This is a genomic window from Terribium retamae (genome assembly GCF_022347545.1).
Lineage (GTDB): Bacteria > Pseudomonadota > Alphaproteobacteria > Rhizobiales > Rhizobiaceae > Mesorhizobium > Mesorhizobium retamae.
This window is the reverse complement of record NZ_JAKREW010000016.1, coordinates 57,672-114,699: the sequence shown is the minus strand read 5'-3', so window position 1 is coordinate 114,699 and position 57,028 is coordinate 57,672. Positions and strand designations below refer to the sequence as shown.

At 61.0% G+C, this 57,028-nt stretch carries 41 protein-coding genes, 1 tRNA gene, 1 pseudogene and 1 riboswitch (1 of these 44 running past the window's edge); of the genes and pseudogenes, 30 read left to right on the top strand and 13 right to left on the bottom strand.

Going from position 1 to position 57,028, the window contains the following annotated elements; all coding sequences use genetic code 11:
• From L4923_RS16920 to L4923_RS16905, 4 genes are all read right to left on the bottom strand, one after another.
• Positions 1 to 2,126 (bottom strand): cobaltochelatase subunit CobN (locus L4923_RS16920; protein ID WP_239367136.1); only part of this gene is annotated, 2,126 nt, incomplete at its 3' end.
• 3 nt (positions 2,127 to 2,129) lie between these two features.
• Positions 2,130 to 3,167, bottom strand: a complete 1,038-nt coding sequence (gene cobW / locus L4923_RS16915; protein WP_239367135.1) for a cobalamin biosynthesis protein CobW — start codon at positions 3,165 to 3,167, stop codon at positions 2,130 to 2,132.
• Positions 3,164 to 3,595 carry a DUF1636 family protein gene (locus L4923_RS16910; protein ID WP_239367133.1) on the bottom strand — a complete coding sequence of 144 codons (432 nt, stop codon included), beginning with the start codon at positions 3,593 to 3,595 and terminating at the stop codon, positions 3,164 to 3,166. The genes cobW and L4923_RS16910 overlap by 4 nt, the downstream gene beginning before the upstream one ends.
• Before the next feature lie 34 nt (positions 3,596 to 3,629).
• Positions 3,630 to 3,831: riboswitch (cobalamin riboswitch) on the bottom strand.
• Between the two features lie 86 nt (positions 3,832 to 3,917).
• Positions 3,918 to 4,832, bottom strand: a complete 915-nt coding sequence (locus tag L4923_RS16905; protein WP_239367132.1) for a LysR family transcriptional regulator — start codon at positions 4,830 to 4,832, stop codon at positions 3,918 to 3,920.
• Between the two features lie 108 nt (positions 4,833 to 4,940).
• Between L4923_RS16905 and L4923_RS16900 the strand changes: the two genes are divergently transcribed.
• A complete protein-coding gene (locus L4923_RS16900) occupies positions 4,941 to 5,834 on the top strand; it encodes an NmrA family NAD(P)-binding protein (RefSeq protein ID WP_239367131.1) in 894 nt (297 codons plus the stop codon).
• A gap of 70 nt (positions 5,835 to 5,904) precedes the next feature.
• Here the strand turns inward: L4923_RS16900 and L4923_RS16895 are convergent, their stop codons facing one another.
• Together L4923_RS16895 and L4923_RS16890 are read right to left on the bottom strand one after the other, a co-directional pair.
• A complete protein-coding gene (locus tag L4923_RS16895) occupies positions 5,905 to 6,372 on the bottom strand; it encodes a shikimate kinase (protein WP_239367130.1) in 468 nt (155 codons plus the stop codon).
• A gap of 42 nt (positions 6,373 to 6,414) precedes the next feature.
• Entirely contained in the window at positions 6,415 to 6,840 is a 426-nt protein-coding gene (locus L4923_RS16890; protein ID WP_239367146.1) for a GNAT family N-acetyltransferase, read from the bottom strand.
• 209 nt (positions 6,841 to 7,049) lie between these two features.
• Between L4923_RS16890 and L4923_RS16885 the strand changes: the two genes are divergently transcribed.
• Complete coding sequence (locus tag L4923_RS16885) at positions 7,050 to 7,913, top strand: alpha/beta fold hydrolase (RefSeq protein ID WP_239367129.1); 864 nt, start codon at positions 7,050 to 7,052, stop codon at positions 7,911 to 7,913.
• Between the two features lie 46 nt (positions 7,914 to 7,959).
• Here the strand turns inward: L4923_RS16885 and L4923_RS16880 are convergent, their stop codons facing one another.
• A complete protein-coding gene (locus tag L4923_RS16880; protein WP_239367127.1) occupies positions 7,960 to 9,174 on the bottom strand; it encodes a winged helix-turn-helix domain-containing protein in 1,215 nt (404 codons plus the stop codon).
• A gap of 330 nt (positions 9,175 to 9,504) precedes the next feature.
• On the opposite strand from L4923_RS16880, the gene L4923_RS16875 reads away from it, so the two are divergent.
• The 24 genes and pseudogenes from L4923_RS16875 to L4923_RS16760 all read left to right on the top strand — a co-directional run bounded on the left by L4923_RS16875 (position 9,505) and on the right by L4923_RS16760 (position 34,512).
• Positions 9,505 to 9,870, top strand: a complete 366-nt coding sequence (locus tag L4923_RS16875) for an NADH-quinone oxidoreductase subunit A (RefSeq protein ID WP_239367125.1) — start codon at positions 9,505 to 9,507, stop codon at positions 9,868 to 9,870.
• Complete coding sequence (locus L4923_RS16870) at positions 9,861 to 10,442, top strand: NuoB/complex I 20 kDa subunit family protein (RefSeq protein WP_239367123.1); 582 nt, start codon at positions 9,861 to 9,863, stop codon at positions 10,440 to 10,442. The genes L4923_RS16875 and L4923_RS16870 overlap by 10 nt, the downstream gene beginning before the upstream one ends.
• A 6-nt stretch (positions 10,443 to 10,448) precedes the next feature.
• On the top strand, positions 10,449 to 11,051 hold the full coding sequence (locus L4923_RS16865; RefSeq protein ID WP_239367121.1) for an NADH-quinone oxidoreductase subunit C: 603 nt from the start codon (positions 10,449 to 10,451) through the stop codon (positions 11,049 to 11,051).
• Positions 11,052 to 11,146: 95 nt separating this feature from the next.
• Positions 11,147 to 11,472: pseudogene (locus L4923_RS16860) on the top strand (four helix bundle protein).
• 66 nt (positions 11,473 to 11,538) lie between these two features.
• Positions 11,539 to 12,729: an NADH-quinone oxidoreductase subunit D gene (locus tag L4923_RS16855; RefSeq protein ID WP_239367119.1), complete on the top strand. Its 1,191-nt coding sequence runs from the start codon at positions 11,539 to 11,541 to the stop codon at positions 12,727 to 12,729.
• Positions 12,730 to 13,950: an NADH-quinone oxidoreductase subunit E gene (locus L4923_RS16850; RefSeq protein WP_239367118.1), complete on the top strand. Its 1,221-nt coding sequence runs from the start codon at positions 12,730 to 12,732 to the stop codon at positions 13,948 to 13,950.
• Positions 13,951 to 13,960: 10 nt separating this feature from the next.
• Positions 13,961 to 15,265, top strand: a complete 1,305-nt coding sequence (gene nuoF / locus L4923_RS16845) for an NADH-quinone oxidoreductase subunit NuoF (protein WP_239367116.1) — start codon at positions 13,961 to 13,963, stop codon at positions 15,263 to 15,265.
• A gap of 94 nt (positions 15,266 to 15,359) precedes the next feature.
• Positions 15,360 to 16,082, top strand: a complete 723-nt coding sequence (locus tag L4923_RS16840; protein ID WP_239367115.1) for an NADH-quinone oxidoreductase subunit E — start codon at positions 15,360 to 15,362, stop codon at positions 16,080 to 16,082.
• Positions 16,083 to 16,179: 97 nt separating this feature from the next.
• On the top strand, positions 16,180 to 18,258 hold the full coding sequence (gene nuoG, locus L4923_RS16835; RefSeq protein ID WP_239367114.1) for an NADH-quinone oxidoreductase subunit NuoG: 2,079 nt from the start codon (positions 16,180 to 16,182) through the stop codon (positions 18,256 to 18,258).
• A gap of 3 nt (positions 18,259 to 18,261) precedes the next feature.
• Positions 18,262 to 19,305 carry an NADH-quinone oxidoreductase subunit NuoH gene (gene nuoH / locus L4923_RS16830; protein WP_239367113.1) on the top strand — a complete coding sequence of 348 codons (1,044 nt, stop codon included), beginning with the start codon at positions 18,262 to 18,264 and terminating at the stop codon, positions 19,303 to 19,305.
• Positions 19,305 to 19,796 (top strand): NADH-quinone oxidoreductase subunit NuoI, encoded by a 492-nt coding sequence (gene nuoI / locus L4923_RS16825; RefSeq protein WP_239367112.1) that lies wholly within the window; start codon positions 19,305 to 19,307, stop codon positions 19,794 to 19,796. Before nuoH ends, nuoI begins: the two co-directional genes overlap by 1 nt.
• A 130-nt stretch (positions 19,797 to 19,926) precedes the next feature.
• Positions 19,927 to 20,547 (top strand): NADH-quinone oxidoreductase subunit J, encoded by a 621-nt coding sequence (locus tag L4923_RS16820; RefSeq protein WP_239367111.1) that lies wholly within the window; start codon positions 19,927 to 19,929, stop codon positions 20,545 to 20,547.
• Position 20,548: 1 nt separating this feature from the next.
• Positions 20,549 to 20,857, top strand: a complete 309-nt coding sequence (nuoK, locus tag L4923_RS16815; protein ID WP_054308100.1) for an NADH-quinone oxidoreductase subunit NuoK — start codon at positions 20,549 to 20,551, stop codon at positions 20,855 to 20,857.
• An 11-nt stretch (positions 20,858 to 20,868) separates the two neighbouring features.
• Positions 20,869 to 22,860: an NADH-quinone oxidoreductase subunit L gene (nuoL, locus tag L4923_RS16810; RefSeq protein ID WP_239367144.1), complete on the top strand. Its 1,992-nt coding sequence runs from the start codon at positions 20,869 to 20,871 to the stop codon at positions 22,858 to 22,860.
• Positions 22,860 to 24,365 (top strand): NADH-quinone oxidoreductase subunit M, encoded by a 1,506-nt coding sequence (locus L4923_RS16805; RefSeq protein ID WP_239367109.1) that lies wholly within the window; start codon positions 22,860 to 22,862, stop codon positions 24,363 to 24,365. Before nuoL ends, L4923_RS16805 begins: the two co-directional genes overlap by 1 nt.
• A 10-nt stretch (positions 24,366 to 24,375) precedes the next feature.
• Positions 24,376 to 25,812 (top strand): NADH-quinone oxidoreductase subunit NuoN, encoded by a 1,437-nt coding sequence (nuoN, locus tag L4923_RS16800; RefSeq protein ID WP_239367107.1) that lies wholly within the window; start codon positions 24,376 to 24,378, stop codon positions 25,810 to 25,812.
• Positions 25,812 to 26,636, top strand: coding sequence for a biotin--[acetyl-CoA-carboxylase] ligase (locus L4923_RS16795; RefSeq protein ID WP_239367105.1), 825 nt, complete (start codon positions 25,812 to 25,814; stop codon positions 26,634 to 26,636). Before nuoN ends, L4923_RS16795 begins: the two co-directional genes overlap by 1 nt.
• A gap of 46 nt (positions 26,637 to 26,682) precedes the next feature.
• Positions 26,683 to 28,353: a ribonuclease J gene (locus tag L4923_RS16790; protein WP_239367104.1), complete on the top strand. Its 1,671-nt coding sequence runs from the start codon at positions 26,683 to 26,685 to the stop codon at positions 28,351 to 28,353.
• Between the two features lie 92 nt (positions 28,354 to 28,445).
• A complete protein-coding gene (gene mce, locus L4923_RS16785; protein WP_239367103.1) occupies positions 28,446 to 28,850 on the top strand; it encodes a methylmalonyl-CoA epimerase in 405 nt (134 codons plus the stop codon).
• Positions 28,847 to 29,140, top strand: a complete 294-nt coding sequence (locus L4923_RS16780) for a DUF1467 family protein (protein WP_239367102.1) — start codon at positions 28,847 to 28,849, stop codon at positions 29,138 to 29,140. The genes mce and L4923_RS16780 overlap by 4 nt, the downstream gene beginning before the upstream one ends.
• A 723-nt stretch (positions 29,141 to 29,863) precedes the next feature.
• A complete protein-coding gene (gene proS / locus L4923_RS16775; RefSeq protein WP_239367101.1) occupies positions 29,864 to 31,192 on the top strand; it encodes a proline--tRNA ligase in 1,329 nt (442 codons plus the stop codon).
• A complete protein-coding gene (locus L4923_RS16770; protein ID WP_239367100.1) occupies positions 31,189 to 32,475 on the top strand; it encodes a lipoprotein-releasing ABC transporter permease subunit in 1,287 nt (428 codons plus the stop codon). The genes proS and L4923_RS16770 overlap by 4 nt, the downstream gene beginning before the upstream one ends.
• A complete protein-coding gene (locus L4923_RS16765) occupies positions 32,472 to 33,155 on the top strand; it encodes an ABC transporter ATP-binding protein (protein WP_239367099.1) in 684 nt (227 codons plus the stop codon). Before L4923_RS16770 ends, L4923_RS16765 begins: the two co-directional genes overlap by 4 nt.
• 70 nt (positions 33,156 to 33,225) lie before the next feature.
• Positions 33,226 to 34,512, top strand: a complete 1,287-nt coding sequence (locus L4923_RS16760; RefSeq protein WP_239367098.1) for a lipoprotein-releasing ABC transporter permease subunit — start codon at positions 33,226 to 33,228, stop codon at positions 34,510 to 34,512.
• Between the two features lie 669 nt (positions 34,513 to 35,181).
• Here L4923_RS16760 and lipB read toward each other — a convergent pair.
• Both lipB and L4923_RS16750 read right to left on the bottom strand, forming a co-directional pair.
• Entirely contained in the window at positions 35,182 to 35,925 is a 744-nt protein-coding gene (gene lipB, locus L4923_RS16755) for a lipoyl(octanoyl) transferase LipB (protein WP_239367097.1), read from the bottom strand.
• 230 nt (positions 35,926 to 36,155) lie between these two features.
• Positions 36,156 to 36,240 (bottom strand) — tRNA-Leu (locus L4923_RS16750).
• A 237-nt stretch (positions 36,241 to 36,477) separates the two neighbouring features.
• Between L4923_RS16750 and mgtE the strand changes: the two genes are divergently transcribed.
• From mgtE to L4923_RS31100, 3 genes are all read left to right on the top strand, one after another.
• Positions 36,478 to 37,881 carry a magnesium transporter gene (gene mgtE / locus L4923_RS16745; protein WP_239367096.1) on the top strand — a complete coding sequence of 468 codons (1,404 nt, stop codon included), beginning with the start codon at positions 36,478 to 36,480 and terminating at the stop codon, positions 37,879 to 37,881.
• 246 nt (positions 37,882 to 38,127) lie between these two features.
• Complete coding sequence (locus L4923_RS16740; protein WP_239367094.1) at positions 38,128 to 38,514, top strand: MerR family transcriptional regulator; 387 nt, start codon at positions 38,128 to 38,130, stop codon at positions 38,512 to 38,514.
• 113 nt (positions 38,515 to 38,627) lie between these two features.
• Positions 38,628 to 39,767, top strand: a complete 1,140-nt coding sequence (locus tag L4923_RS31100) for a helix-turn-helix transcriptional regulator (protein ID WP_239367093.1) — start codon at positions 38,628 to 38,630, stop codon at positions 39,765 to 39,767.
• 29 nt (positions 39,768 to 39,796) lie between these two features.
• Here L4923_RS31100 and L4923_RS16730 read toward each other — a convergent pair whose 3' ends face one another.
• From L4923_RS16730 to L4923_RS16715, 4 genes are read right to left on the bottom strand one after another with little or no spacing between them, the layout of a single operon-like run.
• Positions 39,797 to 41,911, bottom strand: a complete 2,115-nt coding sequence (locus L4923_RS16730; protein WP_239367092.1) for a site-2 protease family protein — start codon at positions 41,909 to 41,911, stop codon at positions 39,797 to 39,799.
• A complete protein-coding gene (locus L4923_RS16725; protein WP_239367091.1) occupies positions 41,908 to 43,305 on the bottom strand; it encodes an efflux RND transporter periplasmic adaptor subunit in 1,398 nt (465 codons plus the stop codon). The genes L4923_RS16730 and L4923_RS16725 overlap by 4 nt, the downstream gene beginning before the upstream one ends.
• Entirely contained in the window at positions 43,298 to 44,044 is a 747-nt protein-coding gene (locus L4923_RS16720) for an efflux RND transporter periplasmic adaptor subunit (RefSeq protein WP_239367090.1), read from the bottom strand. The genes L4923_RS16725 and L4923_RS16720 overlap by 8 nt, the downstream gene beginning before the upstream one ends.
• Positions 44,045 to 44,080: 36 nt before the next feature.
• Positions 44,081 to 45,373 (bottom strand): TolC family protein, encoded by a 1,293-nt coding sequence (locus L4923_RS16715; protein ID WP_239367089.1) that lies wholly within the window; start codon positions 45,371 to 45,373, stop codon positions 44,081 to 44,083.
• Positions 45,374 to 45,839: 466 nt separating this feature from the next.
• Here L4923_RS16715 and L4923_RS16710 point away from each other — a divergent pair, with 466 nt between their 5' ends.
• Positions 45,840 to 57,028, top strand: partial view of an Ig-like domain-containing protein gene (locus L4923_RS16710; protein ID WP_239367087.1) — the 5' end (the start) only. It continues 11,782 nt past the right edge of the window; the window shows 11,189 of its 22,971 coding nt (coding positions 1–11,189); the start codon lies at positions 45,840 to 45,842; its stop codon lies off the right edge, out of view.

Here is a 57,028-nt window from a genome sequence, read left to right as displayed (position 1 = left end):
GTTATGTGGCGGCCTTCGAGAGCTGCAAGCAGCGCCGCTTTTTCATTGGCCGCGCTCTGCAGCCGCAGCGGATCGGCTTCGCCATCCGGGACACGGCCATAGACGTGCAAGCCGTCCTTGACCGCGAAATCCTTGAGATCGCACAGCCATGCGTCGATGCGGCGCAACGCTTCGTCGGGTGCGTCGGTTCTGGCGACACCGGCCTCCGAGGCAAGGCCGGTTTTAGCAGCGGTTTCGACGATCAGTTTCGCCAGCCGGTCGCGCCGGCGACGGTCGAGCCCGTCGGCCTGGGCATATTCATCCACCAGCCGCTCAAGCTCCTGCTGGTGATCGTCCAAACCGGCGCCGGTCAATGGGGGCGGCAGATGACCGAGCGTGACCGCCGCGATGCGACGCTTGGCCTGCGCCGCTTCACCGGGATTGGAGACGATAAAAGGATAGATCACCGGCAGTCCGCCGGTGACGATTTCGGGAAAACAGTTCTGGCCGAGGGCTACCGTTTTGCCGGGCAACCACTCCAGCGTGCCATGCGCGCCGACATGGAGGATTGCATGCACGCCGAGCGTTTTTTGCAGCCACAGACCAAAGGCGACCAATTCGTGGCGCGGAGGCAGTGTCGGATCGTGATAGTCGGCACGGCGGTCGGCCGAACGGCCGCGGTCCGGCGCGAGAGCGACGGTGATATTGCCAAACGTCGCGGCGCGGAAGGGAAACGGGCGTGATGCGGCTTCGCCCCATGCATCGAGCACTCTCTGGCGGGCGTCGACAGGCAAGTATTCGAAAAGTGAGGCATAGTCATCTGCCGCAAGATGCTCGCCGCTCTGCTCCAGGAGATCGAGCAGCACGCGCGGGGATTCAGGAATCTTCTCAACCGTGTAACCGGCGTCCCTAAGGTCGCGCAGCATGGCGAGGACCGAGGAGGGCACGTCGAGACCGACGGCGTAACCGGTGCGGCCCGGCGCACTCGGGTAGTCGGGAATGAGGAAGACGAGGCGTCGCTCGGCGGGAACTGCCTGCTGAAGCCGGATATATGCAGCGATGCGGTCGGCGACACGCTCGACGCGATCGGGTTCCGACCGGTTGGCGAAGGCGCGGAAAGCGAGTGCCGTATCCGCTTCCAGTTCGGCCTTGAAGGAAATCGCGCCGGCCAGGATGCGGCCATCCAGCTCCGGCAGCACGACATGCATGGCAAGATCGGCTGGCGCGAGGCCGCGCAGGTTGTTTTCCCATGCGTCTCGGCGTGTGGTGGCTACGATGACCTGGAATACCGGAACGCCAGCGCGGTCGAACAACGTCTCGGCACCGGGTTCTGCGCCGGAGGCGAATGCTGTGGCAGTTAATATGGCCGCCGGTTTTAGCATCGCGAATGCGTTTTCAACGAAATCGAGAGCGCTTTTGTCCTTTAGGCTGGGCACAAAGATCGGCACTGCCGTGATGTTGCGCGCTTCCAGCGTGTCGACCAAGGCATCAATCGGAGCTGCATCAGCCGCGAGCAGCATGGAGCGATAGAACAGGATCGGGACAATGGGCGTGCTGTTCTGTGTGAGCAGGGAAGCCAGATCCTCTACCACACCCACGCCGGGTCGATAAAAGCCTGCCTTGGGCACTTCAACCGGCTGCGCCGCAGGGACGATCCGGCCGCAAAGTCCGGCCAAGCGTCCTACGAGCGCCGTCATATTGGCAGGTCCACCCTGACGGAAGTAGGCCAGCAAAGCATCAAGTTCGCCGCTCGGCAGGGTGGACGCTTCGATGAGGCGTGGATCTTCGTCGTGGGATTCGCCGGGCAGCAGCGCCAATTTGATGCCCCTGGCGCGGGCTGTCGCCGCAAGCTGGTCGCAGCCGTATCGCCACCAGTCGTAGCCGCCCAGGATACGCACCAGGATCACCTTGGCGTGCTGCGCGACGCTGTCGATCCAAAGATCGACGGACATTGGATGGCGCAGGTCACGCAACGCCGCCAGCCGCATCGAGGGCAGGTTGCAGGCGTCCGCCTGCCAGGCGGTCGCCAGCCCGGCCAGATCGCTGTCGGTGAAAGACAACGCCACCATCTCCGCCGGCTGCTGGCGCAGGTCGACCGGCTCGGCGATATCGTCGAGCGAGGCGGAGGTGGTGGTCAGGATATGCAAGGTTTATCCCACCAGGATTTTCTCGATGGCTGGACGGTCGAGGCCCTTCAGCCCGATCACCACCAGCCGCGAGCGGCGGTCGTCTTCAGCTGCCCAGGCACGATCATAATAGTGGTTCACGCGGGGTCCAACCGCCTGCAGCAGAAGCCGCATCGGCTTGGCATCCACCTCGACGAAACCCTTCACGCGCAGCACGTTTTCCTTGTCCGCAGCTTCCGCGACACGGCGGGCCAGATCTTCCGGATTGGCGACGGAAGGGATGTCGACGACGAAAGTGTCGAAGTCGTCATGCTCATGGTCGCCCATCCCATCGTGATGGCTCTTGCGGTTTTCAATGTCGTCCTCGACGGCGAGACCGAGCCCGAGCAGCACCGACGGATCGACCTTGCCCTGAGCGGTGGGCACCACCTTGACGGCGCGCGCAACATGCTCGCTGAGCACCGCATTGGCACGCGCTGCGCCGGCTTCGTCCAGGAGGTCGTTCTTGGAGAGGATGATCAGGTCGGCACAGGCGACCTGATCCTCGAACACCTCCTCGACCGGGTCGTCATGGTCGAGCGAGTCGTCTGCCGCGCGCTGAGCAGCGAGCGCGTCCATATCCCAGGCGACACGACCTTCGGCAAGGGCCGGGCCATCAACCACGGCGACGACGCCGTCGACGGTGACGCGATTCTTCACCGTCGGCCATTGGAAGGCCTGCACGAGCGGTTTCGGCAAAGCGAGGCCGGAGGTTTCGATCAGGATGTGGTCGACCTTTGGCGTGCGCGCGAGGATCTGGTCGAGGGCTGGGACGAAGTCGTCGGCGACCGTGCAGCAGATGCAGCCATTGGCGAGTTCGACGATGTTCTCCTCCGGGCAGGTATCGACGCCGCAGCCTTTGAGGATCTCGCCGTCGACACCGACATCGCCGAATTCGTTGACGATGAGCGCCAGCCGCTTGCCCTTCGCATTTTCGAGGATGTTGCGGATCAGCGTCGTCTTGCCGGCACCGAGAAATCCGGTGACGACGGTGCAAGGCACACGGGAAACGGAAGCGGTCATGTCTGGTCCTTCAGGATCGCGAGGGGAGGGATGCGCGCGACAAGTCCGCGCTTGAGGGAATCGGGACGCCCGCGCCATGGGATGAGGCCGTCCTGCGATGTTGCGAAGAGTTCCGCTCCGGTGACGAGGTCGGAACCCGAGTCGGTGGTCAGATCACCGAAGACATAACTCCAGCAGCCGTCGCGCAGCAGCGCTGCCGAAAGCCGGCGCTTGCAGTTGCCTAGGCACTCAACAGTGCGGATTTCAGTGATTTGGCTGTGTCGGGCAGCGGCGCGGGTGGCTTCCGCCAAGAGCGTGCCGGCGCGAGGGTGAGCGTCCGAGCCGTTCTCGTCCCGGCAGGATGAACACACGATGATCGTGACCGGTGCGCTCTGCGCGTCCGTTGCCGCATCTCTCGTCTCAGCCGAAAAACTGCCGTTGCGATCCAAATCAGGCTCCTTGCCCGGGACACCCGCCAGGCGTTGGGATTCTCGTCGGACGGCAGGTCTCCTGGCTCGCGGGTCGGTGCCTTGGTGCCGCCTTCCCGGGAAACCCAGTGGCTATCGGCCTTGGCTCGCCGCTCACAGTTGCGGGGACAGCCGCGGAATTAAGGCTGTCGCCTTGCACCGCATTCCCTCTTCGCTCCTCCCGGTGAAGGGAGGAGACCGTCTTTGCCGGATTTAGGCTTGGGCTGGTCTCGCTGTCAACGCGCGGTTACGGCGGATAACGTCGCATGCGTGTTGGTGCGTGGCCGGGATGTGGATTTCGGCATCAAATTGCTATGCAGTCCCGATTGCGTTGTTCCATGTGCAGGTTGGCTGCCAGGAAATCGATGAAAAGCCGGGTCTTGGCGAGTGGTAGCCGGGCTGCCGGCCAGATGATGTGGACCGGTATTGCCGGCTGTTCAAAAGCCTCGAGGATCACCTCGACCCTGCCGCTGTCGACGAGATCCTGGATTTGCCAGAGCGGCACGCGGCCGATGCCGAGACCGACGGCGACCGCCGCATGGCTGGCTGCGGCATTATCGAGATGCAATCGTCCGCCCACCTTGACCGTCAAAGGCTTGCCACCGTCCTGGAACTGCCAGGCGCCGGCGTCGCGATCGGTATTGCGGAAGATGCATTGATGTTCGGTCAGTTCCCGGGGGTGATGGGGCCTTCCATGTCTGACGAAATAGGATGGAGCCCCGAAGACGACCCGACGCATGGCGCCGACCCGGCGCGCCTTCAAATCCGAATCCGGCAGTTCACCGATGCGAATCGCGAGGTCGAGACCTTCCTGGACGAGATCGACAAAGCGATTCGACAGGCTGAACTCGACCTCCACTTTGGGATGCGTCTCCATGAAACGTGCAACGATGGGGATCAGATATCTTGGTCCCAACAGCTCCGGTCCGCCGATCTTGAGCAGACCGGCAGGCTCTGCCCTGCGATTGCCCGCTTCGGCTTTGGCCTCGGCAATTTCCAGCAGCGCCGGTTTCACACGGCGGTAGAAATCATACCCCGCGTCGGTTGGCTGCGCCTTATGCGTCGTGCGGCGCACGAGTTCGACACCGACGCTCTTTTCAAGAGCCGCCAGCGACCGGCTGACCGCCTGGAGGGAACGGCCAAGATGCCGGGCTGCGGCTGAGAGATTTCCGCGTTCGACGATTGCCAGGAACGCTTCGACATCACCAAACCGATCCATCGTGGTTCTCCGGTTTTCGAGAGACGGTATCACGGACGGACCGTCTACCAATCAAGATACGAGAGACCGATTTCTCGGGCATCTGGTTCGAACATGGAAGGAAAAACGATGCCAAATCCGAACGGAAAAACTGTGCTCGTGGTCGGCGCCTCCGGACGCAGCGGTGGGTATGTCGCGACCGAGCTTGCCCGGCGTCGCATCACTGTGCGGGCACTGGTGCGCAACGAGACCGCTGCGCAAGCGGCGCGGGCAAACGGCGCATCGGAAATCGCCAGCGGCGACTTGCGCGATGCCGCAAGCCTCGACGATGCGCTCAAGGGCGTTCACGGGGTGTACCATGTCGGCCCGCCTTTCGTGGCGGACGAATCCGCACTCGGCGTCGCCATGGTGGATGCAGCGAAACGGGCGAGGATTGGCAAGTTCGTGTTTTCGTCGGTCATCCACCCCGCCAATGGACTTGCCAATCACGCCAGCAAACTGCCGGTGGAGGAGGCGCTGCTGCGCTCTGGACTCGACTACACCATCCTTTATCCCGCAACCCTGTTCCAGAACATCGCGCCAGCCTGGCCGGCTGTTGTCCAGAGCGGCATGTTCGCCGAGCCCTTTTCGAACACCGTCAGGTTGGCACGTGTCGATTATCGCGATGTCGCCGAAGTTGCCGCCGAGGCTTTGACGGGCGACCGGCTCGCGTATGGCTCCTTCGAGCTTGCCGCCGACGGCATGCACAACCGCATCGAGATCGCGGCCGTGATGAGTGCCGTGCTCGGGCGGCCGATCGCGCCAGTGGAACTTGGTTTCGAGGAGTGGGTGGCCGTCGCCAAGCCGCCCTTTGAGGGCGAAGCGTTGCAGCAGCTGGCGCGTGTGTTCGAATCCTATTCGACCTTTGGTTCGGCCGGCAACAGCCTGACCCTGCGCGCTATTCTCGGGCGCGAGCCGCGCTCGTTGCACGGGTATTTGAAGGAGCTTGCTGCCGCAAACCCAGGTCGAGTGGCGCTGATGTAAACTGAGCCGTTTATTCCCTCGTCGAGTCCTGCAGTAGGCGGCGTGACGATCCGGCTAGGCTTATGCGCGGTCACGAGGCCAACAGGAGGATCCGGTCGACCGTTGCTTCGACCGGACCGCTCGAATCGATCTCATAGTCAGCGGACTGTCGAAGCAGCGGCTCGATCAACTCGGTCAGTTCGGCGATCTTGCGGCGCTCTTCCTCGACCCGACCGTAGCCTCCCGATGTCCGTGTCGTTACCCGTTGCATGATCTTATCGATCGGCACCGAGAGCAGCACGACGGTGTCGATCAGCGGAAAAAGTTCTTCCATATTTTCGGCACAGCCACTGATGAAGAGCATGCTTTCACGCGGCTCGGAAAGCAGCATTCGGACCTTGTCCACCTGCCATACCCAGTCCTTTCCGTCACCAGGTGTCAGCGTGTCAGCGGGGGCTGCATCGACCCAGTGCGACCATTCCGGGGTATCGAGATCGTAAGCCGTGCAACCGCGCGCTGCCAGTTCGCGGATCGTGGCCGATTTTCCGGTTCCGGACATGCCGGTTATCAATACGCGTTTCATATACGCCTGGTGGATCGGTCAGAGGGCGAGCGTAAGGCGTTTGCACATATAGACAGTAACGCCTCCCATATACGGTTCGCGTTCGGTGATGACATAGCCCAGGCGTTCATAGAGCGCGATGTTGGCTTCAAACGCGGCATTGGTCAGCAGGCGTGTTTCATAGCGGCCGGCGCGCTGTGCCATCTGCTCGGCATGATGCAGCAGTGTTTTGCCCACCCCCTTGCCTTGTTGAGCCGGCAACACGCAGACATTTTCGATCCAGAGATGGTCTTGTTCCAGTGATGTCTCGATCAAGCCGACGACCTCAGCACCCAGAGAAAGCAGCGTGAACTGATGTTTTCGCAGGGCCTGATCATAATCTGCCTTCATCGGGCTCGGTTCGCGCCCGATCACCGGAACCCATTTCGAGTAGGCAGCGTGCACGATGTCGCGAACCAACGCCACGTCGGCGATGGTCGCGGTTCGGAACTGTGCGGCGGGCTCATGAGGCATCAAACGGTCTTTCGGCCAGGATGGCGAGTGGGGTGCCACTGGCTCACATTGGCCGCAAGCCGCCAGAAGAAAATTTTGCCTGGCCATGTCGGAATGCGAAAAGTTGCTTCGTCTTATGGTCAGCGTTACCGAAACGCCTGAACCAACCAACGGAGAACCTGATGTTCCGCGCATTGTTAGTTGCCGCTACCGTGTTTCTCGCCAGCCCGGCGTTTGCTGGATCCGAATCCGCGGGCGACCGCGTCGAGGTCAACGGCATGAAGATGTATTACGAGGTGTCGGGCGAAGGCGAGCCGCTGGTCGTTCTGCATGGCGCCTATATGAATATTCCTTCGATGGGCGAGATCATCCCGACGCTGGCCAAGACCCACAAGGTCTATGCTTTGGAGTTCCAAGGCCATGGCCGCACAACCGATGTCGACCGGCCGATCACCTATCCCAACCTCGCCGACGATGTCGCCGGTTTCATGGACAAGGTAGGCCTGAAGAAGGCAGATGTGTTCGGCTATTCGATGGGTGCTGCCGCCGGCCTGCAACTTGCTATCCGGCATCCGGAAAAGGTCAACAAGCTGGTTGCTGCTTCCGTGGCCTATGACGCCAAGGGATGGCAGCCCGAATTCACCGCCTTCATCCCGCAGATGAATGTCGAGATGTTCGTCAACATGCCCTTTGCCGCGGAATACAAGAAGCTCGCCGCCAATCCCGACGGTTTTCCGGCACTCGTGGCCAAGCTGATCCAGCTCGAGAAGGAGCCGATGGCCTGGGAGGCCGATGTGAAGGCATTGAAGACACCTATGCTGATTATCAGCGGCGACGCAGACGTGGCGACGCTTGAACATTCCGTAGCGCTGTTCCGACTGCTTGGCGGCGGCGCGATGGGCGACATGGGCAAGCCGCTCGCCGCTTCGCGCCTTGCCATCATGCCGGCCACTTCACACACGGCGGTCATCACCCAGCCGGCGCTGCTCTCCGCCTTCATGGAGCCTTTCCTGAAGGGCGAAACACCCAAGGGCATGTTCCAGTAAGCGGCGGAGCCTGGGCGAGGGAGGCGCCATCGGCGCCTCTTTTTGCTCAAGCGGCTTTGGCTGCAACGGCCACGTCAGCCAGCGCAGGGCCGAGATCGCCCGCCGGTGTGATCTCGATACGCTCGAGTCCGAGCCAGCCCTTCATCAATTTCAGTTCCTCGAACAATTCGGCCGCAGTTTCCGGCGGCGCGCTCGGCTCGGCATAAGCGGCATGCACGCGCAGTACGTCGGCTGGTCGATCGGCCTTCAGGTCGACGCGCGCCACGATTTTCTCGTCATAGAGGAACGGCAGAACATAATAGCCGTACTGCCTTTTCTCGGCTGGCGTGTAGATCTCGATGCGATAACGGAAATCGAACAGGTTCTCGGCGCGGCTGCGCTCGAAGACCAGCGGGTCGAAAGGAGCGAGCAGGGCGCGGGCTTCGACCTTGCGTGGCTGGCGGGCGTCCTTGTGCAGATAGGCCGGCTTGTCCCAACCTTCGATGCGGACGGGGATGAGCTCTCCGTCTTCGACCAATTCCTCGAGCCGCCCCTTGGTGTCGTGTGGCGCGAGCCGGAAATAGTCGCGCAGACAGGAATAGGTAGCCACCCCATGCGCGCGCGCCGACATGCGCAAGAGTTCCCGATGCGCATCCTCGGGCGAGGGGACCGGCATGTCGCGGACAGCTTGCGGCAGTACACGTTCCGGCAGATCGTAGAGGCGCTCGAAGCCGCGGCGCGAATGGGTGGTGATACGACCGGCCCAGAACAACCATTCGAAAGCGTGCTTGGCAGCACTCCATCCCCACCAGCCGCCATTGCCCTTGTGGCCCTCGATTTCGGAAGCAGCGATAGGCCCGCGTGCTTCGACCTCGCGGTAGATCTCCTCGATCAGGGACGTGTTCTGGCAGCCCCATTTGGCGAGGCCGAGATACATTTCCTCACCACGGCCGGCGCGTTCCATGCGCCAGCGCATCAGGGGATACGTATCGAGCGGAAGCAGCGAGGCCTCATGCGCCCAGTATTCGAACAGCAGCCGCTTGCGGCCTGGCGCCATGGCGTCGTCGAGCAGGGACATCGGGTAGGAGCCGAGACGCGAATAGAGCGGCATATAATGTGCGCGTACCACCGCACTGACGGAATCAATCTGCAAAAGTCCGGTGCGTGAAAGAACACGGCTGAGGTGACGACGGTCGGGTGTGCCAACTGGTCGCGGGTCGGCGAAGCCCTGCGCTGCAAGTGCAATGCGGCGGGCAGTTTTCAGCGAGATCCTGTCTTTCATCCTGACGACATTTTGACTGTTGGAGCAAGCCGGCGCAGCCGGCGATTCCGCACATGCTAGCAGGGTTTGGCGGCCAATCCTGTCAGGAGAGAAAAGTGGAGTAAAAAATGAAGGAAATCAAATAGGAGCTGATCGGACCAGTTTTGCTGGAAGAGGCGTCCGCAGTCGCATTTTGGACAAGGTTTGACTTGCTTCGCCGAATGCGCTGCGCTAACCGTCGCCGCATTGCAGCATGGGCCCGTAAACAGGTCCGGCGGTTGAACCCACATGCTTCCGCCCTAGGGTCTTGTGCTGTATCAGGTGGATCAGCCACCAACGGAAAGTCGCAGCATGAACGCACTCCTCAGTTCGTATCTGCCCATCGTTCTCTTCATCGGTGTGGCGCTCGTCGTCGGCCTTGCCCTTATCGTGGCGCCGTTCCTGGTCGCCTACCGCAATCCGGATCCGGAAAAGCTGTCGGCCTATGAGTGCGGTTTCAACTCCTTCGACGATGCCCGCATGAAATTCGACATCCGCTTCTATCTGGTGTCGATCCTCTTCATCATCTTCGATCTGGAAGTGGCCTTCCTGTTCCCGTGGGCGGTTTCGTTCAGCGAGATCGGCATGCTCGGCTTCTGGTCGATGATGGTGTTCCTCGCCGTGCTGACCATCGGCTTCGCCTATGAATGGAAAAAAGGAGCGCTGGAATGGGATTGAACGACAATTCCGGCACGCTCGTCGCGCCAAAGCCGAAAGGCATTCTCGATCCGAAGACCGGCAAGCCGGTCGGTTCGGACGATTCCTTCTTCATGGACATCAACAACGAGCTTGCCGACAAGGGCTTCCTTGTCACCTCGAGCGAGGCGTTGATCACCTGGGCGCGCACCGGCTCGCTGATGTATATGACGTTCGGGTTGGCCTGCTGCGCAGTCGAGATGATCCACAGCGCCATGCCACGCTACGACAGCGAGCGCTTCGGCATCGCGCCGCGCGCGTCACCGCGCCAGTCGGACGTGATGATCGTCGCCGGTACGCTGACCAACAAGATGGCGCCTGCGTTGCGGAAGGTCTACGACCAGATGCCCGAGCCGCGCTACGTCATCTCGATGGGCTCCTGCGCCAATGGCGGCGGCTACTACCACTATTCCTATTCGGTGGTCCGCGGTTGCGATCGCGTCGTGCCGGTAGACATTTATGTGCCGGGTTGCCCGCCGACTGCTGAAGCACTGCTCTACGGACTGCTTCTTCTGCAGAAGAAGATACGCCGTACCGGCACGATCGAACGGTGAGCGATCATGAGTGAAGCTCTCAACGACCTTGCAGCCCATATCAAGGACAAGCTCGGCGCCACGGTGGTCGACAGCGTCCTCGCCTATGGCGAGCTGACTATCCTGGTCAACGCCGCAGACGTCGTGAAGGCGGCAACCTTCCTGCGCGATGACGCCAAGTGCCAGTTCGTTTCGATCATCGACGTCTCCGGTGCCGACTATCCCTCGCGGGCGTTGCGCTTCGATGTGGTCTACCACCTGCTGTCGCCGAAGCAGAACCTGCGTATCCGGCTCAAGACTCATGCCGATGAGGAAACGGTGGTTCCGTCCGTCACCGCCGTCTGGCCTGGTGCCGACTGGTTCGAGCGCGAGACATACGATCTTTATGGTGTGCTGTTCTCCGACCATCCGGACCTGCGCCGTATCCTGACCGACTACGGTTTCGATGGGCATCCGCTGCGCAAGGACTTCCCGCTCACCGGTTTCGTCGAGGTGCGCTACGACGACGAGGCCAAACGCGTGATCTACGAGCCGGTGGAATTGAAGCAGGAATTCCGCAGTTTTGATTTCCTCTCGCCATGGGAAGGCACGGACTATGTGCTGCCGGGCGATGAAAAGGCGAAGCAATAAAGCAAATAGCGAAATAGCGAGTAGCGAATAGGGAAGAAGGAGGTTGTAGAACGGCTATCAGTTCCTACAGAGATTTGCTCATCTGGAAAGCTGCGATGGAGTTGGCGGTAGCCTGCTACTCCACGACAAAGGCTTTTCCTAGCAGCGAAGTCTATGGGATGACATCGCAGATCAGGCGGTCGGCTGCTTCAATCGCAGCGAATATCGCCGAGGGTCACGGTCGAGAAAGTACCGGTGCGTTCATTCAGTTTCTTCGCGTTGCGCAAGGGTCTCTCAAGGAGTTGGAAACGCACCCATTTTATCGGAACAGGTCGGCCTCTTGACGACCGACGAGCTGTCTTCGTTGCTTCATAAGGCAGAGGATATCGGTAAGATGCTGCGCGCGATGGTCCGGAGCTTGCAACAAAAGATGTCATCATGAAAACACCGCTTCTTCGCTATTCGCTACTCGCTATTCGCTATTCGCTTCATGCCGAAGGCGTTTCCCATGGCTGAGACCTCAGTTCGCAACTTCAATATCAACTTCGGCCCCCAGCACCCGGCCGCCCACGGCGTTCTGCGTCTCGTGCTGGAGTTGGACGGCGAGGTGGTTGATCGCGTCGATCCGCATATCGGCCTGCTGCACCGTGGCACCGAGAAGCTGATCGAGCACAAGACCTATCTGCAGGCTGTGCCCTATCTCGATCGGCTCGACTATTGCGCGCCGATGAACCAGGAGCATGCCTTTGCGCTCGCAGCCGAGAAGCTGCTCGGCATCGAGGTGCCGAAGCGCGGCCAGTTGATCCGCGTGCTCTATTCCGAGATCGGCCGTATCATGTCGCACATCCTCAATGTGACGACGCAGGCCATGGACGTCGGTGCGCTTACACCGCCGCTTTGGGGCTTCATCGAGCGCGAAAAGCTGATGGTGTTCTACGAGCGCGCTTCCGGTTCGCGCATGCACGCAGCCTATTTCCGGCCGGGCGGCGTGCATCAGGATCTGCCGAAGCAGTTGATCGAAGACATCGGCAGGTGGATCGACCCATTCCTGAAGTCGATCGACGATCTCGACGCACTGCTTACTCCCAACCGCATCTTCAAGCAGCGCAACGCCGACATCGGCGTCGTCTCGCTGGCTGATGCCTGGGCCTGGGGCTTTTCGGGCGTGATGGTGCGTGGTTCGGGCGCTGCCTGGGACCTGCGCAAGTCGCAGCCCTATGAATGCTATTCCGAGCTGGAATTCGACATTCCGATCGGCAAGAACGGCGACTGCTACGATCGCTACCTCATCCGCATGGAAGAGATGCGCCAGTCGGCGCGCATCATGCGCCAGTGCGTCGATCTTCTGCTCGGCAAGGAGAGCACCGGCCCGGTTTCGAACATCGACGGGAAGGTGGTGCCGCCGAAGCGCGGCGAGATGAAGCGTTCGATGGAAGCACTCATCCACCACTTCAAGCTCTACACCGAAGGTTATCGTGTGCCGGCCGGCGAGGTCTATGCAGCCGTCGAAGCGCCGAAGGGCGAGTTCGGCGTCTACATGGTCTCCGACGGCACCAACAAGCCTTATCGCTGCAAGCTGCGCGCGCCTGGTTTCGCGCATCTGCAGGCCATGGATTTCCTGTGCCGCGGCCACATGCTGGCCGACGTCACCGCCATCCTCGGCTCCCTCGACATCGTGTTCGGAGAGGTTGACCGCTAAATGTCAGTCCGTCGTCTCGCAGATGCAAGCGTCCAGCCAGCTTCCTTTGCCTTCAACAAGGCGAATGCGGCGTCGGCAAAGAAGTGGATCGCCAAATATCCGAAGGGTCGCGAACAGTCGGCCATCATCCCGCTCCTGATGCTGGCGCAGGAACAGGAGGGCTGGGTCACCAAGGCTGCGATCGAGTCGATCTGCGAGATGCTGGGCATGCCCTACATCCGCGGGCTGGAAGTCGCGACCTTCTACACGCAGTACCAGTTGAAGCCGGTCGGTACCCGCGCCCATATCCAGGTGTGCGGCACCACGCCCTGCATGCTGCGCGGCTCTGAAGAACTGATGGATGTCTGCCGTTCCAAGATCCATCACGACCAGTTCCACACCAACGAAGCCGGTACGCTTTCGTGGGAAGAGGTCGAGTGCCTCGGCGCCTGCGTGAACGCGCCGATGGTCATGATCTTCAAGGATACCTATGAGGATCTGACGCCGGAGCGACTGGCGGAGATCATCGATGATTTCGAAGCCGGCAAGGGGCATTCGGTGCCGGTCGGTCCGCAGAATGGTCGTCATTTCTCGGCGCCGGTGAGCGGCTTCACTGCGTTGGCCGATGAGAAGGCGATCCTGAAGGCTACGCGCGACAAGGCGACCAAGGCCGCCGCGCGAACCACCAAAGAGCCGCCTGCCATTGCTGCCGAGCCGGCCAAGGTTGCGGTCGTGCCACCGTCCAATGCCGCGAAGCCGAAAACCAACGCCATCGAAACCAGCCCGGCTGTGAAGACGCCGTCCAAGGTCAAGGCTGCTCCGGCTGCCGAAAAGGCTGTCAGCGTCAAGGCGCCGAAGGCAACGGCCGCAGCCAAACCGGTTCCAGCTCCGGCTACCACCCCCGCCGCACCGAAGAAGGCGCCGGCGAAGAAGGAAGCCGCATCCGCTAAGCCGTCGCTCGACGACAAGAACCGGCCGAAGGGTATCTCCAAGCCGGCGGCTGTCGATGATCTCAAACTCATCTCCGGCGTCGGCCCCAAGATCGAAGCCACCCTGCATGAACTCGGTATCTTTACCTATGCCCAGGTGGCGTCGTGGAAGAAAGCCGAGCGTGAGTGGGTTGACGGCTATCTTTCCTTCCATGGCCGCATCGAGCGCGAGGACTGGGTGAAGCAGGCCAAGGCGCTCGCGAAGGGTGGAATCCAGGAATACATCCGCGTTTTCGGCAAGAAGCCGGTCTGAGGGACGAAAAATGCTTCAGGACAAGGACCGCATCTTCACCAATATCTACGGCCACTTCGACCAGTCGCTGGCCGGCGCCATGGCGCGCGGGCAGTGGGATGGCACCAAGGCCATCATCGACAAGGGCCGGGACTGGATCATCAACGAGATGAAAGCTTCCGGCCTGCGTGGTCGCGGCGGTGCCGGCTTCCCCACTGGTCTCAAGTGGTCGTTCATGCCCAAGCAGAGCGACGGCCGTCCGAGCTATCTTGTCGTCAATGCGGACGAATCCGAGCCGGGGACCTGCAAGGATCGCGATATCCTGCGCCACGATCCTCACACATTGGTTGAGGGTTGCCTGCTTGCCGGTTTTGCCATGGGGGCCGTTGCCGCCTACATCTATGTGCGTGGCGAGTTCATCCGTGAGCGCGAAGCTTTGCAGCGGGCCATTGACGAGGCCTATGAGGCCAAGCTGATCGGCAAGGGCAACAAGAACGGCTACGATTTCGACGTCTACGTCCATCACGGCGCCGGCGCGTATATCTGCGGCGAAGAAACCGCGCTGCTGGAAAGCCTCGAAGGCAAGAAGGGCCAGCCGCGCCTGAAGCCGCCATTCCCGGCCAATGTCGGTCTCTATGGCTGTCCGACCACGGTCAATAACGTCGAGTCGATCGCTGTCGCTCCGACTATTTTGCGCCGTGGCGCGGCCTGGTTCTCATCGATCGGCCGCCCGAACAATGTCGGCACCAAGCTGTTCATGCTGGTCGGCCACGTCAACACGCCTTGCACGGTGGAAGAGGCGATGGGCATCACCTTCCGTGAACTCGTCGAGAAGCACGGCGGCGGTGTACGCGGCGGCTGGGACAATCTGCTTGCCGTCATTCCAGGCGGCGCCTCGTGCCCGGTCATCAAGGGACCGGATATTCTCGACGCGCCCATGGATTTCGACGGCATGCGCGAGCTGAAGTCGTCCTTCGGTACAGCGGCTGTCATCATCATGGACAAGTCGACCGATATCGTGAAGGCGATCGCCCGGCTTTCCTACTTCTTCAAGCACGAGAGCTGCGGCCAGTGCACGCCGTGCCGCGAAGGCACCGGCTGGATGTGGCGCGTGATGGAACGGCTGGTACGGGGCGAAGCGCAGAAGCGCGAGATCGACATGCTGCTCGACGTCACGAAGCAGATCGAAGGTCACACGATCTGCGCGCTGGGCGACGCGGCGGCTTGGCCGATCCAAGGCCTGATCCGCAACTTCCGTCCCGAGATCGAGCGCCGTATCGACGAGTTTACCCGCAACGCACACCGGGCCGAACCAGTGCTGGTGGCGGCAGAGTAAGTAGAACCAAGAAGCGAAAGCCGGGGTAAACCCGGATTTCAAGGAAACGGCTGAAAGCAGGGCATCAGGAACGAAACGGCTTAGGAGCGAGCCAATGTCGATGTTTCCCATACCCGACGCAGTGCCTGACAGGAACGAATTCGAGAAGATGACCCAGGATCTGACCAGGATGATGCCGCAGGAGATGACCAATGCCGTCAACCTGTTCGCGCACCCGGTCGCCGGCGCCGCCGCGTTTTCCGCGCTTGGCTTCGGGCTGGCCAGCCACGCCTTCGGCGTCTGGGTCGGCGCGCTGACCGGCGCTGCCGAAATGTCGCAACGTCTGATGCAGCCGGTTCTGGATGACTTCCCAGGTTCCACGAAGAGCTTCGCCGGTCATGACGGGGCGTCGGCCGCCAAGGCTCCGGCGGCACGAGCGCGCGCTGCCACGACGAAACTCATTGCCGAGATGCAGTCCGCCACGGATAAAGTGAGCGAGCCGGCTGTCGAGACGATCGAAGAAGCTCAGGTCGCAGAAGCTGTCGCGATTGAGAAGCCGGCCACCGCCGTCGTGGCTGATCCAATGCCGGAAGACTTCAGCAAGCCGGCCACTCTCGAAAAGCCTGCGAATCCAGACGATCTGAAGGTGATCACCGGCGTCGGCCCGAAGCTCGAGAAGGTCCTCAACGATCTTGGCATCTGGAGCTACGCGCAGATCGCGGCGTGGACACCGGCGGAGGTTGCCTGGGTCGACGACTATCTCGGTTTCAAGGGCCGCGTCGAGCGTGATGGCTGGTTGAAACAAGCGGCGGCCCTGGCCGCCAATACGGGCAACTGAGCGAAGGAAAGGCGACGGCGATGCAGGTCCACGACACGCGCGATGTGTTCGCCGTTCGCAACGTATACGAAGCGGCTCAGGCCGCCAGGAGCAATTGATGGCAAAGCTCAAGGTCGACGGGAAAGAGATCGAGGTACCCGACCACTACACGCTGCTGCAGGCGGCGGAAGCGGCGGGCGCGGAAGTGCCGCGTTTCTGCTTCCACGAGCGGCTGTCGATCGCCGGCAATTGCCGCATGTGTCTGGTCGAAGTGAAGGGCGGACCGCCCAAGCCGCAGGCTTCCTGCGCCATGGGCGTGCGCGATCTGCGTCCGGGCCCGAACGGCGAGCCGCCGGAAATGCTGACCAATTCGCCTATGGTCAAGAAGGCGCGCGAAGGCGTGATGGAGTTCCTGCTCATCAACCATCCGCTCGATTGCCCGATCTGCGATCAGGGCGGCGAGTGCGACCTGCAGGACCAGGCGATGGCCTTCGGCGTCGATTCCTCGCGCTTCCACGAGAACAAGCGTGCGGTCGAAGACAAGTATATCGGTCCGCTGGTGAAGACGGTGATGAACCGTTGCATCCACTGCACGCGTTGCGTCCGCTTCACCACCGAAGTCGCCGGTATCTCCGAACTCGGCCTGATCGGCCGTGGCGAAGACGCCGAGATCACCACCTATCTCGAACAGGCGATGACGTCGGAACTGCAGGGCAATGTGGTCGATCTGTGCCCGGTTGGCGCGCTGACCTCGAAACCTTTCGCTTTCACGGCGCGTCCGTGGGAACTGACCAAGACGGAATCGATCGACGTCATGGACGCGGTCGGCTCGGCGATCCGCGTCGACTCCAGAGGCCGCGAAGTCATGCGCATCCTGCCGCGCGTGAATGAGGCGGTGAACGAGGAGTGGATCTCCGACAAGACCCGCTACATCTGGGATGGCCTGCGCACGCAGCGCCTCGACCGGCCGTATGTACGCAAGAACGGCAAGCTGGCTCCGGCCACATGGGCCGAAGCCTTCGAAGCCGTGAAGGGCGCAGTCGCCCAGGCGGCACCTGAGAAGATCGGTGCCATCGCCGGCGATCTCGCTGCCGTCGAGGAAATGTATGCGCTGAAGCTGCTCACGCAGTCACTCGGCTCGGCCAGCATCGACTGCCGTCAGGATGGCGCAGCACTCGATCCATCATTCGGCCGCGCCAGCTATATCTTCAATCCGACCATCGAAGGCATCGAACAGGTTGATGCCGTGCTGATCGTCGGCGCCAATCCGCGCTTCGAGGCATCGGTGCTCAACGCCCGTATCCGCAAGCGCTGGCGCGTCGGTGATCTGCCGGTCGCCGTCATCGGCGAAGTGGGCGACACCCGTTACGACTATGAGACGCTCGGCGCCGGCCCCGACACGCTGAAGGATCTCGCGGACGGGAATGGAAAATTCTTCCAGACACTGACGAAGGCCGAACATCCGCTCATCATCGTTGGCCAGGGCGCGCTGTCGCGTGCGGACGGCGCTGCGGTGCTCGGCCTTGTCGCCAAGCTTGCTCAGGCGGTTGGCGCGGTGAAGGACGGTTGGAACGGCTTCGCGGTATTGCATACCGCGGCTGCCCGTGTCGGCGGCCTCGACATCGGCTTCGTGCCGGGTGAGGGCGGCAAGGACACTGCCGGTATCCTGAGCGACAGCGAAGTGCTGTTCCTGCTCGGTGCCGACGAACTCGACATGACCAAGGCTTCCGGCTTCGTCGTCTATATCGGTACGCATGGCGATGCCGGTGCGCACCGCGCCGACGTCATCCTGCCGGCTGCTGCCTACACTGAAAAGTCGGGCACCTATGTCAACACCGAGGGCCGCGTGCAGCAGACCAACCGTGCCGGCTTCGCGCCTGGCGATGCCCGCGAAGATTGGGCGATCCTGCGTGCGCTGTCGGATGTGCTGGGCAAGAAGCTGCCCTTCGATTCACTGGCGCAACTGCGGCAGAAGCTCTATGGCGAGCACCCGCATCTTGCCCGTATCGACCAGATCGCTGCCGGCGATGCCGGTGACGTCGCCAGGGCAGCGAAGCTTGCTGGGCGCCTCACCAAGGCTGCCTTCACCTCGGCGGTGGTGGATTTCTATATGACGAACCCGATTGCGCGCGCTTCCGCGGTGATGGCCGAATGTTCGGCGCTCGCGAAGAACGGCTTCAGGCAGGCAGCGGAATAAACCATGGACAGCTTCTTTTCCTTTTACGTGCTGCCAGCGCTGATCATACTGCTGAAGTCGTTCGCGCTGATCGTACCGCTGCTCGTCATCATCGCTTTTCTGCTCTATGCCGACCGCAAGGTCTGGGCGGCAGTGCAATTGCGGCGCGGCCCGAACGTGGTTGGTCCCTTCGGCCTGCTGCAATCCTTCGCCGATCTGCTGAAATTCGTTTTCAAGGAGCCGGTCATTCCATCCGGCGCCAACAAGGGTGTGTTCCTGCTCGCTCCGCTGGTTTCTGCCGTGCTGGCGATCTCGGCCTGGGCCGTCATCCCGGTCAACGCCGGCTGGGCCATCGCCAACATCAATGTCGGCATCCTCTATGTCTTCGCCATCTCTTCGCTGGAGGTCTATGGCGTGATCATGGGCGGCTGGGCGTCGAACTCGAAATATCCGTTCCTTGGCGCGCTGCGCTCCGCAGCGCAGATGGTGTCCTATGAGGTCTCGATCGGCTTCGTCATCGTCACCGTGCTGCTTTGCGTCGGTTCGCTGAACCTCACCGACATCGTGCTGTCGCAGCAGGACGGCCTGGGTACCAAGCTCGGTATGCCCAACACGTTCCTCGACTGGCACTGGCTCAGCCTGTTCCCGATGTTCATCATCTTCTTCATCTCGGCACTGGCCGAGACGAACAGGCCTCCCTTCGATCTGGTCGAAGCCGAATCCGAGCTCGTCGCCGGTCACATGGTCGAATATTCGTCGACGCCGTTCCTGCTGTTCTTCCTCGGGGAATATGTGGCGATCGTGCTGATGTGCGCGCTCTGCACCATCCTGTTCCTCGGTGGATGGCTGCCGCCGTTCGACTTCGCACCCTTTACCTGGGTGCCGGGTGTGATCTGGTTCGTGCTCAAGGTCTGCCTGGTCTTCTTCTTCTTCTCCATAGTGAAGGCATTTGTGCCGCGTTACCGCTATGACCAGCTGATGCGGCTGGGCTGGAAGGTGTTCCTGCCGATCTCGCTGTTCATGGTCGTTGCGACCGCGGCATTCCTCAAGATTACGGGATGGGCATGATGGGCGCTCTCGCTCAAGCCGCCAAGGCGTTGCTGCTGAAGGACTTCGTAGGTGCTTTCTTCCTTTCGATGCGGCAGTTCTTCGCGCCGAAGGAGACGATCAACTATCCCTACGAGAAGGGGCCGCTCAGCCCGCGCTTCCGCGGCGAACATGCGTTGCGCCGTTATCCGAATGGCGAGGAGCGCTGCATTGCCTGCAAGCTGTGCGAAGCGATCTGTCCGGCGCAGGCTATCACCATCGAGGCCGGCCCGCGCCGCAACGACGGCACTCGCCGCACCGTGCGTTACGACATTGACATGGTGAAATGCATCTATTGCGGCTTCTGCCAGGAAGCGTGCCCGGTGGACGCCATCGTCGAAGGTCCGAATTTCGAATTCGCGACGGAGACGCGCGAAGAACTCTACTACGACAAGGACAAGCTGCTTGCCAACGGCGACCGTTGGGAACGCGAGCTGGCGCGCAACATCGCTTTGGATGCGCCTTATCGTTGAGTTTTGAAAAGTGGACGCGCCGCAACGGCTCGTCTAAGGACAACGCGGTTTCGCGACCGGAGGCGGGGCGAAATCGAACGGAATGGGGCAGGGCGTCAGCCAGGCCCAATTGGAACCCGGGGGAACCCCTATGCTGAACGGACTAGAGGCGGCTTTCTTCTACCTCTTCGCCTTTATCGCTGTGGCGTCGGCCTTCATGGTCATCTCGTCACGCAATCCCGTGCATTCGGTGCTTTTCCTCATCCTGACCTTCTTCAATGCGGCCGGATTGTTCCTGCTTACCGGTGCCGAGTTCCTGGCGATGATCCTGCTGGTCGTCTATGTCGGCGCGGTCATGGTGCTGTTCCTGTTCGTTGTGATGATGCTTGATGTCGACTTTGCGGAGCTGAAGAGCGGCGCTCTGCAATATGCGCCGATCGGTGCACTGGTCGGGCTGATCCTGGCTGCCGAGCTGATCATCGTGCTGGGCGGCTATACCTTTGCGCCACAGCTCGCCACGACGGTGGCTCAGAAGACGCCTGACATCGCCACCCGCACCAATACGGCGGCGCTCGGGGACATCCTCTATACGGACTATCTCTATTACTTCCAGATCGCGGGCCTTGTGTTGTTGGTCGCCATGATCGGCGCGATCGTGCTGACGCTGCGGCACAAGCCGGGCGTCAAGCGCCAGTCGATTGCCGAGCAGGTTGGCCGTACGCCGGCGACGGCCATCGAAATCAAGAAAGTCGAGACGGGGAAGGGCATCTGAGATGACCGTCGGCATCGCACATTACCTCACGCTTTCGGCGATCCTGTTCACGCTCGGCGTGTTCGGCATCTTCCTGAACCGCAAGAACGTCATCGTCATCCTGATGTCGGTGGAACTGATCCTGCTTGCGGTGAACATCAATTTCGTCGCCTTCTCGGCGGCGCTGGGCGATCTCGTCGGCCAGGTCTTCGCGCTGTTCGTATTGACGGTGGCGGCGGCTGAAGCGGCGATCGGTCTTGCCATCCTGGTCGTCTTCTTCCGCAACCGCGGTTCGATCGCGGTCGAAGACGTGAACATGATGAAGGGTTGAGCGAAGTTATCATGTATCAGGCAATCGTCTTTCTCCCTCTCATCGGCTTCCTGATCGTCGGGTTGTTCGGCAATTCGCTGGGCGCCAAGGCATCAGAATACATCACCTCGGGTTTCCTGGTGATTGCGGCGGCCCTGTCCTGGGTGGCCTTCTTCACGGTCGCGCTTGGCTCCGGTGAAGCCTTCACAGTGCCGGTTTTGCGCTGGATTCAGTCGGGCGCAGTCGATGCCTCATGGGCGCTGCGCATCGACACACTGACCGCCGTCATGCTGGTGGTGGTGAACACCGTCTCGGCCTTGGTGCACATCTACTCGATCGGCTATATGCACCACGATCCCAACCGGCCGCGTTTCTTCGCCTACCTCTCGCTGTTCACCTTCGCCATGCTGATGCTGGTGACATCGGACAACCTGATCCAGATGTTCTTCGGCTGGGAAGGCGTCGGTCTGGCGTCCTACCTGCTGATCGGTTTCTGGTACAAGAAACCATCGGCCAACGCCGCCGCCATCAAGGCGTTCGTCGTCAACCGTGTCGGCGACTTCGGCTTCGCCCTCGGCATTTTCGGCGTTTACATGCTGTTCGGCTCGGTCAACCTGTCGACGATCTTCGCCAATGCGGCTTCCTTCGCGCCGGCCGGCCATGATGCCGCCGCCACGGCGACCGCACATGGAGAGACCGTGCTGACCTTCCTCGGCTATGCCCTGGACAACGGGGCTGCGCTCACGGTCGTCTGCCTGCTCCTGTTCATGGGTGCCATGGGCAAGTCGGCGCAGGTGCCGCTGCACACCTGGTTGCCGGACGCCATGGAAGGTCCGACGCCGGTTTCGGCCCTGATCCACGCCGCGACCATGGTAACCGCGGGCGTGTTCATGCTGGCGCGCCTGTCGCCGCTGTTCGAGCTGTCGCATACGGCACTGACCGTGGTGACCTTCATCGGCGCCATCACCGCCTTCTTCGCGGCCACCGTCGGTCTGGTCCAGAACGACATCAAGCGGGTGATCGCTTATTCGACCTGCTCGCAGCTCGGCTACATGTTCGTGGCACTCGGCGTTGGCGCTTACGGCGCGGCGATCTTCCACCTGTTCACGCACGCCTTCTTCAAGGCGCTGCTGTTCCTGGGCTCGGGTTCGGTCATCCATGCGATGTCGGACGAGCAGGACATGCGTAACATGGGCGGTATCCGCAAGCTGATCCCCACCACTTACTGGATGATGGTGATCGGCACGCTGGCGCTGACCGGCGTCGGCATCCCCGCAACGGTCATCGGTACCGCGGGCTTCTTCTCGAAGGACGCCATCATCGAAAGCGCTTTCGTCGGCCACAACTCGGTTGCGATCTTCGCTTTCACGCTGCTGGTCATCGCCGCCTGCTTCACCTCGTTCTATTCCTGGCGCCTGATCTTCATGACCTTCCATGGCAAGCCGCGCGCCAGCCACGACGTGATGCACCATGTGCATGAATCGCCGCCGGTGATGCTGGTGCCGTTGTTCATCCTGGCCGTCGGCGCGATCGCTGCGGGTTTCCTGTTCCATGATTACTTCATTGGCGAAGCCTATGCCGAATTCTGGAAGGGCTCGCTGTTCACGCTGCCGGACAACCACATCCTGCACGACATGCATGGTGTGCCTATGTGGGTGAAGCTGGCGCCGTTCGTCGCCATGGTGGTCGGCTTCCTGGTTTCGTGGAAGTTCTACATCTCCTCGCCGCAGATCCCGGTGACGCTGGCTCAACGCCATCGCGGGCTCTACGCCTTCCTGCTCAACAAGTGGTACTTCGACGAGTTGTACGACTTCCTGTTCGTACGGCCCGCCAAGCGGCTCGGTTACTTCCTATGGAAGAAGGGCGACGGTGCCGTCATCGACGGGATCGGACCTGATGGCGTTTCGGCCCGCGTGGTCGACGTCACCAATCGGGTCGTGAAGCTGCAGACCGGCTATCTCTATCACTATGCCTTCGCCATGCTGATCGGTGTGGCGGCACTCGTCACCTGGATGATGCTCTGATGACCGACTGGCCAATTCTCTCCACGGTCACCTTCCTGCCGCTCGTCGGCGCGTTGCTGATCCTGTTCATTCGCGACGACAGCGATGCAGGACGCCGCAATGTGCGCGCGATCGCGCTGTGGACGACCATCATCACCTTTTTGGTGTCGCTGCCGATCTGGATTGACTTCGACAATGCCAATCCCGGCTTCCAGTTCGTGGAAAAGACGTCCTGGCTGGACAGCGGCATTTCCTACCATATGGGCGTGGACGGCATCTCGATGCTGTTCGTCATCCTGACGACCTTCCTGATGCCGCTCTGCATCCTGGCCTCGTGGGGCTCGGTGGAAAAGCGCGTCAAGGAATACATGATTGCGTTCCTGATCCTGGAAACGCTGATGATCGGCGTTTTCTGCGCGCTCGACATCGTGCTTTTCTACGTCTTCTTCGAAGCTGGCCTGATCCCGATGTTCATCATCATCGGTGTCTGGGGCGGCAAGCGGCGCGTCTACGCTTCGTTCAAGTTCTTCCTCTATACGCTGCTCGGCTCGGTGCTGATGCTGCTGGCCATCATGGCGATGTTCTGGCAGGCCGGCACCACCGACATCCCGACGCTGCTGGCGCACGACTTCCCGGCCAACATGCAGACGTGGCTGTGGCTGGCCTTCTTCGCATCTTTCGCGGTGAAGATGCCGATGTGGCCGGTGCACACCTGGTTGCCGGACGCTCACGTCGAGGCACCGACCGCCGGTTCGGTCATCCTGGCCGGTATCCTCCTGAAGATGGGCGGTTACGGCTTCCTGCGATTCTCGCTACCGATGTTCCCGCTGGCTTCTGAATTCTTCGCCCCGATGGTGTTCACGCTTTCGGTGGTGGCCATCATCTACACCTCGCTGGTGGCGCTGATGCAGGAGGATATCAAGAAGCTGATCGCCTATTCGTCGGTCGCCCATATGGGCTTCGTCACCATGGGCATCTTCACGATAAACCAGGAAGGCGTGCAGGGCGCGATATTCCAGATGCTCAGCCACGGCCTGGTGTCGGGTGCGCTGTTCCTGTGCGTTGGCGTCATCTACGATCGCCTGCACACCCGCGAGATCGCGGCCTATGGCGGCCTCGTCAACAACATGCCGAAATACGCCACGGTGTTCCTCATTTTCACCATGGCCAATGTCGGCCTGCCGGGCACCAGTGGTTTCGTCGGCGAGTTCCTGACGATGCTCGGCGCGTTCAAGGTCAACACCTGGGTGGCGTTCTTTGCAGCCACCGGCGTCATCCTGTCGGCTGCGTACGCATTGTGGCTCTATCGCCGCGTCATCTTCGGGGCGCTGACCAAGGATAGCCTGAAAGGCATGCTGGACCTATCGCTGCGCGAGAAGGTGGTGATCTACCCGCTGGTGGTCCTGGTCATCTTCTTCGGCGTCTATCCGGCGCCGGTGTTCGACGCTACGGCCGCTTCGGTCAAATCACTCGTCACCAACGTCACCGCATCCATCGGCTCCGCGCAGACCGCGGCGGCGCACTGAGTAGAGCATCATGACCACGGATCTTATCTCCAGCCTTTCGCTCACCACGCCGGAGCTGATCATCGCCATTGGCGCGCTGGTCCTGCTGATGGTTGGTGCCTATTCGCGCGAAGCTTCGAGCGGAGCCATTACCGGGCTTGCGGTTGCGATCCTGATCGTAGCGGGCGGCTGGATGCTGTTCGTCTCGGGGGAGGGCAATGCGTTCGGCGGCGCCTTCGTCCAGGATGCGTTCGCCCGCTTCATGAAGTTGCTGTCTTTGGTCGGCTCGGCGGTCACGCTGATCATGTCGGTGCGCTTCGCCAAGGCTGAGCGTTTCGACAAGTTCGAGTATCCCGTCCTGATCCTGCTCTGCACGCTTGGCATGATGCTGATGATCTCGGCGGACGGCATGATCGCGCTTTATCTCGGCCTGGAACTGCAATCGCTGGCGATTTATGTTCTGGCCGCCATCAACCGCGACAATGTCCGTTCGACGGAGGCAGGCCTGAAGTATTTCGTGCTCGGTGCGCTGTCGTCCGGCATGCTGCTCTACGGTATCAGCCTGGTATACGGCTACACCGGCAACGTCTCCTTCGACGCGATCGCTTCGTCGCTCGGGCAAGGCGAGCGTCAGCTCGGCTTGGTGTTCGGCCTGGTCTTCGTGCTGGCTGGTCTTGCCTTCAAGATCTCCGCCGTACCGTTCCATATGTGGACGCCTGACGTTTACGAAGGCGCGCCCACCCCGATCACGGCTTTCCTGGCTGCCGCGCCGAAGATGGCGGCGATGGCACTCATCGTGCGCGTTACCATGGGTGCCTTCGAGCCGATCGCCAAGGACTGGCAGCAGATCATCGTCTTCATCTCGATCGCCTCGATGGCGCTGGGTGCCTTCGCTGCGATTGGCCAGACCAATATCAAGCGCCTGATGGCTTATTCCTCGATCGGCCACATGGGCTATGCGTTGGTCGGTCTCGCCGCCAATTCGGAAGCCGGCGTACGCGGCGTCGTCATCTACATGCTGATCTACCTGGTGATGACGCTCGGCACATTCGCGTTCATCCTCGCCATGCGCCGCAACAACGAGAACGTCGAAAAGATCAGCGATCTGGCCGGGCTCTCTTCGACCAATCCGATGATGGCCACCATCCTCACGATCCTGATGTTTTCGCTGGCCGGCATTCCGCCGCTCGCGGGCTTCTGGGGAAAGTGGTACGTGTTCCTCGCCGCCATCAACGCCAATCTCTACGCGCTGGCGATCATCGGTGTGCTGGCTTCGGTGGTGGGCGCGTTCTATTATTTGCGCATCATCAAGATCATGTGGTTCGATGAACCCGTTGGCGCTTTCCAGCCCATGGCCGGTGAACTGCGGCTGGTGCTCGGCGTTTCCGGAGCCTTCGTGCTGTTCTATGTGCTGATCGGTGGTCCGATCAGTACATATGCGCAAGCTGCGGCAAAGACGTTCTTTTGATGGGCTTCACGCTGGCGCCGACTGCGGCTTCCCAGGGCTTTCGCCTCGAAGCGCATGATAGCGTCGGTTCCACCAACGCGCTGGCGCTTGAACGTGCTCGCGCTGGCGATGCCGGCAAGCTCTGGGTCGTTTCCAAGAAGCAGGAGAGCGGACGCGGGCGACGCGGCCGTGTCTGGGCGACGCCTGAGGGCAATCTTGCCGCCACGCTGCTCGTTGTCACCGAAGGCGAGTTGCGTATGGCCGCCACACTCGGCTTCGTGGCCGGGCTTGCGCTGGCAGACGCGCTCGACGCGGTGGTTCCTAAGGGGCGAATTTCAGTCGCGCTTGACGGCGCTTCTGCCGGTCGCAACCGCTTCGAGTTGAAATGGCCGAACGACGTGCTGGCGTCTGGCGCCAAGCTGGCGGGCATTCTGCTGGAATCGACATTGCTCGACGGCAACCGGTTTGCCGTTGCCGTGGGCATCGGCGTCAATGTCGTGGCGCACCCGGAAGACCTGCCGTACCCTGCAACATCGCTGAAAGCACTCGGAGCTACTTGCGATGCGGAGACATTGTTCCTCGCGCTGTCCGATGCCTGGAGCGAAAACGCGCGACTATGGGCTGACGGGCGGGGGCTGACGGCGATCCGCCAGCGCTGGCTCGAGCGGGCAGCAGGGCTTGGCGGAGAGGTTGCGGTCAGGATCGATGGCGATGTGGTGCGTGGCGTCTTCGAGACCATTGACGAAGACTGTCGTTTTGTGATCCGCGAAAGCGGAGGGCGCATGATAACGGTTGCCGCCGGCGACGTGCATTTCGGCGCGGTGGCTTCAGCCGGAGCGCAATAAGCTTCCAGGGCGCGGATTGCGCATGCTGGACGAAAGGAGAGACTGGATGGCGAAAGCGGATAACGCCGAACTCGTATTCGTGCCGCTGGGCGGCGTCGGCGAAATCGGCATGAACTTCGCCCTCTATGGCTACGGTCCGGCCAACAACCGTGAGTGGATCGTTATCGACGTCGGCGTGACGTTTCCGGATCCTGCTCATCCGGGCGTCGACCTGATCCTTCCGGATACGCGTTTCATCGAGGACAAGCTCGCCAACCTGCGCGGCATCGTCATCACCCACGCGCATGAGGATCATTATGGCGCGCTGCACGACATCTGGCCGAAGCTGAAAGCACCAGTGTGGATGACACCATTCGGCGCCGGTCTTCTGGAGGCCAAGCGCCAGGGTGAGGTTGATGCGCCGAAGATCCCGGTGACGATCTACCGGGCAGGCGAGAAATTCATCGTCGGTTCGTTCGAGATCGAGGCGATCCCGGTCGCGCATTCGATCCCCGAGCCGATGTCGCTGGCGATCACGACGCCTGTCGGCACAGTGATCCATACCGGAGACTGGAAGATCGATCCGGCACCCTCGATTGGTCCGAAGACCGATGAAGCGCGGTTCCGTGCCTATGGCGACAAGGGCGTGCTTGCGCTGGTGTGCGATTCCACCAACGCTTTGAGAGACGGGGATTCGCCTTCCGAGCAGGAAGTGGGCGCAAGCCTGAAAAAACTGATCGAAGAGGCAAAGGGCCGTGTCGCCATTTCCACCTTTTCGTCCAATGTCGGGCGCGTGGTGGCCATTGCGCGCGCGGCGCGTGATGCCGGTCGCCAGGTTCTGGTTCTCGGCCGCTCGCTGAAGCGCGTGATCGATGTGTCCAGTGAGCTCGGCTACATGGACGGATTGCCGGAGTTCATCGCGGAGGAAGACTACGGCTTCATTCCGCGTGAGAACCTCGTCATCATCTGCACGGGCAGCCAGGGCGAGCCGCTGGCCGCTCTTGCCAAGCTGGCGCGTGACGAGATGAAATCGGTGGCGCTGACTGCCGGCGATACTGTCATCTTCTCGTCGCGCACCATTCCCGGCAATGAGAAGGCGATCCTTGAGATCAAGAACCGCCTGATCGATCTCGGCATGAAGATCATCGAGGACGGGGATGCGCTGGTGCATGTGTCCGGCCATCCGCGCCGCAGCGAATTGAAACGCATGTATGAATGGGTTCGGCCCGAAATCGGTGTGCCGGTGCATGGCGAGGCCGCGCATCTGGTGGCACAGGGATCGCTGATGTCGATGTCGGGCATTCGCCAGGTCGCACAGGTGCGTGATGGCGACATGCTCAAGCTCTATCCAGGGGCTGCAGAAATCATCGACCAGGTGCCGTATGGCCGCGTCTACAAGGACGGCAAACTGGTTGGCACGGATGAAGCGATGGGCATTCGCGAGCGGCGTAAGCTGTCTTTTGCCGGCCATGTCGCGGTCAACGTCGTGCTTGACGACAAGTATGAACTCGCGGGCGATCCCGATCTCGTTGCCATCGGGGTGGCTGAGGCCGATGCTGCCGGCGAGCTTTTGGAAGACATCATGCTGGACGCTGCGGTCGGTGCGGTGGACTCCATTCCCCGTCAGCGCCGGAAGGATCTCGATCTGGTCCAGGAGTCCGTGCGCCGCGCCGTGCGCGCTGCCGCCAACGAGACCTGGGGCAAGAAGCCGCTGGTGACGGTGTTTGTGACGAGGTGAAAAGGGGAGTAGGCAACAATCATCGATGATGACGGTTGCCTGCTGAGCCAGGCGGCTTTTGCTTTGCTACCGCCGGCTGCTTTGGAGTTTCCATGCTCGGACGATTGAATCATGTAGCGATTGCCGTGCCCGATCTGGCCGCGGCGAGCGTTGTCTATCGCGACACGCTGGGTGCTAAAGTAGCCATGCCGCAGGCGCTGCCGGAGCATGGCGTGACCGTGGTATTCATCGACCTCGGCAACACCAAGGTCGAATTGCTGGAGCCGCTCGGTGAGAATTCGCCGATCGCTGCCTTCCTGGAAAAGAATCCATCCGGCGGCATGCATCATGTCTGTTATGAGGTGGATGATATCCTCGCCGCGCGTGATCGGCTGAAGGCGAGCGGCGCGCGGGTGCTCGGCGACGGCAATCCGAAGATCGGCGCGCATGGCAAGCCAGTGCTCTTCCTGCATCCCAAGGATTTTGCCGGTACGCTGGTGGAGCTTGAACAGGCATGACCGGAGGAACCATCACCCCCTGGGACTGGATCTCGATGGTCGCGGTCTATTTCGTGGTGTGGTGGATCACGCTGTTCGCTATTTTGCCGTTCAGCTTCCGCAGGCAGGATGAACAAAGTGAGGTTCTGCTGGGCACCAATGCCAGCGCACCTAAAAAGCCGCGCTTTCTTTATATTATCGTTTGGACCTCGATTTGGGCCTTCATCGTGCTCGGTGTCTATTACGGCATTACCCAGGGACTGGGTTGGACGGTTGACGATATCCCGCAAATCCTGCCGAAATTCGACTGAAGCGAAGGCTTAGCGACTTTGGATCTCGCTTCGGCTCCGTTTTGGTTGCAGTGCAGCATGGAAGCGTTACCAATAATTTTTTGACGGACGTGACGGCTCGCGAATAGGCTCCCAAGTTACGCGAAATGACACCGCTGTGACAGCAGCGTGACACTGCCCTCCTTGAAATGAACACCCGGCAGACGAGCAAGAATGTCGCTGCAATCCGCGAAAAAAGCTGAGAAAAAATGGAAGGAAATGTCGAGTTTCGTAGCCGGCAAGATCGTGTGCAGGTGGTGAGCCGGCTTTATCTTTGATCTGAGTAGAGAACAGCAATCCACTGATTGCACAAAAAAAATGCAAGGCGCGAAGCCTTGCAATTTAAACGCGTCCGATCTGCTTTCCGTTTCCGGCGGCTGCGAGTTACCGCGCCTAGATCGCATCCTCCCAAGACTTTGACCGCGCAGGAGAACAGGTCTTTAACCCATCCTCTCGGTTATGTTGTCACAGTAGAACAGCGCGCATGAAAATGTCACGTTAAATTTTACGTCTAAACGTACTTTCCTGTGCTGCATTGCACAATAAAACGGCTTGGCTTGCTTAAGGAAAGTACAGCTTTTGTCGGTGCGCACTCGCCATGGTGGCGCGGGTTTCCATTCCGCCTTGAAATGGCTATGAAGCCCTTGCATTGAAGCCTGCTAAGCGCCGATTCCGGCGCGGCCTTCCTCATTTACGGACCAGCCCATGCGTTTGTCGCGCTACTTCCTGCCTATCCTGAAAGAGAACCCCCGCGAGGCCGAGATCGTCTCGCATCGCCTGATGCTGCGAGCCGGCATGATCCGCCAGCAGGGACAAGGTTCCTTTACGATGCTGCCACTCGGCAAGCGTGTGCTGGACAAGGTCTGCGCCATCATCCGGGAGGAACAGAACCGCGCCGGAGCCTTGGAAATCCTGATGCCGACCATCCAGTCGGCAGAGCTGTGGCGCGAAAGCGGCCGCTATGACGCCTACGGCAAGGAAATGCTGCGCATCAAGGACCGGCAGGACCGCGAACTGCTCTACGGCCCGACCAACGAGGAGATGGTGACGGAAATCTTCCGTTCCTACGTCAAATCCTACAAGGATCTGCCACTCAACCTCTATCACATCCAGTGGAAGTTCCGTGACGAGGTGCGTCCACGCTTTGGCGTTATGCGCGGCCGCGAGTTCTTGATGAAGGACGCCTATACGTTCGACCTCAACTATGAGGGCGCCAAGGCTGCCTATTTCCGCATGTTCGTGTCTTACCTGCGTACCTTCACCCGTATGGGCCTGAAGGCGATTCCGATGCGCGCCGATACCGGTCCGATCGGCGGCGATCTCTCGCACGAATTCATCATCCTGGCCGAGACAGGCGAGAGCCAGGTGTTCTGCCACAAGGATTTCCTGTCGCTGCCGGTACCCGGCGAGAACGTCAATTATGACAATGACGCCGAAATCGCCGGCATCGTGCAGGAATGGACGTCGCCCTATGCGGCGACTGACGAAATGCACGACGAGGCTGCTTGGGACAAGATCGCCGATGGCGAGCGTCTCTCCGCGCGCGGCATTGAAGTTGGCCACATCTTCCATTTCGGTGACAAGTATTCCAAGCCGATGGGCGCCAAGGTGCAAGGCCCCGACGGCAAGGAGCACAATGTTTCGATGGGCTCCTATGGCATCGGCCCGACGCGCCTGATCGCTGCGATTATCGAGGCCAGCCATGATGACGCCGGCATCATCTGGCCGGAGAGCGTTGCCCCCTTCGACATCGCGCTGATCAACATGAAAGCGGGGGATGCCGACTGCGACCGGACCTGCGAAGAGCTCTATGCGGCACTGACAGCTGCCGGCAAGGACGTGCTCTACGACGATACTGATCAGCGCCCCGGCGGCAAGTTCGCCACCGCTGACCTGATCGGTCTGCCCTGGCAACTCATCGTGGGCCCACGCGGCGTTGCCGCCGGCGAGGTGGAAATCAAGAACCGCAAGAGTGGTGAGCGCGAAACGCTGCCGCTGGCAACTGCTCTCCAGCGCCTAGGTGCTGCTGCATGAGCCAGACGGCGGCAGCCAAACCTGCTGGGGCAGGTCCTTTCTCCGGTTTCGAGCGTATGGTGGCGTGGCGCTATCTGCGCTCCCGCCGCAAGGAAACAGTGATCTCCGTCATCGCCTCGATCTCCTTCCTCGGCATCATGCTGGGCGTGGCGACGCTGATCGTCGTGATGGCCGTTATGAATGGCTTTCGGGCCGAACTGCTGTCGCGCATCCTCGGCATCAACGGCCACCTCATCGTCACGCCGGTCGATATGCCGCTTGAGGACTATGCCGAGCTTGCCACGCGCATCAATGGTGTTCCCGGCGTCAAATACGCCATTCCATTGGTGGAAGGGCAGGTGCTGGCGCAGGGCAATGTCGGTTCCGGTGGCGGAGCGCTGGTGCGCGGCATCCGTGGCGAAGACCTCGGCAAGATCACTTTGGTCGCCAACAACATCAAACAGGGATCGATCGTCGGTTTCGACACCGCCGGCGGCGTCGCCATCGGCCGTCGCATGGCCGAGAATCTCGGTCTGGTACTTGGCGACACCATCACGTTGATCTCGCCTGACGGCGATGTCAGCCCGCTGGGCACGACGCCGCGCCTGAAAGGCTATCCGGTGACGGCGATCTTCGAGGTCGGCATGTCGGAGTACGACACTTCGATCGTCTACATGCCGTTCTCCGAAGCGCAGATGTATTTCAATTCGGAAGGCAAGGCGCAGAGCCTCGAGGTCTATCTCGACAATCCCGACAATGTCGAAGCGATCAAGCCCAAGGTAGAAGAGGCGGCGCAGCGGCAGATCTACCTGACCGACTGGCGCCAGCGCAACCAGACCTTCTTCTCGGCACTGCAGGTCGAGCGCAATGTCATGTTCATGATCCTGACGCTGATCGTGCTCGTGGCTGCCCTCAACATCATTTCTGGTCTCGTCATGCTGGTGAAGGACAAGGGACACGACATCGCGATCCTGCGCACCATGGGGGCGACGCGCGGCGCGGTCCTGCGCATCTTCCTGATGACTGGAGCCGCGATCGGCGTGGTGGGCACCATCGCCGGCGTGCTGCTCGGTGTTCTCATCTGTCTCAATGTCGAACGCATCCGTGAGTTCTTCTCATGGCTGTCGGGCACCGTGCTGTTCAACCCGGAGCTCTATTTCCTCAGCCAGCTGCCCGCAAAGATGGATGCCGGCGAGACGTTCTCCGTCATCGCGATGGCACTCGTCCTCTCCTTTATCGCAACGTTGTTCCCAGCCTGGCGGGCGGCGCGGCTCGATCCCGTCGAAGCGCTGAGGTATGAATGATGGCTGAGCCGGTATTGGAACTGAAAAGCGTCGAACGGCACTATGTGCAGGGACCGCGCAAGCTCACCATCCTGAACGGCGCCGACTTCACGTTGCAGCGCGGGGAAATGGTGGCGATGGTGGCTCCGTCGGGTACGGGCAAGTCGACGCTCCTGCACACTGCGGGCCTGCTGGAAAGGCCTGACGGTGGCGATGTCATTCTGTCGGGCAGGGCTTGTGGACGGTTGTCGGACGACGAGCGCACGGCGATCCGCCGCAACGACATCGGCTTCGTCTACCAGTTTCATCACTTGCTGCCGGAATTCTCGGCGCTTGAAAACATCATGATGCCGCAGCTGATCCGCGGCCTGTCGAAACCGGAAGCTTCCAAACGCGCGGCTCAACTGCTGGACTACATGCAGATCGGCAAGCGTGCTCAGCATCGACCGGCGGAACTGTCCGGTGGCGAGCAGCAGCGCGTCGCGATCGCACGCGCCGTGGCCAATGCCCCGTTGGTTCTTCTGGCCGATGAGCCGACAGGCAATCTCGATCCGGCGACGGCGTCCTATGTCTTCGATGCGCTGGAGGCGTTGGTCAGGCAGTCCGGGTTGGCCGCCATGATCGCCACGCACAACCACGAACTCGCCGCACGCATGGATCGCCGCGTGACGCTGGCCGAGGGCAAGGTCGTACCGCTGTAGGGAAGGCCGTTTCCATGGGTTCTTGTGGCATCGCTCCGACAGGCCTGATCGCTCCCAGGGTATCTGCTACATGAGCCAGACCACGGCGCCCAAGCCGGCAGGTGCTGGTCCTTTCTCTGGTTTCGAGCGCATGGTGGCTTGGCGCTATCTGCGCTCGCGCCGAAAGGAAACGGTGATCTCCGTCATTGCCTCGATCTCCTTCCTCGGCATCATGCTGGGTGTCGCGACGCTGATCGTCGTGATGGCGGTGATGAACGGTTTCCGCGCCGAACTGCTGTCGCGTATCCTCGGCATCAACGGCCATGTCATCGTCACGCCGGTCGATCTGCCATTGGAAGACTATGCCGAGCTTGCCAAGCGCATCGACGGTGTTCCCGGCGTCAAATATGCGGTCCCTCTGGTGGAGGGCCAGGTTCTGGCGAAGGGCAATGTCGGCTCAGGCGGCGGGGCACTCGTGCGCGGCATTCGCGGCGAAGATCTCGACAAGCTCACGCTGGTGGCCAACAACATCAAGCAGGGCTCGATCGCTGGTTTCGATACCGCCGGCGGCGTCGCCATTGGCCGCCGCATGGCCCAGAATCTCGGGCTCGCGCTGGGTGACATGATCACGCTGATCTCGCCGGACGGCGATGTCAGCCCGCTTGGCACAACGCCACGCGTGAAAGGCTATCCGGTGACGGCGATCTTCGAAGTCGGCATGTCGCAATATGATGCTTCGATCGTCTACATGCCGTTCTCCGAAGCAGAGCTGTACTTCAACTCGGAGGGCAAGGCACAGAGCCTCGAGGTTTATCTCGACAGTCCCGATGATGTCGAAGCAATCAAGCCCAAGGTGGAGGAGGCTGCGGAACGGCGGGTCTACCTGACCGACTGGCGCCAGCGCAACGAGACCTTCTTCTCGGCGCTTCAGGTCCAGCGCAACGTCATGTTCATGATCGTGACGATGATCGTGCTCGTGGCAGCGCTCAACATCATTTCCGGCCTGATCATGTTGGTGCAGGACAAGGGGCAGGACATCGCGATCCTCCGCACCATGGGCGCCACGCGTGGCGCTGTCCTGCGCATTTTCCTGATGACGGGTTCCGCAATTGGCGTGACCGGCACCACTGCTGGCGTCCTGCTCGGCGTTCTCATCTGCTTCAATGTCGAGCGCATCCGCCAGTTCTTCTCGTGGCTGTCGGGCACTGTCCTGTTCAACCCCGAGCTTTATTTCCTCAACCAGTTGCCGGCCAAGATGGAAGCGGGCGAGACGCTTTCCGTCGTCGCCATGGCGCTTGCGCTTTCATTCCTGGCAACGCTGCTCCCGGCCTGGCGAGCGGCACGACTCGATCCCGTCGAGGCGCTGAGATACGAGTGACGGCCGAGCCGGTGTCCAGGGCGTGTGAGTGACCCCTCCCAGCTAGCCGCCCGTAGAGACGGCCGCGTTATACCGGCCAAGGCAAGCCACCGTTCCGAAGCCGGCTGACGCTTGCTTCGTGTCTATCGAACCTCGCATCGACGATCTTCTGATGAGGGGCAGGCATGGTGAGTCCCTGTGAATTCCCTGCATAACCGGGCACCTTTCTGACCCCATCAACCTTTTCTTAACCTTGGCTACAGGCGCCACCTGGAATCGTTCGGCGGGGCGTTTTGTTCCGTTGACTTTAGAACAAAATTAGAACAAATTGCGTACATATTAACAACAGGAGCCAGCCATGACCGATCTCATCCAGGACGTTGCCTCTCTTGTCTGCATGAGCGCTTTCCTCGTCTCGATGGCGATGTGGATTGGCGCGATGTGAGAAAATCGCCACGGCCAGAGGCCGTGCGAACGCAAAAAGGGCCGACGTTGCGGTTGGCCGCGAAGACGGACCGTAGTCTGGCCCGATACCGGTATCAGGCCGAATCTTCAGAAAAGCATCGATGAAGCTCCGGCGCGAGGTGTCGTTCGGACACTTGCGAAGACCGCAACGTACCCCTTCTTCTTTATGCTTTGCGCGCCGCAATCCTCAAGGAGGCTAGGGCAGGGCGGAGACTGGAATGGCCTTCAGCCTGCCTTGCGCCGCAATTCGGCCTCGGGCGCCTCAGCGGGTCCGAATACGGTTTCGAAACCGGCTTTCAGAGCGATGTCGAGATCGGCCATCGTCACGGGCAAGCCGAGATCGACCAGCGAGGTGACCCCATGATCGCTGACGCCACAGGGAACAATGCCGCCAAAATGCGACAGATCCGGCTCGACATTGATGGCGATACCGTGGAACGAGACCCATTTGCGCAGGCGGATGCCGATCGCCGCGATCTTGTCTTCCGCGGGACTGCCGTCCGGTGACACCGGCCGATCTGGTCGCACCACCCAGACACCGACGCGATCTTCGCGCCGCTCTCCCTTCACGTTGAAGGCGGCGAGGGTCGCGATGATCCATTGTTCGAGCGCCGCTACGAAGGCGCGTACGTCCTCGCGTCGGCGCTTGAGGTCCAGCATCACATAGGCAACCCGCTGGCCTGGGCCATGATAGGTGTATTCGCCGCCGCGCCCCGCCTTGAACACCGGAAAACGATCCGGATCGATCAGATCGCTGGGCTGCGCGCTGGTACCGGCAGTGTAGAGCGGCGGATGTTCGACCAACCAGACCATCTCTCCCGCCGTGCCTGCACGAATCGCTTCAGCGCGCGTCTCCATGACGGCGAGCGCGTGCACATAGTCAACGGGGTCCGGTTCAATACGCCACTCCACCGGCCCGGAGCCGGCAAAGGGCAGGAACGTCGTGGCTATCTGGCTGCGTTCGGTCATGGCGCTCACGGAATGGCTGATCTTCATATGGCGTCAAACCGCGCCGGCGTCCAGTTCCGGTGATTGTCCCAACCAGCAAGGCTGATTTTGCGTCTCGCGAAGGGGAGGCGCTTGACGCCTGATCACGTCGCGAATGTCCACCGCAACGCAGGTTCGCAACGCCTGCTGCGGGCCCGCGAGGTGTGCACGCCGGAATGTTCAACGAACTGAGGATCGCCTTGTCAAGCGAATGGTGCGGTCGAGAAGACTCGAACTTCCACGGGTTGCCCCACAGCGACCTCAACGCTGCGCGTCTACCAATTCCGCCACGACCGCACGTGGTAGGAGCCGGAGTGAACCGGCCCGCGGCGTGTAGCAAATCGTTTCCGGTGAAACAAGGCCATCACCAGCAATATTCGCACCTTCCGGCAAAGAGTTTTTGCGGGGCCGGCCTGGCTGGCTGCGGAAGCTTGGATTGGCGCACTTTTCCGGCCCCCATACGGCTTCAATCCGGCGGCGTCTTGTTCTACACCGGGCGCTGACCCTTCCCTTCAATCCGGTCGCGGGGAAAGCATGCAAGGTGAAGAGCGCAGTGAGGCCGAGCCGGGCCACGCCGAAATTTACGGCGAGGATGGCGTCATTCGTGGGCCCTTCGTCGCTCATATCGGTGCAGCGATCGCCGACCGCGACATTCTCGCGCTCAAACGGGAAGTGGGTGACCTGCACCAGTCGGAAGTCGGCGACCTGCTGGAGGCACTACTGCCCGAACAGCGCCGAGCGCTGGTCGAACTCCTGGGTTCCGATTTCGACTTCTCGGCGCTGACCGAGGTCGACGAGGCGATCCGCCTCGACATCGTCGACAACCTGCCCAACGAGCAGATCGCGCAGGCGGTGCAGGAGCTCGATTCCGACGATGCCGTCTACATCCTGGAGGACCTCGACCAGGAGGACCAGGATGAGATTCTGTCGCAGCTTCCGTTCACCGAACGGATCAGGCTGAGGCGCGCGCTCGACTACCCGGAAGAAAGCGCCGGTCGGCGCATGCAGACCGAGTTCGTCGCCGTGCCGCCGTTCTGGACGGTCGGGCAAACCATCGACTACATGCGCGAAGACAAGGATCTCCCGGATCGATTCTCCGAGATATTCGTCATCGACGCGACGTTCAAACTGCTCGGCGCCGTCGGGCTCGATCAGGTGCTGCGCGCCAAGCGTGCGGTGAAGGTCGAGGAGATCATGCATGAGACCCGCCATGCCATTCCTGCGACAATGGACCAGGAAGAGGCGGCTCGGGAGTTCGAACAATACGACCTTCTGTCTGCAGCCGTCGTCGATGAGAACGAACGGCTGGTCGGCGTCCTCACCATCGACGATGTCGTCGACGTCATCCAGCAGGAGGCCGAGGAAGATCTTCTGCGCATGGGCGGCGTCGGTGACGAAGAGCTGTCCGATACGGTGACCGCGACGTCGCGCTCGCGCGTTCCCTGGCTGCTGATCAATCTCTGCACGGCTTTCCTTTCCGCCTCCGTCATCAGCCTCTTCGGCGCCACGATCGAGGAAATGGTAGCACTGGCCGCGCTGATGCCGATCGTTGCGTCGCTCGGCGGCAATGCCGGCACGCAGACCATGACGGTAACGGTGCGCGCCTTGGCGACACGCGATCTTGATATCTACAATGCTGGCCGTGTTATCCGCCGCGAGGTGCTGGTAGGATTGCTCAACGGTGCCGTTATTGCGACGCTGCTGGGGGTGGTCGCCGGCACTTGGTTCCAGAACGTGGATTTGGGTCTGGTCATTGCTGCGGCTATGATCGTCAACATGTTGGCGGCATCGCTGGGCGGCATTCTCATTCCGCTTTTTCTGGATAAGCTTGGCGCCGATCCAGCGATCTCGTCTTCGATCTTTACCACCATGATCACCGACGTGATCGGCTTCCTGGCCTTTCTAAGCTTCGCCAGCTGGTGGCTGCACCTGGGTTGAACAGTTCGCTCGCTGACAAAATTCCCATTTCGCTTGGCATTCAAACCCGCAGGGCGTGCTTGGGGCTCCGAAGCCGCAGGCGGGTGGAATACAGAAACGATTGAGTTTTTTTGCCTGCAATTGACTTTTACGTAAATGCCGTGCGAAGCTTCCTCGAAACCGCATGCTGTTCGATTCTCGTGTCCATTTGCGAGGAAGTGGCACGACGGACAACGGCGTAATGAAGCCCCTGCGCCCGGAGTGATTATGCGGGAATACTACACGATTACCGAACTTACGCGCGAATTCGATATCTCGACCCGCACGTTGCGTTTTTACGAAGACGAAGGGCTGGTCGCGCCGGTGCGGCGTGGGCGTACGCGCCTGTTTCGTCCCTCGGATCGTCACCTCATTCGCCAGATCCTTCGCGGCAAGCGGCTGGGTTTCGCCATCGCCGAGATCCGCGAGATCATCCAAATGTACAAGGAGCCACCCGGCGAGGTTGGCCAGCTCAAATTGATGATCAAGCGCATCGAGGAAAAGCGCGACAGCCTGCGCCAGAAACGCCGGGATCTCGAGGAAACGATCGCCGAGCTCGATCAGGCAGAGGAATCCTGCGTCGAGCGGTTGGTGGAGCTGGGCGTCAGCACCTGAGCTCGTAACCTTTGCGTCTCATCCTTTGGTAGACACCGGATGACCGCTTTTCCGTTACACTTCCCGCATCGTTTCTGCCATGATCTGACGCTATTCGGGCTGGGGGCTCGACGGTGAACATTGATCTCGAAGCACTCGACCTTGCCTTGGACAAGGTTGTGGAAGCGGCATTTGAGCCGGCGCTCTGGCAAGCTGTGGTCGACGGTATCGCACGCGCTACCGGTTCGTTCGGTGTGAACATCATTCCCGTGGCTGAGCGGGCGCCGGGACTGGTCATCGCCACCGAAAGCCTTGGCGGGGCACTTGAGGATTATTTCAACGACGGCTGGAACGAAAGTGACTGGCGGTTGCGCGGCCTGCCTTTCCTGCTGCGGCAAGGCACCGCCTGTGATCCAGAATACACCTCCCGTGACGACTTCAATTATCACCCCTACTATCGTTTCCACGCCAAGCACGGCATCGGCCGTTCGTGCATGGTGGCCTTCTCGAGGCCTGAGGATCTGCTGGTCGTGACGTTGCACCGCAAGCTTGTCGACGATTTCTTCAGCGCGGAGGAGGTCGCGGTCCTCGGCGCAATGCGTGATCGTCTTACGATGGCGTCGACGCTGATGCGCAGCGTCATGCAACACCGGGTTGCCGGTATGATGGATGCCTTCGAGATGGCCGATGTGGCTGCAATCTTCTTCAATCGCTTCGGAAAGGTGACAAGCGCAAATAGCATCGCAGCCCGATTGCTGGGAGGCGAACTTCAAGTCACGAACGGAGAGCTGCGCTCACGCCGGCCGGAGGAGACAAAACGCCTCCGCGAACGCATGCGCGCGGTGATCAGTGAATCGTCGCTGCGTGCCGACGGCGGACATGGGCCGATCCTGATCACGCGGGAGGGCAGGCGACCCTTAGCCATGCGCATCGAGAGACTGGGTGGCAACCTTCCCGATTTCTTTTCGCCTTCAGTCGGCGTCTGCCTGTTGGAAGATCCCGAGAAACGCGGTGGGGCTGAACCGCAGCTTCTGCGCCAGGCTTTCGGGCTGACGCGGACGGAAGCCGAGGTCGCTGCCTTGCTCGGTCAGGGCATGCGGCTAAGACGCATTGCCGAACAGAAGTCGATCACCTACGAAACCGCCCGCGTTCACCTACGCTCGATCTTTGCCAAAACGGGTGCCAGCCGCCAGGCCGATCTCATCGCATTGACCGGAAATCTCGGAGGCTCCGGTGAGGTTCAGCCTCTGAAAGGGCTCAACGGCTCACACTGAATTGCCTCGGTATGTCGTTGCTTGAGTGGCTAAGCTCCTGCCTCGCGCACGAGTACTTTAAGCACCTGCCGCCAGGCGCGAGCCAGCAGGCTTTCGGCTTGCCCGTTCAGGATCAGAACGCCACGCCAGGTCTGCCTTGGTCCTTGCTCGAGGTCAGTCACACGTGCCGTGACGGCATATTCCGCCGAAGCAGGAGTCAATCGTTTGGTGGCGGTCTGATGCACGGCAATAGGCCCACCAAATTGGGACGTTAGTTGGGGAATATCGATCTCCCGCGCTCCGGAGACAGCGATGGACTCTAATACAACCTTCGTCTTTGGCTGGGTCAAATCGTCGGGAATGAACCAACCCGTCGCTCCGCTCTCGATACGGGCGCGGTCGTTGCCGGAGACATAGCCTCTGACGATCGCGCCGCTGTCGGATGACAGGAAGGCAAGCTGCTCCTTACGCGACACCCACTGCCCGACAGCGATCTCAGCATTCAGATCGGCGATCCGGCCGTCGAAAGGGGCTCTTACAACGAGTCTTTCCTCCCGCTGGCGCAAGCCGTCGCGCTTCGCGACCAAGCTGCTCAACTGCGTCATGATCACGCCTCGGGCTGCCAGGTCTTCGGGTTCCGCGCCGATCCGCGCAATACGTTGCTGCGCGAGGTTGATTTCCTTTTCGGCAAGCTCGCGCTCTTGGGCGAGGGCAGGAGCGGAGATCACGAAGAGCACATCGCCCTTGTGCACGAGGTCATTGCGCTTCACATTGATGGTCCCGATATGTCCGGCTTCCTGAGGGAAAAGCCGTACGAAGGTTTCTGGCAGGATCAGTGCCGGCGCACTGATGCGGGTGGAAAGCGGCATTGCCGCGAGGGCGATCAGAACGGCTAGCACCGCAAAGGTGATGTAGGTCCGGCGGCGTGCCAGGATCGCTTGGCGCATAGTCCACCACTCCTTGGCTTCAATCCAAACTGGGCGGAGAATGAAGAACCCGATTTCGACGGCAAAGAGCATCACGCCGACCAGCTTTATCGTGAAGTGATAGACGAGCAGCGCGATGCCGAGATAGAGACTGACACGATAGACAACCGTGCAGAGCGCGTAGATCGTTACGGTCGCGTCGAGGCGTGGCGGAAAGGGCTCTGGCGCGGGATTGCCAAGTCCGAACAGAAATTCGCGCAAGCGCCAGCGCAGGTGCCGAAACGCCCGCGGCTGCAGGTTTTCGATGCCGAGCAGATCCGCGAGCATATAGTAGCCATCGAAACGCATGAACGGGTTGGCATTGACCAGAAGGCTCAGGATCCACCCCGTAGCTGAAAGTACGAAGACGGCGCTGCGCAATGGGCCGTCAGGTAGGAACACCCAGACAAAAAGTGCGAGCGCCGCGACGCACAGTTCGGTAACGACGCCGGCGGAATCGATCATCATGCGCTGGCGTCGTGACCTGAGTTTCCAGGCCTCGGTCACGTCCGTATAGAGCAAGGGCATCATCACCATGAAGGCGACACCCATCGTCGGCACGCGGCAGCCATGACGATGGGCGACATAGGCGTGGCCGAGTTCGTGCAGCGATTTGATCAGCACGATCGAGACAAGCGAAACCGCGGCTCCTTCAAAGGAAAAGACGTAGGAGAACGTTCCGACGAATGCTTCCCATTGCCTCGAGACGAGATAGAGGCCGGCAATGCCGATGATGGTCACGAAGAGCAGGAAACCACGACTGAAGAGGGGGGCGACATAAGGCCATGTCGCCCGGATGAATTTCTCAGGCCGGACCAGAGGGATTTTGAAGAAAAGGTAATTGTGGATCAGTTGCATGAACCACGAATGGTGCCGGCGTGATGCTTCATATAGCCCACGCCAGGAACCGGCTGGCTGCGCGAGAAAGAAGTTGGCCTCCAGCAGCCGCAACACCATGCCGACCTCTTCGGTGTCGGTCTGGCGGCCAAAACGGGCGCTGAGCGTCTTGTTGAGCGATCCGATCGTTGGGCTGCGATTCCACACCGAAAGCAGTTGGAACATTTCGTAGGTGACGCGGAAGAAGCGGTTGCGCAAGGGGTCGAGCACGATCCAGATCGGTTCGCCGGAATAACTGGTGCCGCCGCGCATGACCTGCAGGTCTTCGCGCAACCTGGGGAGGGGGATTTCGGACGGGTTCATAGGCCCAGCCGCTGCCGGATCGCAGCGATAGGGCGACGAAACAGATAATAAGCAAGCGGTACCTCGTCGCCGGAGACCTGCGCGGTGCCACGAATGCCAAGCCTGAGGTTGTCGGGCTTCTTCTCGATCGCCGCGTAAATCCGATAGGCAAGGACATCGCCTTCTATCAATTGCGCTTCGTATGACGCTGTCCGTACATGTGCCGTGAGTGGACGGAGCGGATCGGAATCCAGAAAGGCGCGCACCTTTGCGCCCGACGTGACCGCGACCGCATCGGCGACCGGCACATCGATACGGATCTGCACGTTTTCGGGATTGGCGATCTCCATGATGCGTTCGCCCGTCGTTACCGGGCGGCCGATCCAATCGCGCTTGTCCGTGAAAATGGCCACGCCCGGAATGGGAGCCGTCACCCGGCTGCGCTGGAGAAGATCCGACGCATAATTCCGCTTCGCCGTGGCCAGCGACAATTCGGTGCGCGTCACCGCAAGGTCGCCACGCGATTTGGGATCACCAATGGCCGCTTGAGAAACCTGTTTGAGTTTCGCCTCCGCAACCATCACGTCCTGCTCGGCGACGGCAAGTTCGTTGCGCAAGGCAGTGTCGGACATGCGAAAGAGGAGTTGACCTTGCTGCACGCCGGCATTGGGGTCGATCAGGATCGCTTCCACCACCCCGTCGATGGGGGCGGCGATGACGCGTGGTTCAACAGGCGCCACTTCCGCCGGAGCGAGAACTGTCAGAGGCACGGGAATGAACCCTACCGCGGCGAGCAGCAAGGCAGCAATTGCTAGCCACGGCTTGATGGAGAAGCGGCGGCGGAGTCGACGCTCACCCGTCAGTGCCACCCATGCATGGGCATAGGTATCGGCCAGTCGGGCGGCCACCACCGCATCGCCTTCGTTCCACGGTACTTCGCGTGCCAACAGCATGCCACCAAACACGCGGCCGGTTCGCAACCTGAACGGCAGCCAGAGCAGGAAGCGGTAGGGAAAGGTTTTGTGCTCTTCGTCGCCTGATGGACAATAGGCCGGCAGGACGAATTCACGCTTGCCCTCCAGGCCCGTATCGGCTTCCAGCGCTTGGATAACGGCTTCAATCCAGCGAATGCGTGGCGAATCCCGCTCGACCTTCCCGATTGACGAAACAGCCTCGACGCGCTGCCTCCTGCCTTTGGCGGCAAAGACAAAAATCTGCCTTGCCCGTGTCAACCTGAGCGTATCGTTGGCAATCAGGAAAACCAGTTCGCCGACTGTTTCGCAGCGTCTGGAATCTGCTTCGATTTTCAAAAGCAGGTCGAAGGCCTGCGGGTTGGTTTGCGACGTGTTTGATGCAACCTTGGTCTGGACCAGGGTCGGTCCTGTCAAATTATGCTGGACGTTTTTCTCAGCCATCAGGAGCCTTGAAGCTTGCCGGGCCGCTCATTCCGGGCAGCACGTCAGTCGGCTCGCCGGTAAATCGACCTATGACCTTCACCGTCTGGCTGACGGGGTCCACCACTGCCGATAGCCGCTGAATTTCGGCAGGCAGGACCTGGCCGGTTTCCTCGATCTTGAGATCGAAGCCTACGCCTGGTTTCAGCCATTTCAGCCATTGCGACGGCAGCAGGATCTCGATCTCCAACTGTGACACGCCAACTATCTGCATAATGGGTTGTGTACGATCGGGAATTTCGTAGGCATGAGCCCGCATGACGGCGACACGACCATCGAACGGCGCTTTGATGGTGCAGCGAGAAAACTTGCTTTGGTAGGCTTCGAGTGCCGCGGAAGCTTGATCTGCCTTGGCCTTTGAAAGCGCGACCTCAAATTTGCCGACAGCATTCAGCTTGGCCAGCCGGGAATTGTTTTCATAGGTGATCTGTTCGGCCCGCAGTTGCGCTTCGGCCGACTTCATCTCGGCGGCGAGATCGCCACAGTCGAAAGTGGCAAGAATGTCGCCGCGTTTGAAAGCCTGCCCCTCGCGAAACGGCAAAGTCTCGACACGAAAGCCCAGGTCGGTGGATATCCACGCTTCGTTTGTCGAACGCACGATACCACGGGCAGAGGTTTCCTCGCCCTGAGACAAAGTTGGCAGGGCAAACACGAAACCTGCCAGCACCGACAAGGCGCGAGCCCTACGGGATGCAAGCATGCGACAAGCTCCTCCTCCGACTTTGCCCTGGGGCTATTACAAGCCGGCAACCTCCAGCCTGGCCTTAGTTCCCTCCCGGGTCCACATTTCCTTGAGTTTCTCTGCTATGACAGCAACGCTTGCATCGGTATCGAGATCCCTTGGAAACGGATCCAGGCCGAGCGAGGCGTAGACGTTGGCGTAGGCGTTCTGAAGGTCGGCGTAGGCCATGTCGAACTTGGCATCGGCGAGCAGCGCGTTCATCTCTTCGCGGATCAAGATCTGCTGGCTCGTCTTCTGCGCCTCGGTTTCCGATCTCACCTGCTTGAGGATGCGGTGGGAGACGTTGGAGAGCGCGGCCGCCGTGCCGTAGGATTTTCGCTGATGCGCATAACGAACGCGGCTGATGTGAACCTGCGTCATGATTGCCATGGCGACTGAAAGCGCCCTTGCGTCGAGAGCCGCGCCCTGGGCTTCCACCTTTTTCATCACCACGGGCATGGTTGCCAGCTTCATGAGGTTCCAGCTGACCTTGGCTCCCCATGACACCCAATCGTTCGATGCGATGAACTTGTTGGAGTCGTAGTTTACGCCTGCATAGAGATTGAAGTTCGGAAGCAGCTCGAGCAGTGCTGCATCGACTTCCTTGTCGTTGATGCGCATGCGATAGGCGACTTCGCGCAATTCGGGGCGGTTGGTCGCCGCAACTTGAAACAGATCGTTGACCTTGTCGGGCAGGCCCAGTTTTGTCGGGCGGCGGCTTGGGACAGACAAAGTGTACTTCGAGCCGGGCTTCACATTCATCAATGCCGCCAGCTGGCTCTTGGCGACCTGCAGTTCGCCCTCCAGGAGTTCGATCTCCCGCTGGATCTGGATCAACTCGCGTTCATAGGTCAGAGCAACGAGAGGCGAACTTTCCGCACTGTTGGCCAGCCGCCGCGTATCCCTCAACGCGCCGGAGATGCGCCCTTGGAGCGCATGCATACGACCGACCAGACGCTCATAGCTTGCCGCGCGCCAATAGGCGGTGCGCACGTCCTCGATCACCCGGTTGACGATCTTGCGTTTCATCTCCTGTTGGATGAGCGCTTCATCGGCAGCCTGCTTGGCGCGCACATAGGAAAGACCGAAGTCGAGGATGTTCCATGAAAAAGTGAGGTCGTCGGTGAAGATGTCCTTGTCGCGCGTCGACGGGGTGCTTGCGTCTGCTTCGTTGCGACCGGCATAACCTGAGCTGGCCACCAGTTTGGGTAAGGCAGAGTAGTTCGCAAGATCGAGTTCACGGACCTTCAGGGCGGCCTCCATGATCTCGACTTTCGTATCCAGGTTGTATTTGAGGGCGCGTGCCATCGCCTCATACAGGCTGATGGGACCGCTGATAGGCTCTTGATCCGCAGTTGCTCGAACAAGCCGCTCATTCGCAAAGGCCAGGGTCTGGTCCTTCGACAAAGGCTCAATCTTGATTGCGCAACCTGCCGCCAGAAATCCGGCGGATAGTGCCAGTATCCCCACCTTCAATGCGCCGAACCTCGGATCTGCCCCACCCGTCCCGATTCGTCTCTTGTACAGACTTAACGTGTCTTCACAGCCATTCGCAATCGAAAAACCAAAACAGAATGAATGACGAAAAGACAAATTTACTGTTGTCCGTGATTTGGCTTGAGGATTTGTAGAAGCTGGTTCAAGCTAGGTTTGCTAAGCAGGTGATTTTAAATCGAATCACCAATGTTTGTTGTCGGGTGGGCGCCCGGTAACAAATGGGCGAGGGGCTAAACTTCAAGGGGCGCTAATATTAGTGCCTCCTGCGGGTGCGGCCATGAATGAACGTCCTCGTCATAAGAGTTCTGGCGCAGCCGTCGATCCGGCCAATCTCCGCAAATCCTGGAACCGTTTAGCTACGGCGCTCATGGAACTGGAACAGCGTATCGCGTTTGACGCGGCAGGCGCTGTCACGGTCGAAAAAGCGCAACAAACCGATGTCGATCCGGCCCCTGTGAAGGAACTGCAGGACAGTGGTGCTGCTGCAGATCATGCGTCACTGGTAGAGGCTCTGAAACAACCAGCGGATGTGAGCGGCGAAACCCAGGCGCAGGATGATCAGCCGCAGGACGAGCAGCCTCAAGCCGATCATCCGGCACAGGTTGTTTTCGTCGACAGCTCAGTGCCAGACTACGATACGCTTCTGCAAAACATCGAAGGTGACTACGAAGTCGTTGTGCTCGACGCCGGCCAGGACGGCGTCGAGCAGATGGCCGACGTCCTGAAGGACATGAAGGATGTCGAGGCCGTGCACATCATTTCGCATGGCAGCCAGGGCAGTTTGAGCCTTGGGTCGGCGACAGTGACCGCCGACTCGATGATGGGCGAGTACGCGGATGAATTTCGAGGACTGCGTTCTTCGTTGAGCGCCGACGCCGATATCCTGATTTATGGCTGCGATTTTGCGGAGGGCGAAAGCGGGGCTCTTGCGGCAGACATGATGGGCCGTCTCACAGGCGCCGATATTGCAGCCTCCGTTGACCGCACCGGCGTAGCCGCACTCGGTGGCGACTGGGATCTTGAATATCGCTTCGGCGACGTGACAACCGACCTGGCGGTCGATCGCGACGCGCAGGACAGCTTCGCCGACCTGCTGACAGCCCCCGCATCGACGGGTGACGGTGCGCTTCTCATCTCGGTAGGCAAGACGATCTACAGTGTCGATGTGCTGACCGGCAAAGCAACAGCTATCACCACCGTCCCTGCAACGGTTGGGGGCATAGCTGTCGGTGACCCGATCAACTCCTTGGCCGTCGATCAGGTCAATGGCCTGATCTATTATACCGACAGTGCCGGCGCCGCCACCAATCGCGCCCTGTTTGCGTACGACTTCATCAACAACACCCACATCGTCATCGATTCCGATCTTACCAACAACGGAGCAGGCGCAAGCATCACCGTTGGAACGACGGGCGTCGGCAGCGGCGCTGCAGCGTTTTACAATGGGGCGCTTTACCTGGGTGTCGAGAACATCACCGGCAGCAACGATCAAATATTCAAGATTACCTTCACCAACAATGGCCGCACAGTCAGTACGGCTTCGACCTTCGGCGCGCAGATAACGGCGACGAACGACTGGGGCGATTTTGCCGTCGACGCTGCCAACAACGCGCTGCTGAGTATCTCCGGAACGACGGTCACACGATACAGCCTGACCGATGGCTCCATCCCCGGGAGCTACACCATCAGTGTCAGCGGCGCCCAGGGCGGCGGCGATCTCAACGGCAACACCTATCTGGTCGGCAACGTCATCCAGCGCATCAATCCGCTGACCGGTGCATCGGTAGGCTCTGCCGTCACGGTCACCACCAACGGCACGACGGCATTAACGGGAGCAAGCGACGCCACGACGTGGACTCCCGCCACCGGCTCCGTCGGCGACAAGATTTTCGATGACAACAATTCCAATGGAACATTCGACGCAGGCGATGTCGGGCTCGGCAACGTGACCGTCCAGTTGATCGACGACATCGACGGCGACGGGGTGATTGACGCGGGCGAGCGGGTGCTGGCCACCGATACCACTGACGCCAACGGCAATTATCTCTTCACCAATGTCTTGCCGGGGCAATACATTGTCCGGGTTACCGACACGAACGGCGTCGTCAACTCCGCGCCATCCACAACTGGCGGGCTGACCAGGACCGCCAGTCTGGCGCTCATTGGCGCCAGTTCTCTGACGGCGGACTTCGGCTTCGCCGTAAGTGCCCCCATCGTGGACTTGAACTCTGGCCTGACGACATCCGATATCATCACCAATGGTGGGTTTTCCGGTACGACCGGCTGGGCTGTAAGCGGCACAGGTGGAACCACCGCAAACGGTTTCGCCTGGTCGGCGGACAACAGCAGCGGAACGTTGACACAGTCTGGTGTGACCGGCTGGAATGTCGGACAGGCGCCCTCCGGCTCGGCGCAACTGGTCTTCGATTTCGGTTGGAACAACGGCAATCCCGATACGAATTCAGTCGCGACTCTGGAGATCTCCGTCGGTGGCGTGATCTATGCACGCATAACCTCCGGCGCTTCGGGGTCAAACACCGCTACCATCACCTATCTGAATGGCGCCTCCGGCAGCCCTGCCACGGTTGCGGCGACGACCTTTGGGAGTTGGGCGACGGTGCCGGTTACCATCAACCTGCCCACTACAGTCTCCGCCTCTGGTGCTTTGCAATTCTCATACAATTCCGGCGGCAATATCCTCCTGCCGGGTCGCGACGACTTCTTCATCGACAATGTCCGTGCGCTGACCCTGGTCGATGCGACGGCCGGCGTGGATTTCGCGACGTCTTATTCGGAAAACGGCGCCGCGGTATCGATCTCCGATACCGACAACACCGTCCGCGATTTGGACAGCGCCAACATGCGCTCTGCCACGATCGTCCTGACCAATGCCTTTGCCGGCGATGTACTCAATGTCGGTTCCTTGCCGTCTGGTATCACCGCCGTAACGGATACCTCCGTCGCGGGGCAGATCACGATCCGATTGACCGGCGTCGCGAGCAAGGCGGACTATGCCACGGCCATTCGTGCCATCACCTTCTCCAACACCGGTGATAATCCGTCGCCAACAAACCGTATCATCAATGTCATCGTCAATGACGGGTCGCAGGACTCTGCCGTCGCCACAACCACGATCACGGTCGTGGCCGTCAACGATGCGCCGGTGAACAGTCTTCCGGCCTCCGGCTGGACCACCAACGAAGACACCGGCGTCGCGCTCAACGGCCTATCGATAGCGGACCCGGATGTTGGCAGCGGCACCGTGACGGTTACCTTGTCCGTTGGCTCAGGTACGTTGGCGGCCACTTCAGCGGGCGGGGTGGCGGTGACGGGGTCCGGCACCGGAACGATCACCCTGACCGGCACGCTGGCCAACATCAATGCCTATCTGGCTACGAGTTCAGCCCCGGTTTACACCCCAGTGGCCAATGCCAATGGTCCTGTCACGCTGACCATGGTCACGAATGATGGCGGCGGCAGCGGCACTGGTGGCGCGCTTACCGATACCGATGTCCGCACCATCACGATAACGCCCATCAACGATGCGCCGACGATCGATCTCAACGGCGATCCCGCCGTGAGCGTGCCGGTATCGAACGGCGGTGCGTTCTCGCAGCCGAGCGTGGATGCGGGCGCTGAGCGCACCAGCACGCTCACATTTACCGTGGCAGGCAATCAGCTTGCCGACCAGACCCGTGCCGTCGTGGCCATGACGACGGTGGATGATGCGTTCCGGATCATCATCAACGGCAGAGCGATCACTTCAAGCATCATCGGCGTCGATTCCGCCAATGCTGCCGCAACCCGCCTCACCTTCGCCGACGGAACCTCGGTCGTAAGCGGATGGGTTGCTAATTCGAACGGCCTGCCGCGTGTCGAGGTGCGGATCACCGAGAGCGGAATTGAGTTCTGGGGGACACGGACCTCCACGTCGACGGTCCTGGAGCAGTTGTTCTATCCCACGACCACAGGCGGATTGCTTGCACTTCCGGATTTCATTGCCGGGACGAACACCATCGTCATCGCCAATCCCGATGGCAGCGGGCCTGAATCCATCAGCGGCGTCGTGAGCGTGACGACGCAGGATGTCGATTTTTCCTCCACTTACACCGAGGGCGGGGCGGGAGTTGCAATCGCCGACATCGACCGTGTCATTGGCGACGTTGACGACACCAACATGGAGTCGGCATCGATCGTCATCACCAATGGCAAGGCCGGCGATCTCCTTTCCGTGACTGGCGGCTTGCCTGCCGGGATAACGGCGAGTTGGAATGCCGCGACCTTCACGCTCACCTTGACGGGATCAGCCAGCAAGGCTGCCTATGAGACGGCCATCGGCCAGATCCGTTATTCATCGACATCGGACAACCCCACATTGGGTGGCACCGCAACGTCGAGAACCATCAATGTGACCGTCAATGACGGCGACATCAATTCGAACACGGCGGTCGCCACGATCACCATCACCGCGGTCAATGACGCGCCGGTCAATACGCTGCCTGCCGGCGGGTGGACGACGAATGAAGACACAAGCGTCACGTTGACTGGATTGGCCGTGACCGACCTCGACGCCAATGGCGGCACGATCACCGTCACGCTTTCGGTCGGATCCGGTACCTTGAACGCCTTAGCCGGAGGTGGGGTAGGCGTCGCCGGGTCCGGCACAGCCACGCTGACGCTGACAGGTACGCTTGCGGCCATCAACGCCTATCTGGGATCAGCATCCGCACCTGTCTATGTGCCGGTCGCCGATGCCAATGGCCCGATTACGTTGACCATGACCACCAATGACGGCGGCAACACAGGAACCGGCGGCGCGCTGACCGATGTCGATACCGCCACCATCACCATCGTTCCGGTCAATGACGCGCCGGTTCTTGATCTCGATGCTTCAGGCGCTGGAACGGGATTCTCCACCACCTACACCGAGAACGGTGCCGGCGTTGCGATTGCCGATACCGACAGCCTGATCACCGACATCGACAGCGCCAACATGACGTCGGCGACGGTGATCATCACCAACGGACAGGCCGGCGACGTGCTTTCGATCGCGGGCACACTCCCTGCAGGCATCACGGCAAGCTGGAATCCGGCAACCTTCACCTTGACGCTGACCGGCGCCGCTACCAAGGCGGCTTATGAAACAGCGCTGGAGCAGGTGCGTTACGCGTCGACTTCGGAAAATCCGTCGACAACGCCCCGCACCATCAATGTCACCGTCAACGACGGCACCGCCAATTCGAATACGGCGGTCGCGACCGTCAACGTCATCGCCGTCAACGATGCGCCGGTGAACACCGTCCCCGGGCCAGCGAGCGTTGCGGAGGACGTGCTGACCGCCATTTCCGGCATTTCGGTCGCCGATGTCGACAACGGCACGGTGACGGTGACGTTGTCGGTCGCAAACGGCATTCTTTCTCCGTCGGTCATCGCCGGAACGGTCACCGGCAACAACACGGCCACCATAACGATCTCCGGAACGGTGGCCCAGGTGAACGGCGTGCTTGCCTCGCTGCGCTATCAGGGCAACGCGGACTTCAATGGCAGCGATACACTGACGGTTTCCACCTCCGACGGGGCGCTGAACGATGTCGACACCGTCGCGATCACCGTGACGCCGGTCGCCGATATCGTTGCCGACAATGTCACGACGAACGAAGATACGCCGATCAGCTTCAACACAATAACCGGCACCAATGGAGCCTCGGCGGACAATTTCGAGAATGCCGGACGCGCAATCTCCGCGGTGACGCAGCCGCCGGCCGGCCAGGGCTCCGTTGCCTTCAATCCCGACGGCACCATCACTTACACGCCAGCCACGAATTTCAGCGGCACCACATCTTTCACCTACACGGTGACCTCCGGCGGTGTCACCGAAACCGCCACGGTCACCGTCACCGTCAATGCCGTCAACGATGCACCGGCCAACACGTTGCCGGCATCCGGTTGGGCAACGAACGAAGACACTGCGGTCGTGCTCACCGGCCTCTCCGTTGCCGATCCGGATGCCGCTGCCGGCACCATCACGGTCAGGTTGGACGTCGCCTCCGGCGCGTTGGCGGCGTCTGCCGGAGGTGGGGTCGCTATATCCGGTTCAGGCAGCGGTTCGCTCACGCTCACCGGCACGCTGGCCGACATCAATGCCTACCTGGCCTCTGCGTCCGCCCCGGTGTTCACGCCGGCCGCCAACGCGAATGGCCCAGTTGCGTTGACGATGACCACCAATGATGGCGGCAACACAGGTTCGGGCGGTGCGCTCACCGACGTCGACACGCGCACGATCACCGTCGCTGCTGTCAACGATGCGCCGGTCAACACCATGCCGGCTAGCTATGCCACGAACGAGGATACCGCTCTTGGCCTGACCGGGCTGCAGATTGCCGATGTCGACGCAGCGAGCGGCACCATGACCGTGGTGCTGACCGTCTCTTCGGGCAGCCTCACGGCAACCGCCGGCGGCAGCGTGACGGTGGCGGGTTCCGGAACTTCTTCCATCACGTTGACGGGCACGCTGGCCAACATCAATGCCTTCCTGGCTGGCGCGTCGCGTCCGTCTTTCGTCCCCGCGGCAGACTTCAACGGCCCAGTATCGCTGACAATGACCACCAGCGACGGTGGCAACACCGGCGCGGGCGGCGTGCTGAGCGCCACCGACACCCGTACGATCACAGTCAATCCGGTCAACGATGCGCCTGTCCTGGATCTCGATGCGTCCGGCGCGGGCACCGGCTATTCGACCAGCTATACGGAAAATGGCGCCGGTGTTGCGATCGTCGACGCCGACAGCCTGATCACCGACATAGACAGCGCCAACATGGCATCGGCGACGATCGTCATTGCCAACGGCCAGCCCGGCGATGTCCTGTCCGTTTCCGGTGCTTTGCCGACGGGTATCACCGCCGCATGGAACCCGGCGACGTTCACGTTGACCTTGACCGGTTCCGCCAGCAAAGCGGCCTACGAGACGGCGCTCGAGCAGGTGCGCTATTCGTCGACCTCCGATGATCCCTCGACCGTCAACCGCACGATCAATGTGGTCGTCAACGATGGAAGCACCGACTCGAATGTCGCCGTGGCGACGGTTTCAGTGACAGCGGTCAACGATGCTCCGGTCAACACGCTTCCGGCAGCCGGCTGGACGGTTGATGAGGATACCCTCCTGCCGCTTGCCGGGCTGTCCGTGAGCGATCCCGACGCCGGTGCCGCTCCCATGACCCTTACACTGAGCGTTGGCTCAGGAACATTGGCAGCCGGCAATGCCGGAGGCGTCATCGTGACGGGGTCGGGCAGCGGCTCGATCACCCTCACAGGTACGCTCGCGTCGATCAACGCCTATCTGGCCTCGGCGTCGAGGCCGGTCTATTCGCCGGTCGCGGACTTCAACGGGTCGGTCACGCTGACGATGACGACCAGCGATGGTTCGCTCAGCGATACCGATACGCGCACGATCACCGTGGCCCCGATCACCGATATCGCCAACGACGCGGTCACCACGAACGAGGACACGGCTGTCACGATCAACGTGAACGCCAATGACAGCTTTGAGAATTCCGGCCATACCATCACCGCGATCAATGGCACGTCAATCGTAACCAATGGCGCCGTGGCCGTCGCCAATGGCACGGTCAGGCTGAATGCCGACGGCACGCTGACCTTCACGCCGGCCGCCGACTACAACGGCGCCGCAAGCTTCAATTACACGGTCGCGTCCGGTGGCGTGACGGAAACGGCAGCGGTCAATGTCACGATAACCGCGGTCAATGATGCACCGGTCAATACCGTTCCTGGAGCGCAGACGATTGCCGAAGACACGCCGCTGGCTGTCGGTGGCGTGAGCGTGAACGATGTCGATGGCGGTACGCTGACCACCACATTGACGGTCACCAACGGCACGCTATCCGTTGCGGCCAGCGGCGCGACGATTGGCGGAAACGGCACCGCGACCGTTACCATTTCGGGCACCGCGGCGCAGATCAATGCGGCACTGGCCGGTCTCGTCTATAATGCGACGGCCGACTATTACGGACCGGCGCAACTGACCGTGCAGACCTCGGACGGAGCGCTTTCTGACACCGATTTCGTGGCGATCACGGTCACCCCCGTGGCGGATATCGTCGCCGACTCCGTGACGACGAACGAGGATACGCCGATCAGTTTCAACGTGCTGACCGGAACCAACGGCGCCTCGGCGGACAATTTCGAGAACGGTGGCCGCGTCGTTTCCGCCGTCACCCAGCCGCCTGCAGGGCAGGGCACGGTCACATTCAATGCGGACGGCACCATCACCTACACGCCGGCAGCCGATTTCAACGGCACGACTAGCTTCACCTATACAGTGACCTCGGGCGGCGTGACCGAAACGACGACGGTGACGGTGACGGTCAATCCCATTAACGATGCACCGGTCAACACCGTGCCGGGTGCGCAGTCCACCGCCGAAGACACCACGCTCGTGTTTGCTTCTGCTACGGGCAACGCCATCACCGTGAGCGACGTTGATGGGAACGTCATGACGGTGACGGTCACGGTCACCAATGGCACCTTTTCGCTTTCCGGAACGACAGGGCTGACATTCAGCGCGGGCGACGGTACGGCCGACCAGACGATGACATTTTCCGGCACGGCGGCGGCGATCAACGCTGCGCTTGCCGGGGCGGGTTACGCTCCGACCGCCGACTATAATGGGCCTGCGCTGCTCACGATCCAGACGTCCGACGGCGCGCTTTCTGACACCGACACGATTGCGATCTCCATCTCACCCGTTGCCGACATCACCAATGACACGGCGTCGACTGCTGAGGATACGCCGGTCACGATCTCGGTGCTTGCCAATGACAGTTTCGAGAATCCCGGCAGAACCATATCTGCGGTCAACGGCATTGCCGTTACGCCTGGCGGGCCTGCGGTCGCGATGGCAAATGGTACCGTGGCATTGAATGCCGCCGGACAGCTTATCTTCACACCGACGACCGATTTCAATGGCAATGCCAGTTTCACCTATACGGTTTCATCCGGTGGCGTGACGGAAACGGCGACGGTCAACGTTGCGGTGGCTTCTGTCAACACACCGCCCATCAACACCTTGCCTTCGGCTTTCAACACGCTGGAAGACACCTCTGTCGCGCTGGCCGGATTGCAGGTGGCTGATGCGGACGCCGGCAGCGGCAGCATTTCCGTGACCCTGTCCGTCGACGCCGGCACCTTGTCTGCGGCCACTGCGGCCGGCGTCACCATCAACGGATCCGGCACCGCGACGATCACCCTTTTCGGCACGCTGGCCGATATCAACGCTTATCTCGCCGGCGCCACGCGCCCGACTTTCACACCTGCCGCCAATGCGACCGCCAATGTAACGCTGACCATGACGACCAGCGACAACGGCAATACGGGCGGTCCGGCGCTTGTCGATATCGACACCGCAACCATCACCATCACTCCGGTAAACGATGCTCCCTCCGGCGCCGATCGCGCCGCGACGATCGCAGAAGATACCACCTATACCTTCACCGCGTCCGACTTCGGGTTTTCCGATCCGAACGACAGCCCGGCCAATGCTCTCGCTGCGATCGTCATCACCAGCATTCCGGCCAATGGTGTGCTTTCACTGGGTGGAACACCTGTCGTGGCGGGACAGGTCATCACGGCAGCCAACATCGCGAACCTGACCTGGACGCCGGCCGCCGATGCGAGCGGGACGGCGCTGGCCTCCTTCACGTTCCACGTGCGCGACAATGGCGGCACGGCGAATGGCGGACAGGATACCGATCCGACGCCGAATACTTTCACCTTCAACGTTACCGCCGTGAACGACGCCCCGATCAACACGCTGCCGTCATCGTTTGGCGTGAACGAGGATACTGCGCTTGTCCTGACCGGATTGCGGGTTAGCGACGTCGATGCCGGCGCAGGACCCATCACCATCACTTTGGGGGTGAGCTCCGGCACTTTGTCCGCTTTGTCTGGTGCTGGCGTCAACGTCACCGGATCCGGCAGCGGTACGATCGTGCTCACCGGCACGATCACCGATCTCAATGCCTATCTTGCCTCGGCGTCGCGGCCGACGTTCAATCCGTCCGCGAATTTCAACGGCCCGCTCACGCTCACCATGACGACCAGCGATGGTGGCAATACCGGTTCCGGCGGCGTGCTGGCCGATACCGATACCGCCATCATCACCGTGGCGCCGATCAACGATGCACCGGTGGGCTCGAACACCGCGTTCGTCACCAACGAGGATACGCCCTTCAACGGTACCTTGCCGATCGCGACGGATGTCGACGGTGATCCGTTGACCTATGGCGCGGGCGCAACGGCGCCAGCGCACGGCACCGTCGTCATCAATGCAAATGGCACCTATACCTATGCGCCGGCGGCCAATTTCAGCGGCTCCGACACCTTCACCTATACGGTGACGGATGGCACGGCGACGGTCGAGTACACCGTGACGGTGACGGTCAATCCGATCAACGATGCACCCGTGGCAGTCGGCGACACCGCACAGACCAATGCCAACACGCCGGCCAACGTCAATGTGCTGGCCAATGATACCGACGTTGACGGCGACGTGCTGACGGTTTCGCAGGTGAATGGATCCTCCGCCAACATCGGAACGGCCGTGGGCGGTTCCAACGGCGGGACCTTCACAATCGGCGCGGATGGTGTCGCAATCTTCAATCCCGCTGGTGCGTTTGCCGATCTGGCGGCTGGTCAGACGCGGACGACCTCAGTCACCTATCAAGCCTCTGACGGCCATGGCGGCTTCTCGACGGCGACGCTCACGATCACCGTCATCGGAACCGACGACGCTCCGGTTTCGACGCCGATTGCCAACCAGACATCCAACGACGCCCAGACGGTCAGCTTCAACGTCAGCGGCAATTTCAGCGATCCGGACGCCGGCGACACGCTGACATTCACCGCGACAGGTCTGCCTGCCGGGCTCACGATCGATGCCGCGACCGGCGTCATCTCAGGAACCATCGATCGCAGTGCGAGCGTGACCGGGCCTTACTCGGTGACGGTTGTCGCCATCGACAGCAGCGGACTGCAGGCCAGCCGCACCTTTACCTGGACCGTGCTCAATCCGGCTCCCGTCGCACGCAACGATGCAGTTGCGACCACCGAAAACAGCACCGTGAGCGGTTCGGTGTTCGCCGACAATGGCAGCGGTGCCGACAGCGATCCTGATGGTGATCCGATCACGGTCGCAGCAGTCAATGGCAGTGCGGCGGGCGTGGGGACGGCCATTGCAGGCTCCAGCGGCGGCACCTTCACCACCAATGCCGACGGCACCTACAGTTTTTTACCCGGAACCGGTTTCGACGATCTCGCTGCCGGTCAGACGCGGACCACGTCCGTCAGCTACACCATATCGGACGGGCAGGGCGGTACTTCGACCGCCACGGTCGTGGTTACGGTTACCGGGCAGAACGATGCGCCGGTGGCGGTCAACGATACGTTTGTGAC

Excerpts from the sequence above, each read along its gene's own strand:
- L4923_RS16865 (WP_239367121.1), top strand. The coding sequence starts at position 10,449 with ATGAGTGAAGCTCTCAACGACCTTGCAGCCCATATCAAGGACAAGCTC.
- L4923_RS16820 (WP_239367111.1), top strand. The coding sequence starts at position 19,927 with ATGCTGAACGGACTAGAGGCGGCTTTCTTCTACCTCTTCGCCTTTATC.
- L4923_RS16770 (WP_239367100.1), top strand. The coding sequence starts at position 31,189 with ATGAGCCAGACGGCGGCAGCCAAACCTGCTGGGGCAGGTCCTTTCTCC.
- proS (WP_239367101.1), top strand. The coding sequence starts at position 29,864 with ATGCGTTTGTCGCGCTACTTCCTGCCTATCCTGAAAGAGAACCCCCGC.
- mgtE (WP_239367096.1), top strand. The coding sequence starts at position 36,478 with ATGCAAGGTGAAGAGCGCAGTGAGGCCGAGCCGGGCCACGCCGAAATT.
- L4923_RS16725 (WP_239367091.1), bottom strand. The coding sequence starts at position 43,305 with ATGGCTGAGAAAAACGTCCAGCATAATTTGACAGGACCGACCCTGGTC.
- mce (WP_239367103.1), top strand. The coding sequence starts at position 28,446 with ATGCTCGGACGATTGAATCATGTAGCGATTGCCGTGCCCGATCTGGCC.
- nuoI (WP_239367112.1), top strand. The coding sequence starts at position 19,305 with ATGGGCGCTCTCGCTCAAGCCGCCAAGGCGTTGCTGCTGAAGGACTTC.
- L4923_RS16760 (WP_239367098.1), top strand. The coding sequence starts at position 33,226 with ATGAGCCAGACCACGGCGCCCAAGCCGGCAGGTGCTGGTCCTTTCTCT.
- nuoF (WP_239367116.1), top strand. The coding sequence starts at position 13,961 with ATGCTTCAGGACAAGGACCGCATCTTCACCAATATCTACGGCCACTTC.
- L4923_RS16850 (WP_239367118.1), top strand. The coding sequence starts at position 12,730 with ATGTCAGTCCGTCGTCTCGCAGATGCAAGCGTCCAGCCAGCTTCCTTT.
- L4923_RS16840 (WP_239367115.1), top strand. The coding sequence starts at position 15,360 with ATGTCGATGTTTCCCATACCCGACGCAGTGCCTGACAGGAACGAATTC.
- nuoL (WP_239367144.1), top strand. The coding sequence starts at position 20,869 with ATGTATCAGGCAATCGTCTTTCTCCCTCTCATCGGCTTCCTGATCGTC.
- nuoH (WP_239367113.1), top strand. The coding sequence starts at position 18,262 with ATGGACAGCTTCTTTTCCTTTTACGTGCTGCCAGCGCTGATCATACTG.
- L4923_RS16870 (WP_239367123.1), top strand. The coding sequence starts at position 9,861 with ATGGGATTGAACGACAATTCCGGCACGCTCGTCGCGCCAAAGCCGAAA.
- L4923_RS16795 (WP_239367105.1), top strand. The coding sequence starts at position 25,812 with ATGGGCTTCACGCTGGCGCCGACTGCGGCTTCCCAGGGCTTTCGCCTC.
- nuoG (WP_239367114.1), top strand. The coding sequence starts at position 16,180 with ATGGCAAAGCTCAAGGTCGACGGGAAAGAGATCGAGGTACCCGACCAC.
- nuoN (WP_239367107.1), top strand. The coding sequence starts at position 24,376 with ATGACCACGGATCTTATCTCCAGCCTTTCGCTCACCACGCCGGAGCTG.
- L4923_RS16765 (WP_239367099.1), top strand. The coding sequence starts at position 32,472 with ATGATGGCTGAGCCGGTATTGGAACTGAAAAGCGTCGAACGGCACTAT.
- L4923_RS16895 (WP_239367130.1), bottom strand. The coding sequence starts at position 6,372 with ATGTCCGGAACCGGAAAATCGGCCACGATCCGCGAACTGGCAGCGCGC.
- lipB (WP_239367097.1), bottom strand. The coding sequence starts at position 35,925 with ATGACCGAACGCAGCCAGATAGCCACGACGTTCCTGCCCTTTGCCGGC.
- L4923_RS16740 (WP_239367094.1), top strand. The coding sequence starts at position 38,128 with ATGCGGGAATACTACACGATTACCGAACTTACGCGCGAATTCGATATC.
- L4923_RS16885 (WP_239367129.1), top strand. The coding sequence starts at position 7,050 with ATGTTCCGCGCATTGTTAGTTGCCGCTACCGTGTTTCTCGCCAGCCCG.
- L4923_RS16880 (WP_239367127.1), bottom strand. The coding sequence starts at position 9,174 with ATGAAAGACAGGATCTCGCTGAAAACTGCCCGCCGCATTGCACTTGCA.
- L4923_RS16875 (WP_239367125.1), top strand. The coding sequence starts at position 9,505 with ATGAACGCACTCCTCAGTTCGTATCTGCCCATCGTTCTCTTCATCGGT.
- L4923_RS16805 (WP_239367109.1), top strand. The coding sequence starts at position 22,860 with ATGACCGACTGGCCAATTCTCTCCACGGTCACCTTCCTGCCGCTCGTC.
- L4923_RS16720 (WP_239367090.1), bottom strand. The coding sequence starts at position 44,044 with ATGCTTGCATCCCGTAGGGCTCGCGCCTTGTCGGTGCTGGCAGGTTTC.
- L4923_RS16730 (WP_239367092.1), bottom strand. The coding sequence starts at position 41,911 with ATGAACCCGTCCGAAATCCCCCTCCCCAGGTTGCGCGAAGACCTGCAG.
- nuoK (WP_054308100.1), top strand. The coding sequence starts at position 20,549 with ATGACCGTCGGCATCGCACATTACCTCACGCTTTCGGCGATCCTGTTC.
- L4923_RS16790 (WP_239367104.1), top strand. The coding sequence starts at position 26,683 with ATGGCGAAAGCGGATAACGCCGAACTCGTATTCGTGCCGCTGGGCGGC.
- L4923_RS16715 (WP_239367089.1), bottom strand. The coding sequence starts at position 45,373 with ATGGCACGCGCCCTCAAATACAACCTGGATACGAAAGTCGAGATCATG.
- L4923_RS16855 (WP_239367119.1), top strand. The coding sequence starts at position 11,539 with ATGGCTGAGACCTCAGTTCGCAACTTCAATATCAACTTCGGCCCCCAG.
- cobW (WP_239367135.1), bottom strand. The coding sequence starts at position 3,167 with ATGACCGCTTCCGTTTCCCGTGTGCCTTGCACCGTCGTCACCGGATTT.
- L4923_RS16905 (WP_239367132.1), bottom strand. The coding sequence starts at position 4,832 with ATGGATCGGTTTGGTGATGTCGAAGCGTTCCTGGCAATCGTCGAACGC.
- L4923_RS16780 (WP_239367102.1), top strand. The coding sequence starts at position 28,847 with ATGACCGGAGGAACCATCACCCCCTGGGACTGGATCTCGATGGTCGCG.
- L4923_RS16900 (WP_239367131.1), top strand. The coding sequence starts at position 4,941 with ATGCCAAATCCGAACGGAAAAACTGTGCTCGTGGTCGGCGCCTCCGGA.